At 65.4% G+C, this 56,881-nt stretch carries 53 protein-coding genes (1 of these 53 cut by a window edge); 12 read left to right on the top strand and 41 right to left on the bottom strand.

Annotated elements, in window-relative coordinates; all coding sequences use genetic code 11:
* The 12 genes from HL666_RS29340 to HL666_RS29285 all read right to left on the bottom strand — a co-directional run.
* Positions 1-16: the 5' portion of a hypothetical protein gene (locus HL666_RS29340; protein ID WP_172109937.1), read on the bottom strand. It extends 893 nt beyond the left edge of the window; the window shows 16 of its 909 coding nt (coding positions 1-16); the start codon lies at positions 14-16; its stop codon lies off the left edge, out of view.
* A gap of 238 nt (positions 17-254) precedes the next feature.
* Positions 255-539 (bottom strand): cupin domain-containing protein, encoded by a 285-nt coding sequence (locus HL666_RS29335; RefSeq protein WP_172109938.1) that lies wholly within the window; start codon positions 537-539, stop codon positions 255-257.
* Positions 540-555: 16 nt separating this feature from the next.
* Positions 556-1,653, bottom strand: coding sequence for a calcium:cation antiporter (locus HL666_RS29330; RefSeq protein WP_172109939.1), 1,098 nt, complete (start codon positions 1,651-1,653; stop codon positions 556-558).
* A 105-nt stretch (positions 1,654-1,758) separates the two neighbouring features.
* Entirely contained in the window at positions 1,759-3,096 is a 1,338-nt protein-coding gene (locus tag HL666_RS29325) for a sodium:proton antiporter (RefSeq protein ID WP_172185113.1), read from the bottom strand.
* 94 nt (positions 3,097-3,190) lie between these two features.
* The gene (locus HL666_RS29320) at positions 3,191-3,991 is read right to left on the bottom strand and encodes an alpha/beta hydrolase (RefSeq protein WP_172185011.1); all 801 of its coding nucleotides are present in this window, start codon (positions 3,989-3,991) and stop codon (positions 3,191-3,193) included.
* 18 nt (positions 3,992-4,009) lie between these two features.
* Positions 4,010-5,407, bottom strand: a complete 1,398-nt coding sequence (locus HL666_RS29315) for an NAD(P)(+) transhydrogenase (Re/Si-specific) subunit beta (RefSeq protein ID WP_015664451.1) — start codon at positions 5,405-5,407, stop codon at positions 4,010-4,012.
* A gap of 58 nt (positions 5,408-5,465) precedes the next feature.
* Positions 5,466-5,783, bottom strand: coding sequence for a proton-translocating transhydrogenase family protein (locus tag HL666_RS29310; RefSeq protein ID WP_172109941.1), 318 nt, complete (start codon positions 5,781-5,783; stop codon positions 5,466-5,468).
* Between the two features lie 24 nt (positions 5,784-5,807).
* Complete coding sequence (locus HL666_RS29305) at positions 5,808-6,935, bottom strand: Re/Si-specific NAD(P)(+) transhydrogenase subunit alpha (protein ID WP_172109942.1); 1,128 nt, start codon at positions 6,933-6,935, stop codon at positions 5,808-5,810.
* 139 nt (positions 6,936-7,074) lie between these two features.
* Positions 7,075-7,227, bottom strand: coding sequence for an aa3-type cytochrome c oxidase subunit IV (locus HL666_RS29300; protein WP_172109943.1), 153 nt, complete (start codon positions 7,225-7,227; stop codon positions 7,075-7,077).
* Positions 7,228-7,311: 84 nt separating this feature from the next.
* Positions 7,312-7,728, bottom strand: coding sequence for a type II toxin-antitoxin system death-on-curing family toxin (locus tag HL666_RS29295; RefSeq protein ID WP_172185009.1), 417 nt, complete (start codon positions 7,726-7,728; stop codon positions 7,312-7,314).
* Positions 7,725-7,949, bottom strand: a complete 225-nt coding sequence (locus tag HL666_RS29290) for an AbrB/MazE/SpoVT family DNA-binding domain-containing protein (RefSeq protein WP_015664446.1) — start codon at positions 7,947-7,949, stop codon at positions 7,725-7,727. Before HL666_RS29290 ends, HL666_RS29295 begins: the two co-directional genes overlap by 4 nt.
* Positions 7,950-8,033: 84 nt before the next feature.
* Entirely contained in the window at positions 8,034-10,016 is a 1,983-nt protein-coding gene (locus HL666_RS29285) for a M3 family oligoendopeptidase (RefSeq protein WP_172185007.1), read from the bottom strand.
* Between the two features lie 120 nt (positions 10,017-10,136).
* Here HL666_RS29285 and HL666_RS29280 point away from each other — a divergent pair, with 120 nt between their 5' ends.
* From HL666_RS29280 to HL666_RS29270, 3 genes are all read left to right on the top strand, one after another.
* A complete protein-coding gene (locus HL666_RS29280; RefSeq protein ID WP_172109946.1) occupies positions 10,137-11,636 on the top strand; it encodes a sigma-54-dependent transcriptional regulator in 1,500 nt (499 codons plus the stop codon).
* Between the two features lie 325 nt (positions 11,637-11,961).
* Positions 11,962-14,085: a L,D-transpeptidase family protein gene (locus HL666_RS29275; protein ID WP_512699053.1), complete on the top strand. Its 2,124-nt coding sequence runs from the start codon at positions 11,962-11,964 to the stop codon at positions 14,083-14,085.
* A 271-nt stretch (positions 14,086-14,356) separates the two neighbouring features.
* The gene (locus tag HL666_RS29270; RefSeq protein ID WP_172109947.1) at positions 14,357-15,979 is read left to right on the top strand and encodes a peptidoglycan L,D-endopeptidase MepK; all 1,623 of its coding nucleotides are present in this window, start codon (positions 14,357-14,359) and stop codon (positions 15,977-15,979) included.
* Between the two features lie 113 nt (positions 15,980-16,092).
* On the opposite strand, the gene HL666_RS29265 is transcribed toward HL666_RS29270, so the two are convergent.
* Together HL666_RS29265 and HL666_RS29260 are read right to left on the bottom strand one after the other, a co-directional pair.
* Positions 16,093-16,368: a DUF2312 domain-containing protein gene (locus HL666_RS29265; protein WP_172109948.1), complete on the bottom strand. Its 276-nt coding sequence runs from the start codon at positions 16,366-16,368 to the stop codon at positions 16,093-16,095.
* Between the two features lie 255 nt (positions 16,369-16,623).
* Positions 16,624-16,926 (bottom strand): DUF1244 domain-containing protein, encoded by a 303-nt coding sequence (locus tag HL666_RS29260; RefSeq protein ID WP_172110552.1) that lies wholly within the window; start codon positions 16,924-16,926, stop codon positions 16,624-16,626.
* 194 nt (positions 16,927-17,120) lie between these two features.
* Here HL666_RS29260 and HL666_RS29255 point away from each other — a divergent pair, with 194 nt between their 5' ends.
* Positions 17,121-17,714 (top strand): DUF1036 domain-containing protein, encoded by a 594-nt coding sequence (locus tag HL666_RS29255; RefSeq protein ID WP_172109949.1) that lies wholly within the window; start codon positions 17,121-17,123, stop codon positions 17,712-17,714.
* The gene (gene pyk, locus HL666_RS29250) at positions 17,711-19,147 is read left to right on the top strand and encodes a pyruvate kinase (protein ID WP_172185005.1); all 1,437 of its coding nucleotides are present in this window, start codon (positions 17,711-17,713) and stop codon (positions 19,145-19,147) included. Before HL666_RS29255 ends, pyk begins: the two co-directional genes overlap by 4 nt.
* 5 nt (positions 19,148-19,152) lie before the next feature.
* Here the strand turns inward: pyk and HL666_RS29245 are convergent, their stop codons facing one another.
* The 3 genes from HL666_RS29245 to HL666_RS29235 form a co-directional block, all read right to left on the bottom strand.
* Complete coding sequence (locus HL666_RS29245) at positions 19,153-20,763, bottom strand: glycosyltransferase family 87 protein (protein WP_172185003.1); 1,611 nt, start codon at positions 20,761-20,763, stop codon at positions 19,153-19,155.
* A gap of 208 nt (positions 20,764-20,971) precedes the next feature.
* Entirely contained in the window at positions 20,972-21,646 is a 675-nt protein-coding gene (locus tag HL666_RS29240; protein ID WP_172185001.1) for a TetR/AcrR family transcriptional regulator, read from the bottom strand.
* A gap of 159 nt (positions 21,647-21,805) precedes the next feature.
* The gene (locus HL666_RS29235) at positions 21,806-23,032 is read right to left on the bottom strand and encodes a glycosyltransferase family 87 protein (protein ID WP_172184999.1); all 1,227 of its coding nucleotides are present in this window, start codon (positions 23,030-23,032) and stop codon (positions 21,806-21,808) included.
* Between the two features lie 189 nt (positions 23,033-23,221).
* On the opposite strand from HL666_RS29235, the gene HL666_RS29230 reads away from it, so the two are divergent.
* A complete protein-coding gene (locus HL666_RS29230; protein WP_172184997.1) occupies positions 23,222-24,421 on the top strand; it encodes an alpha/beta hydrolase family protein in 1,200 nt (399 codons plus the stop codon).
* Positions 24,422-24,557: 136 nt separating this feature from the next.
* Here the strand turns inward: HL666_RS29230 and ftsH are convergent, their stop codons facing one another.
* From ftsH to HL666_RS29145, 17 genes are all read right to left on the bottom strand, one after another.
* On the bottom strand, positions 24,558-26,480 hold the full coding sequence (gene ftsH / locus HL666_RS29225) for an ATP-dependent zinc metalloprotease FtsH (protein WP_172109955.1): 1,923 nt from the start codon (positions 26,478-26,480) through the stop codon (positions 24,558-24,560).
* A gap of 223 nt (positions 26,481-26,703) precedes the next feature.
* Positions 26,704-27,807, bottom strand: a complete 1,104-nt coding sequence (tilS, locus tag HL666_RS29220; RefSeq protein WP_172185109.1) for a tRNA lysidine(34) synthetase TilS — start codon at positions 27,805-27,807, stop codon at positions 26,704-26,706.
* Positions 27,808-27,910: 103 nt separating this feature from the next.
* Positions 27,911-28,954 (bottom strand): tol-pal system protein YbgF, encoded by a 1,044-nt coding sequence (gene ybgF / locus HL666_RS29215; protein ID WP_172185107.1) that lies wholly within the window; start codon positions 28,952-28,954, stop codon positions 27,911-27,913.
* Positions 28,955-29,141: 187 nt separating this feature from the next.
* Positions 29,142-29,636 carry a peptidoglycan-associated lipoprotein Pal gene (gene pal / locus HL666_RS29210; protein ID WP_172133860.1) on the bottom strand — a complete coding sequence of 165 codons (495 nt, stop codon included), beginning with the start codon at positions 29,634-29,636 and terminating at the stop codon, positions 29,142-29,144.
* Between the two features lie 309 nt (positions 29,637-29,945).
* Positions 29,946-30,668: an N-acyl amino acid synthase FeeM domain-containing protein gene (locus HL666_RS29205; protein WP_172109957.1), complete on the bottom strand. Its 723-nt coding sequence runs from the start codon at positions 30,666-30,668 to the stop codon at positions 29,946-29,948.
* A 285-nt stretch (positions 30,669-30,953) separates the two neighbouring features.
* Complete coding sequence (locus HL666_RS29200) at positions 30,954-33,293, bottom strand: putative bifunctional diguanylate cyclase/phosphodiesterase (RefSeq protein ID WP_172109958.1); 2,340 nt, start codon at positions 33,291-33,293, stop codon at positions 30,954-30,956.
* A 251-nt stretch (positions 33,294-33,544) separates the two neighbouring features.
* A complete protein-coding gene (tolB, locus tag HL666_RS29195; protein ID WP_376698630.1) occupies positions 33,545-34,879 on the bottom strand; it encodes a Tol-Pal system beta propeller repeat protein TolB in 1,335 nt (444 codons plus the stop codon).
* A 26-nt stretch (positions 34,880-34,905) separates the two neighbouring features.
* A complete protein-coding gene (tolA, locus tag HL666_RS29190; protein ID WP_172184995.1) occupies positions 34,906-35,925 on the bottom strand; it encodes a cell envelope integrity protein TolA in 1,020 nt (339 codons plus the stop codon).
* The gene (locus HL666_RS29185) at positions 35,922-36,401 is read right to left on the bottom strand and encodes an ExbD/TolR family protein (RefSeq protein ID WP_172109961.1); all 480 of its coding nucleotides are present in this window, start codon (positions 36,399-36,401) and stop codon (positions 35,922-35,924) included. Before HL666_RS29185 ends, tolA begins: the two co-directional genes overlap by 4 nt.
* A 39-nt stretch (positions 36,402-36,440) precedes the next feature.
* A complete protein-coding gene (gene tolQ / locus HL666_RS29180) occupies positions 36,441-37,115 on the bottom strand; it encodes a protein TolQ (protein WP_050886856.1) in 675 nt (224 codons plus the stop codon).
* A 467-nt stretch (positions 37,116-37,582) separates the two neighbouring features.
* A complete protein-coding gene (locus HL666_RS29175; protein ID WP_172184993.1) occupies positions 37,583-38,068 on the bottom strand; it encodes a DUF2852 domain-containing protein in 486 nt (161 codons plus the stop codon).
* Between the two features lie 129 nt (positions 38,069-38,197).
* A complete protein-coding gene (locus HL666_RS29170) occupies positions 38,198-38,923 on the bottom strand; it encodes a TetR/AcrR family transcriptional regulator (protein WP_172109963.1) in 726 nt (241 codons plus the stop codon).
* 245 nt (positions 38,924-39,168) lie between these two features.
* Positions 39,169-39,537 (bottom strand): YciI family protein, encoded by a 369-nt coding sequence (locus HL666_RS29165; RefSeq protein ID WP_172184991.1) that lies wholly within the window; start codon positions 39,535-39,537, stop codon positions 39,169-39,171.
* 30 nt (positions 39,538-39,567) lie between these two features.
* Positions 39,568-39,984 carry a YciI family protein gene (locus HL666_RS29160; protein ID WP_172109965.1) on the bottom strand — a complete coding sequence of 139 codons (417 nt, stop codon included), beginning with the start codon at positions 39,982-39,984 and terminating at the stop codon, positions 39,568-39,570.
* Between the two features lie 33 nt (positions 39,985-40,017).
* Positions 40,018-40,431, bottom strand: coding sequence for a YciI family protein (locus tag HL666_RS29155; protein ID WP_172184989.1), 414 nt, complete (start codon positions 40,429-40,431; stop codon positions 40,018-40,020).
* Between the two features lie 110 nt (positions 40,432-40,541).
* Positions 40,542-41,198 carry a glutathione S-transferase family protein gene (locus HL666_RS29150; protein WP_172184987.1) on the bottom strand — a complete coding sequence of 219 codons (657 nt, stop codon included), beginning with the start codon at positions 41,196-41,198 and terminating at the stop codon, positions 40,542-40,544.
* Positions 41,199-41,686: 488 nt separating this feature from the next.
* Entirely contained in the window at positions 41,687-42,238 is a 552-nt protein-coding gene (locus HL666_RS29145) for a dihydrofolate reductase family protein (protein WP_172184985.1), read from the bottom strand.
* A gap of 106 nt (positions 42,239-42,344) precedes the next feature.
* Here HL666_RS29145 and HL666_RS29140 point away from each other — a divergent pair, with 106 nt between their 5' ends.
* A complete protein-coding gene (locus HL666_RS29140) occupies positions 42,345-42,863 on the top strand; it encodes a winged helix-turn-helix transcriptional regulator (RefSeq protein WP_172184983.1) in 519 nt (172 codons plus the stop codon).
* A 54-nt stretch (positions 42,864-42,917) separates the two neighbouring features.
* On the opposite strand, the gene HL666_RS29135 is transcribed toward HL666_RS29140, so the two are convergent.
* A complete protein-coding gene (locus HL666_RS29135) occupies positions 42,918-44,192 on the bottom strand; it encodes a hypothetical protein (RefSeq protein WP_172184981.1) in 1,275 nt (424 codons plus the stop codon).
* A 953-nt stretch (positions 44,193-45,145) separates the two neighbouring features.
* Between HL666_RS29135 and HL666_RS29130 the strand changes: the two genes are divergently transcribed.
* Together HL666_RS29130 and HL666_RS29125 are read left to right on the top strand one after the other, a co-directional pair.
* Complete coding sequence (locus HL666_RS29130) at positions 45,146-45,943, top strand: SDR family NAD(P)-dependent oxidoreductase (RefSeq protein ID WP_172184979.1); 798 nt, start codon at positions 45,146-45,148, stop codon at positions 45,941-45,943.
* A gap of 7 nt (positions 45,944-45,950) precedes the next feature.
* Positions 45,951-46,397, top strand: a complete 447-nt coding sequence (locus HL666_RS29125) for a hypothetical protein (RefSeq protein WP_172184977.1) — start codon at positions 45,951-45,953, stop codon at positions 46,395-46,397.
* Between the two features lie 5 nt (positions 46,398-46,402).
* Here HL666_RS29125 and HL666_RS29120 read toward each other — a convergent pair whose 3' ends face one another.
* From HL666_RS29120 to HL666_RS29100, 5 genes are all read right to left on the bottom strand, one after another.
* Positions 46,403-46,822 carry a VOC family protein gene (locus HL666_RS29120; protein WP_172184975.1) on the bottom strand — a complete coding sequence of 140 codons (420 nt, stop codon included), beginning with the start codon at positions 46,820-46,822 and terminating at the stop codon, positions 46,403-46,405.
* 29 nt (positions 46,823-46,851) lie between these two features.
* A complete protein-coding gene (locus HL666_RS29115; protein WP_172185106.1) occupies positions 46,852-47,220 on the bottom strand; it encodes a DoxX family protein in 369 nt (122 codons plus the stop codon).
* Between the two features lie 138 nt (positions 47,221-47,358).
* Positions 47,359-48,630 (bottom strand): RNA polymerase sigma factor, encoded by a 1,272-nt coding sequence (locus tag HL666_RS29110; protein ID WP_172109974.1) that lies wholly within the window; start codon positions 48,628-48,630, stop codon positions 47,359-47,361.
* Entirely contained in the window at positions 48,627-48,995 is a 369-nt protein-coding gene (locus tag HL666_RS29105; RefSeq protein ID WP_172109975.1) for a YciI family protein, read from the bottom strand. Before HL666_RS29105 ends, HL666_RS29110 begins: the two co-directional genes overlap by 4 nt.
* Before the next feature lie 100 nt (positions 48,996-49,095).
* Positions 49,096-49,416, bottom strand: a complete 321-nt coding sequence (locus HL666_RS29100) for a hypothetical protein (protein WP_172109976.1) — start codon at positions 49,414-49,416, stop codon at positions 49,096-49,098.
* Between the two features lie 90 nt (positions 49,417-49,506).
* Here HL666_RS29100 and HL666_RS29095 point away from each other — a divergent pair, with 90 nt between their 5' ends.
* Positions 49,507-50,472, top strand: a complete 966-nt coding sequence (locus HL666_RS29095) for a 2-hydroxyacid dehydrogenase (protein ID WP_172184973.1) — start codon at positions 49,507-49,509, stop codon at positions 50,470-50,472.
* On the opposite strand, the gene HL666_RS29090 is transcribed toward HL666_RS29095, so the two are convergent.
* On the bottom strand, positions 50,459-51,145 hold the full coding sequence (locus HL666_RS29090) for a TetR/AcrR family transcriptional regulator (protein ID WP_172184971.1): 687 nt from the start codon (positions 51,143-51,145) through the stop codon (positions 50,459-50,461). The two genes, HL666_RS29095 and HL666_RS29090, sit on opposite strands and share 14 nt — an antisense overlap.
* A 93-nt stretch (positions 51,146-51,238) precedes the next feature.
* Here HL666_RS29090 and HL666_RS29085 point away from each other — a divergent pair, with 93 nt between their 5' ends.
* A complete protein-coding gene (locus tag HL666_RS29085; RefSeq protein ID WP_172109979.1) occupies positions 51,239-51,883 on the top strand; it encodes a glutathione binding-like protein in 645 nt (214 codons plus the stop codon).
* Between the two features lie 132 nt (positions 51,884-52,015).
* The gene (proA, locus tag HL666_RS29080; protein ID WP_311976591.1) at positions 52,016-56,812 is read left to right on the top strand and encodes an anti-phage protein ProA; all 4,797 of its coding nucleotides are present in this window, start codon (positions 52,016-52,018) and stop codon (positions 56,810-56,812) included.
* The last annotated feature ends 69 nt before the right edge of the window (positions 56,813-56,881 follow it).

Raw genomic sequence — 56,881 nt, 5'->3', positions numbered from 1 at the left:
TGAGATATTTCAGCATGCTGACCACTCCCGCGCGGTATTTGCGGGAACTTTGAGGCACAATTAAGGGACCATTCCCCACTCTCCGCGGCTCCTAACCGCGCAAGATGCGCGCGGGCAAACCGCGAATAGTCGTTTTCCTGAAAGCCTTTGAGACCGGAGCCGTGCTGCAATCCGAGACCGCTCGGACGCCGCCGCAGCTTTCCGGATCACCGGCTTGAGATACCACAATCAGCGGCATGCCGGTAAACAAATGGTTAGGGCTTGAGCTCAACTTCGAGGAAAACGATCTCGGAACTGGTCTCGTTCAGCACATCGTGTTCGACGCCTGCTTTGCGGAAATAGGATTTCCCGACCGCGAGCTGCGCCTTCGAGCGCTCGCCCGACGGCGCCACGATCGTCATCTCTCCGGCGGTCACCGGCACGATCACATAATCCATCTCGTGGACGTGCCGGCCCGTCGCACTGCCCGGCGCCAGCCGCCACTCGGTGACGCGGACCTCGGGCGTATCGACCTGGACGTCGGACTGGGCGCTCAGCATGGGGATCTCTCTCAAGTCAGGGTACGAAGAGCAGGAAAAGGAATATCGCGAACACCACCATGTGCACCAGCCCGAACAGGATGTTCGTCCTGCCGGTGCCGAAGGTCAGCATGCTCAAAACGAAGGTCAGGACCAGCAGCACCATGCCTTGCGCGTCCAGGCCGAGCACGAGCTGCTTGTCGAGCGCATGAGCGGCGACCGCTACCGCGGGGATCGTCAGGCCGATGGTGGCAAGCGAGGAGCCGAGCGCGAGGTTGATGCTCTTCTGCAGATCGTTGGCGCGGGCGGCCGAGATCGCGGCGACGCTCTCCGGCAGCAGGATCAACAACGCCACGAGCACGCCGGCGACGGCGGGTGGCGAGCCGGTGGCCGCGACGCCGGCGTCGACCACCAGGGAGAACTTCTTCGCCAGCAGCACGACCGCTAGCAGCGCCACCAGCAGCAGCCCGATGCTGAGAAGGAGCTTCGCGCGCGGCAGCCGGACATCGTCATCGCCGAACCCTGTCGCACTGCCGACGAAATAGTCCCGATGGCGCGTGGTCTGGGCGTAGAGGAACATGGCATAGAGCAGGATCGTGACCACGCTGACGAAGGCCAGTTGTGCCGCCGAGAAGACCGGTCCAGGCGCGGTCAGCGTATAGTTCGGCAGCACCAGCGTAATCGTCGCCATCGTGAACAGCACGCTGAGATACAGATTGGCGCCGGAGACCAGGACGTCCTGCTCGCGATAGCGCAGGCCGCCGATGAAGATGCAGATGCCGACCAGCCCGTTGCAGACGATCATCACGACCGCAAACACGGTATCCCGCGCCAGAGCCGGCGCCGCCTTGTCGCCGAGCATGATGGTGGCGATCAGCGCGACCTCGATGACCGTCACCGCCAGGGTCAGGAGCAGCGTGCCGAAGGGTTCGCCGATTTCATGCGCGATCACCTCGGCGTGATGCACGGCCGCGAACACTGTGCCGAACAGGATGACGAGCAGCACCGCGGCGAAGACCATGCCAGCCGCCGAGGGTGTGAAATCGTAGTGCGTCACCGTCACGCCTGCGACCAGCGCCACCGCCAAGCCCGGGAAGATCACCGATGAGGCGGGCGCCGCGGCCTCCACGCTCATGATTCGCGCTCCGAATTTGTCGCAGACGACTATGCGTAACGGCGAGGCGCTCGTCACTGGCCCGGACAGGCGAGCTCAAGATCGCGCCCAACGCATGCGCTGCGCCTAGTTGGCACTGAGCAGCGGATGAATCGGCAGCAAGGTCAACAGCACGAACAGCGGAATCAAGACCGCGCCGGCTCGCAGCATGTAGCCGAAGAAGCTCGGCATCTTGATGCCCCGCTCATTGGCGATCGCCGCCACCATGAAGTTCGGCGCATTTCCGATATAGGTGAGCGCTCCCATGTACACCGCGCCCATCGAGATCGCCGCGAGCGTCCCTCCGAGCTGGCCCATCAGGACCTTGGGATCGCCGCCGGCGAGTTCGAAGAACAGCAGATAGGTCGGAGCATTGTCGAGGAACGCGGACATCAGCCCGGTGAACCAGAAATAGGCCACCTCCCGTGGCGCACCGGACGGCGTCGTCACCGCGTTCAGCAGCCAGCCGAACGAGCCGTCGTGGCCGGCGTTCAGCATGGCGATGACCGGGACGATCGCCGTGAAGATCGCCGCAAACAGCTTCGCGACCTCGCGGATCGGCTCCCAATTGAAACCGTTGGCCTCACGGTGCTCGTCCGGTGTGAGCCACAGCGACAGGCCGGCAATGGCCACGAGGATGGCGTCGCGGACGAGGTTCTGCAGCTCGAGATGGGTGCCGTAGACATCGAAGGAGACGCCCGGCTTCCATGTTGCGGACACCAGCGTATTTGCGACGATGGCGGCGATCAGGACGACGTTGATGAGCCCGCGGACACGCACCGGCTGCTTCGTTTCGGACGTTTCCGCCTCGGGCCTCTCCTGACGGAAGCGCCATGCGTCGATCGCGGCGAAGATCACGAGCAGCAGGCCGGCGACGATCGCCGTCTGCAGCCAGAGACTGCGTGTGGTCCAGAAGAAGTCGACGCCGCGCAGAAAGCCGACGAACAACGGCGGATCGCCGAGTGGACTGAGCGCGCCACCGACATTGGCAGCGAGGATGATGAAGAACACCAGCACATGCACATTGTGGGACCGCGTCAGATTGGCGCGGATCAGGGGGCGCACCAGGATCATCGCGGCGCCCGTGGTGCCGACGACGCTCGCGATGATGGTGCCGAGCGCGAGGATGGCCGTGTTGGTCGTCGGCGTGCCCTTGATGTCGCCGGTCACCAGGATGCCGCCCGCCACCGTGTACAGCGCGAACAGCAGCACGATGAAGCTGAGATATTCGGCGAGCAATGCATGGACGAAGGCAGCGAGCGCCGTGCCAGGCCCGGCATTCCAGGTCAATGCCGCGAGCGTAACCAGAGCCCATGCCGCGGCGATCTTTCCGTAGTGGTGATGCCAGAAGCGGGCAAACAGCAGCGGGCCAAGGGCGATCGACAGCAGCAATCCCGCGAACGGCAGCGCGAAGGGCCAGGTCATCACGGCGCCGTTCAGTTCGGCGGCCGTCGCCTGCATCGGCAGACCTGCAACGACCAGGACGGCGACCACTGCCGGCCAGCGCGCTGCGCGGACATTAGGGGCCGTCGATGAAGCTCTTGGCTGTCTCAGTCGCACCAAAAAAATCCAAATCATTATGTCCGCCGTCGGGAAACCGTACGAAGCGCTTGGGGTCTTGCGCAAGTGCGAACAAGCGTTCCCCGAAGCGGATCGGAATCCCAGGATCCTTCGCGCCGTGCATGATCAGCAGCGGCACGTGCACCTTGGTGATACGCTGATCGGAATGGAAGCGGTCGCGCATGAGCAGGCTGACGGGAACCACCTTGAGCATGTCGGAAGCGACGTCGACGGTCGACGTATAAGGCGCTTCGAGGATCAGCTTCGCGAGCGGCTGCTCCGCCGCAACAGCCGTCGCGACGCCGCTGCCGAGCGAGAAGCCCCACGCGACGATGCGCTGCGCCTCGTAGTGCTCCCGCGTGAAGGCATAGGCGGCTGCGGCATCCTGAAGCAGCCCTGGCTCGCTCGGACTCCCCGTCGAGCCGGCATAGCCACGGTAGGACAGTGCGATCAGGCCAGTGCCGTCGGCCGTGAGCGCCTTGAAGCGGGAGACCACCCCGGCAAGGAAATCGCCATTGCCGGGGAAATATAGCACCACCCTGCGGCCGGGCTGCGCCGGCACATGCCAGACGATGACCTTCTCACCGTCCGCCGACGTCAGCACATGCTCTTCGGCCTGCGGAAAACCGGCGGCGTCCGGCGCCGTGCGGCCGACCGGCGGGATCGGAAACAGCATCTCGCGCTGGCGCACGAACAGAACCGCCAGCACGGTGGCGTAGATCGCCACAACGACGATCAGGAGCCATTTCAGGACGACCATGGCTCCCGACCGGATCGACTACATGCCCTTGACGATGTTCTCGGTCATCTTCTTGGCGTCGCCGAGCAGCATCATCGTGTTGTCGCGATAGAACAACGGATTGTCGATGCCGGCGTAGCCCGAGGCGAGCGAGCGCTTGATGAACATCACGGTGCCGGCCTTCCACACCTGCAGCACGGGCATGCCGTAGATCGGCGAGGTCTTGTCCTCCTCGGCAGCGGGATTGGTGACGTCGTTGGCGCCGATCACGAAGGCGACGTCGGCCTGTGCGAACTCCGAGTTGATGTCCTCGAGCTCGAACACCTCGTCATAGGGCACGTTGGCCTCGGCGAGCAGCACGTTCATGTGGCCGGGCATGCGGCCCGCGACCGGGTGGATGGCGTACTTCACCTCGACGCCTTCCTTCTTCAGCGTGTCGGCCAGCTCGCGCAGCGCGTGCTGGGCCTGGGCCACCGCCATGCCGTAGCCGGGGACGATGATGACCTTCGAAGCATTCTTCATGATGAAGGCCGCGTCATCAGCCGAGCCGAGCTTGGCGGGCTTCTGCTCGCCGGTGCCGCCACCGGCCGCAGCGGTCTCACCGCCGAAGCCGCCGAGGATGACCGAGATGAAGGACCGGTTCATCGCGTGGCACATGATGTAGGACAGGATCGCACCGGACGAGCCGACCAGCGCGCCGGTGATGATCAGAGCCGAATTGCCCAGTGTGAATCCGATGCCGGCGGCGGCCCAGCCCGAATAGGAGTTCAGCATCGAGATCACGACCGGCATGTCGGCGCCGCCGATCGGGATGATCATGAGCACGCCGAGCGCGAGCGCCAGCAGCGTCACCATCAGGAAGTCGAAGCCGCCGCCGGTCATCACCAAGCGGACCACGAAGAAGACGAGCGCGACCGCGAGCGCGATGTTGATGATGTGGCGCGCCGGCAGGATGATCGGCGCACCGCTCATCCGGGCCGACAGCTTCAGGAACGCGATCACCGAGCCGGTGAAGGTCAGCGCGCCGATGGCGACGCCGAGCGACATTTCGACCAGGCTCTGCGGATGGATGTTGCCGGGCGTGCCGATGTCGAAGGCTTCCGGCGCGAAGAAGGCGCCGGCGGCGACCAGCACCGCGGCCATGCCGACCAGCGAATGGAACGCGGCGACGAGCTCGGGCATCGACGTCATCGGCACCCGGCGCGCAATCACCGCACCGATGCCACCGCCGATCGCAACGCCGAGGATCACGAGGATCCAGGCGATCGCATCCGCTGGTGGATGCCCGGCCAGGGTGGTGGCGACCGCGATCGCCATGCCGGCCATGCCGAAGAAGTTGCCCTGGCGGCTCGAGGCGGGACTCGACAGCCCGCGGAGCGACAGGATGAACAGCACACCTGCCACGAGATAAAGGAGTGCCGACAGATTGGCGTTCATTGCAGATGCCCCGTTATGCCTGTCATCCCGCGTCGTGCGGCGTTGTTAAGCGACGTTGTTATTTGGACTTCTTCTTGTACATCGCGAGCATGCGCTGGGTGACGAGGAAGCCTCCGAAGATGTTCACGCAGGCGAAGATCAGCGCGACGAAGCCGAAGGCCCGCGCCAGACCGCTGCCGCTCGACAGCATGGGAACGCCGACCGCGAGCAGCGCGCCGACCACGATCACCGAGGAGATCGCGTTGGTCACCGACATCAGCGGCGTGTGCAGGGCCGGCGTCACCGACCACACGACGAAATAGCCGACGAAAACGGCAAGGACGAAGATCGAGAGCCGGAAAACGAACGGATCGACGGCTTGGACGACATGTTCCATGGCTTAGCTCCTGATATCTTCCGACTATGCCTTCGGCTGAAAATTCGGGTGGATGATGGCGCCGTCCTTTGTCAAAGCCGTGGCCTTGACCAGTTCGTCGTCCCAATTCACCGCCAGCGTCTTCTCTTTCTTGTCGATCATCGTCTCGATGAAGGAGAACAGGTTGCGGGCGTAGAGGCCGGAGGCCGAGGCTGCGACCCGGCCTGCAAGGTTCGGGTAGCCGATGATCTTGACGCCATCGATCTCGACAGTCTCGCCGAGCTTGACGCCCTCGACATTGCCGCCGCGCTCGACCGCGAGATCGACCAGCACCGAGCCGGGGCGCATCGACTTCACCATCTCCATGGTGACGAGGCGCGGCGCCGGACGGCCGGGGATCAGCGCCGTCGTGATGATCACGTCCTGCTTCTTGATGTGTTCCGCCGTCAGAGCGGCCTGCTTGGCCTGGTACTCTTTCGACATCTCCTTGGCGTAGCCGCCCGCGGTCTGGGCGTTCTTGAACTCCTCGTCCTCGACCGCCAGGAACTTGGCGCCGAGGCTTTCCACCTGCTCCTTGGTGGCCGGGCGCACGTCGGTGGCCGAGACCATGGCGCCGAGCCGCCGCGCGGTCGCGATCGCCTGCAGGCCGGCAACGCCGACACCCATCACGAAGACCTTCGTCGCCGGCACGGTGCCGGCCGCGGTCATCATCATCGGGAAGGCGCGGCCGAATGCCTCGGCGCCTTCGATGACGGCGCGGTAGCCGGCGAGGTTGGCCTGGCTCGACAGCACGTCCATCACCTGGGCGCGGGTGATGCGCGGCATCAGCTCCATCGCAAAGGAGGCGATGCCGGCATCGGCCATCGCCTTGAGCGCAGCGTCGTTGCCATAGGGATCCATGATCGCGAACACCAAGGCGCCGCGCCGGTAATTGGCGAGCTCCGAGGCTTCCGGCCGCTTCACCTTGATGATGATGTCGGCATCCTTGAGCGCATCCGCGCTGACGGTCGCTCCTACTGCGGTGAATTCCGAATCCGGCAGGCCGGACTTGATGCCGGCGCCAGGCTCGACCGCGATCTCGGCACCCAGCGCCTTGAACTTCTTCACCGTATCGGGAGAGGCGGCGACCCGCGGCTCCAACGGGTCGATTTCCTTGGCGACGGCAATCTTCATGAGGCCTCCGGCGCGAATGCGCGCGCGAGCTTAAAAGGGCGGGACGTCCATGGGCTTCAGCATGACGCCGGACCAGCCATCGGCTGCGGCAGTCAGCTGAAGGCCCGCCGGCGGGGATGCCGGCGGGCCCATAGCGACATTAAACGAGGAAAATGGCCATCAAGATGACGATGAGGGCAACGCCGATCGTGCCGTACTTCACCAGCTTGATGAAGCCCTCATAGGTGGCCTCATGCGCCACGTAGTCATTGCCGTCCGCCGTCGAGTAGGCGATCTCGCCATGGTTTGCCATCGGGGTCCCCCAGAGAAAATTGCTTTGTTAAGGTCGCATACCTCAAAGCCAATGCAAGGGCAACGGCAGGTATGCCAGAGAGTTTTATCGGTTTTTCCGATCGCCTGATTGGCCCGGCCAATTGTCGCGAATCCATCGCGTCAGGCTGGCCTCGCTGACCTCGCCGGCGGCGAGGGCGAGGATCATGGCAGTGGCCTGAGCCGGGTCCGGCGCAAACGCGATGTCGTTTCTGCGCAGAAACGTCATCATCGCCATGAACGCGATGCGCTTGCTAACGTCGACGAAAGCGTGGTTCTTGGCCAAGCCAAATGCGTAGGCCGCGGCAAGCTCGGGCAGCGTAGCCTGCTCGTAGCTCCATTTGTTGACGGGCCGTTCCAGAGCAGAGCACAGCATGCCTTCGTCGCGCAGCCCCGGTGCGCCGCCGAACCGGCGCAGCTGACGTGCGTGGATCGCGACGGCCTGCTCATACGTGATCCACAGCGGCTCCCGCTGCTCGCTCATTTAGCGAGCGCCGCGAGCGTGTCGCGGTACTCATCCATGATCTCGTCGGCGATTTCCATCGTCCGCTCGAAATCCGGATCGTAGGGCAGCGCCTGGAACCCGCCGCCCGGCAACTCGACGATGTGCAGTTGCTGGCCGCGCTTGAGATCGAGCCGCTGCATCAGCTCGCGCGGCAGCAGCAGGCCATCGGAATTGCCGATTTTCTTGATTTCGATCTTCATGGGTCAATACCATCGGAAAAGAGGCGCGTTATACAGATGTATAACGCGCCTCTTCGTTCCGTTCAACAAATGTTTTACGCCGCCCTACCCCATCGCCTCCAGTTCGTCGATCATGCCAGCGATGACCGACAGGCCGCCGTCCCAGAATTTGGGGTCCTTGGCGTCGAGGCCGAACGGCCTGAGCAGCTCGGAATAATGCTTGGTGCCGCCGGCCGCGAGCATCGCCAGATAGCGCTCGGCGAAGCCGTCGGCGGCGTGCTCGTAGACCGCGTAGAGCGAGTTCACGAGACAATCGCCGAACGCATAGGCGTAGACGTAGAACGGCGAATGGATGAAGTGCGGGATGTACATCCAGAAGTTCTCGTAGCCCGGCTTGATCTCGATCGCCTCGCCGAGGCTTTCGGTCTGCACCGACAGCCAGAGCTGTCCGAGCCGCTCGGCCGTCAGCTCGCCGTTCTTGCGCTCGGTGTGCACGGCGCGCTCGAACGAATAGAACGCGATCTGCCGCACCACCGTGTTGATCATGTCTTCGACCTTGCCGGCGAGCAGCGCCTGGCGCTGCCTGGCGTCGCGGGTCTCCGACAACAGCCGCTTGAACGTCAGCATCTCGCCGAACACGCTCGCGGTCTCGGCGAGCGTCAACGGCGTCGGCGCCATCAGCGCGCCGTTCTTGGCCGCCAGCACCTGGTGCACACCATGGCCGAGCTCGTGCGCGAGCGTCATCACGTCGCGCGGCTTGCCTTGATAGTTCATCAGCACATAGGGATGTGCCGACGGCGTGGTCGGATGCGAGAATGCGCCGGGCGCCTTGCCCGGCCGAACCGGCGCATCGATCCAGCTGTCGTCGAAGAAGCGCTGCGCGATGTCGGCCATCTCGGGCGAGAAGCCGCGATACGCCGTCAGCACCATGCTCTTGGCTTCCGGCCAGGCGATCGTGGCATTGGCAGCAAACGGCAACGGCGCATTGCGGTCCCAATGCGCGAGCTTCTTCTTTTTGAACCAGCGCGCCTTGAGCTGGTAGTAGCGATGCGACAGTTTCGGATAGGCCGCCCGTACCGAGGACACCAGCGCATCGACCACCTCGCGCTCGACGCGGTTGTTCAAGTGGCGGGAGTCCGCAACATCCTGGAAGCCGCGCCAGCGGTCGGAGATGTCCTTGTCCTTGGCGAGCGTATTGGTGATAAGCGCAAAAGTACGCTCATTGGCCTTGAAGGTCTTGGCCAGCGCCTCCGCCGCGGCCTTGCGCTTGGCCCCATCACGGTCCTGCAGGAAGTTCAAGGTCGGTTCGATCGCAAGGTCCTTGCCGCCGATCTGGAAGCGCAGGCCCGCGATGGTCTGGTCGAACAGCCGGTTCCAGGCCGAGTATCCCGTCTGCGACTTCTCGTGGAACAGCTGCTCGACGCGATCTTCGAGCTGATACGGCTTGTCCTTGCGTAGATCCTCGATCCACGGCCGGTAGTAGCCGAGCGCTGACGTCTCCATCGCGCGCGCGATCACGGCGTCGTCGATGCGGTTGAGCTCGAGCGGAAAGAACAGCAGATGCGTCGAGGCTGCCGTCAGCCGCTCCGAGATGTCACCGTAGAATTTCGAGATCGCGGGATCGACGCTGTCGCCGGCATGCGCGAGCCCGGCGAACGAGCCGAGCCGTCCGGCGAGGTCGTCGATCGCTTCATAACGCCGCACTGCGCCTGCGAGCCATTCGCCGCCATCCTCGCGTGCGACGTGCTCGGCGAGTTTGCCCTTGTAGTCGGTCTCAAACGCGACGCATTCGGTATCCATCTTCGCGAGATCGTGAGCGATCTCCGGCGCGTCGATGCCCCTATAAAGGTCGCCGAGATTCCATTCGGGCAGCGTCCCGATCCCCGTCTTGGCCGCGACCATCTTCTTCGCCGGCTTTGCAGACGATTTGGCCGTCGCGCCACGCTTGGTCTTGGCGGCTGCCTGCTTCGACGGAGTCTTGACGACGGACTTATTGGCCGGCTTGGCCTTGGCAGTCTTTGACGCGGTTTTGGGCGGAGGAGCAGCTTTGGTGGGCTTGCGAAGGGCGGAAGAGGCGCGCGAGGTCATCGGATGGGTAACCTGTTGTTCGAACGTTTATCCCGATCAGCGAGGTTTAAGGTTGCGTTAATCGGCGTCGGCGAGAGTGCCCCGATTCGAGACAGATAGTCGTAGCGTGCAAGGAAAGCCATGGCTGCCAGCATTTTGATTGCCGATGATGATCCGGTCCAGCGCCGGCTGGTGGAGAACATGGTTCAAAAATGCGGCTACGAGGCGGTCGTCGTCGAGACCGGCGACGCCGTGATCGAGAAGCTGACCAATCCCGATGCCGCCCCGATCGACGCCATCGTCCTGGATCTCGTGATGCCCGGCCTCGACGGCATGGGGGTGCTCTCGAAGATGCGCGAGGCCGGGATCTCGATTCCGGTGATCGTGCAGACCGCACACGGCGGCATCGACAACGTCGTCTCGGCGATGCGTGCGGGCGCCCAGGACTTCGTCGTCAAGCCCGTCGGCATCGAGCGGCTGCAGGTGTCCTTGCGCAACGCGCTGAATACGTCGGCGCTGAAGGGCGAATTGCAGCGCATCCGGCACAGCCGCGAGGGGCGGCTGACCTTCACCGACATCATCACCCGTGCCGAAGCGATGGCGCCGATCCTGCGCATCGCCGAGAAGGCTGCGGCGTCGTCGATTCCCGTTCTCATCGAGGGCGAGTCGGGCGTCGGCAAGGAGCTGTTCGCCCGCGCCATCCACGGCACCAGCGAGCGCAAGACCAGGCCCTTCGTCGCGGTCAATTGCGGCGCGATTCCGGACAATCTGGTGGAGTCGATTCTTTTCGGCCACGAGAAGGGCGCATTCACCGGCGCGACCGAGCGTCACATGGGCAAGTTCGTCGAAGCCCATGGCGGCACGCTGTTCCTCGACGAGGTCTCGGAGCTGCCGCTCACCGCCCAGGTCAAGCTGCTGCGCGCGCTGCAGGAGGGCGCCGTCGAGGCGGTCGGCGGCCGCAAGCCGGTCAAGGTCGACGTCCGCATCATCTCGGCGACCAATCGCCGCCTGCTCGACCGCGTCAAGGACGGTCATTTCCGCGAGGACCTGTTCTACCGCCTCCACGTGCTGCCGCTGACCATCCCGCCTCTGCGCGCCCGCCGCGAGGACATCCCGCACCTGCTGCGGCATTTTCTCGCGCGGTTCGCCGCCGAGGAGAACCGCGCCGTTTCAGGCATCAGCGGCGAAGCCGTCGCCTATCTGACCAGGCTTGACTGGCCCGGCAACATCCGTCAGCTTGAGAACGCCGTCTATCGCGCCGTCGTCATGAGCGAGACCGACCAGCTCGGCGTGACCGATTTCCCGCTCATCCCGACCCACGCGCCTCCGGTGGATTCATTGCCGGCGCTGACGGTGGAGCGCCCACTCCATCCGGCGCTGCCCGCCATGGTGCCGGGTAGTGAAGTACCCATTGCTCCCTCGCCCCCGCCCTCGCATGGCAGCCTGTCGATGCTGACCGCGAGCGGCGACGTGCGCCCGCTGGAGGAGATGGAGCACGAGATCATCCGCTTCTCCATCGCCCATTATCGCGGCCAGATGTCCGAGGTGGCGCGGCGTCTCAAAATCGGACGCTCGACGCTGTACCGCAAGCTCGACGAGGCCAATGGCGAGACGCCTTCGACGGAGTCGCCGCCGCTCTGATGATCCGCCGCTGTCCGAAAAACGCCGCAAGGCTCGGCAATACTGGAACATCTGAACCGTTGCCTTGCGGTGACAGACAAAGGAAAAAACGCGTGGCACAAACGCACGATCGGTTTGGCCGGGGTTTCCCAAGAGTCAGTTTGTCGTGAGTTGTCCCGTGTGGCGCTGGCCGCAGAACAGGGGCTTGAGTATCGTTTGGGCGTGAATCATTGCGTACAGGCGAGATCCATTCTCACGAGCGGTGCTTGAGCCGGAACTGGCGGGCAGCGATCGACCTTGTTACCGACCCTGTTCCTGGCGGGACAGATCATTCGAGGGATTGATGATGCGAGATTGTGTGACCAACCGTGGCGGATATGACCGCGTGCTGATGGCTGTCGCGGCAACCTTCCTCGCGGTGTCCGCGACTTCGGCCCTCGCCCAGGGCGACGCCCCTCGCAACAATGCCGCCGAACTGGCCATCGATGCGGCGATCCCGTTCCCCGAGCCGGCCAACGTGCCGCCACCGACCGCCAGCGATTTCAAGCTCGACACCACCGCCACCGTCTCGCCTGCTCAGGCCAAGCCGTCCGAACCGACTACAAAGCCGCTCGACTCTGCGGCGGTGCCTGCGGCCGATCCGGCCAAGACCGTTGTCTCGCCGCCGCCCGCCACGGCCCCTGCGGCTGCGACTGCGACCGCTCCTGCGCCCGAACCGGCCAAGACCGCCAGCACCGTTCCCGCCGCCGACCAGCCGGTCGCCGATCGTCTGCGCGACCTGATCGCGACCAAGGCAACGAAGTATTTCGACCGCAAGGCCGAACGCGCCGCCGTCGAGAAGTTCTACACCGGCCGCGACTACGCGCCGATCTGGACCCAGGGCGGCAACCTGACCGCCGCGGCCAAGGGCGTGATCGCGCGCCTGAAGGATGCGGCTTCCGACGGCCTCAATCCCGCCGACTATCCGGTGCCGGACTTTGCCGCCGCAGGCTCGGCGCCGGACGCACTGGCCGAAGCCGACCTCAAGCTCACCGAGAGCATGATGGACTACGCGCGGCAGGCGCAGAGCGGCCGCATGCATTGGTCGCAGGTGTCGGCTGACATCCAGTATCCCGAGCATCCGATCGACCCGAACGAGGTGCTGGCCAACGTCACCACCGCCAAGGATGCGTCGGCGGCGCTCGAGGGCTACAACCCGCCGCACAAGCTCTACAAGCTGCTGAAGGCCAAGCTCGCCGAGTTGCGCGGCGGCGCGGATGGGCCCCCCGTCCTCATCGACGAGGGCGAACCGCTGAAATACACCCCCGCGCGCGGCAAGAACGCGCCGGAGGCCGAGGCGCAGATGTCCGATCCGCGCGTGCCGAAGCTGCGCGCCAAGCTCGGCCTCACGGAGAACGCCGACGACATCCGCTATGACGCCAAGGTCGCGGCCGCGGTGCGTAAATTCCAGGCGAGCGTCGACCTCAAGCCGACCGGCGTGCTCGACGACCGCACCGTCAAGGCGCTGAATACGCCGAAGCGGGACAAGCAGATCGACACCGTCATCGTCAACATGGAGCGCTGGCGCTGGCTGCCGCGCGATCTCGGCGCACCGTCGCTCGGCGACGCCTATGTGATCCTCAACGTTCCCGACTACACGCTGAAGGTCATGCAGCGCGGAGCGCAGGTGTGGACCACCCGCGTCGTGACCGGCAAGCCGGGCCAGCACGCGACGCCGCTGCTCAGCGAGACGATGAAGTTCATCACGGTCAACCCAACCTGGAACGTGCCGCCGTCGATCATCTACAACGAGTATCTGCCGGCGCTGCAGCAGGATCCGACCGTGCTCGATCGCATGGGCCTGAAGCTCGAGCGCGCCCGCGACGGCTCGATCCACATCTCGCAGCCGCCGGGCGAAGCCAATGCGCTCGGCCGCATCCGCTTCAACTTCCCGAACAAGTTCCTGGTCTATCAGCACGACACGCCGGACAAGAACCTGTTCGCCCGTGACGAGCGCGCCTTCAGCCATGGCTGCATGCGCGTGCAGTATCCGGATCAATACGCATCGGTGCTGCTCAACATCGCGATGCCGAACGAGCGCTACACCCCCGAGCGCATCCGCAGCATGTATGGGCGGAGCGAGATCGACTTGAAATTCCCGACGCCGATCCCGGTCAACATCACCTACCAGACCGCTTTCGTCGACGATGCGGGCAAGCTGCAATTCCGCAAGGACGTCTATGGTCGCGACGCCGCCATGATCTCGATCCTCAAGAACAGCCGCGGCAAGGATCTCGAGAACGTCGTCGCCCACGCCCAGCCGAACTATTCTCGGCCGAAGGGTCCGCTGCCGAACGCGGTCAATGTCAGCGACAACAGCTTCTCCTCCGGCTCATCCGGCCCGAACTTCTTCGAGCGCCTGTTCGGCGGTGGTCAGCCGACCCCGCCGGCACCGGTCGGCCGCCCGCCGCGCCGGGTGTTCACCCGCTGATCGGCCCGCCGATCACGACCCAAATTTTCGTTTTGAGATCAAAGGCCTCGCCCACCGGCGGGGCCTTTGCTTTGGGTTAACCACAATGATCAACCACGATTCGATGGCTCTTTTTCGCCACACTCAAGAGTATATGTTAAGGGTAATTGGGGGGCGGGTCGGTGAGTATCCTTTAACCATCCCGCCTTAGGTAAGCGTTTCCTCTCTCTTCCGCCGGACGGGCCGCAAGAGGGTATCTGAGTAAACGCTCGTCGACGGGGTGGGCTGCATCTTGCTGTCTGTTTTCGCGCGCCAATCGCGTTCGCTGCCCAGAGCGGGCTGGAACGCCGTCTGCCGCTACGGCCTCGCTTCCCTGCTCCTGCTGCTGGGAGCGGGCACCGTCCGTGACGCAGAAGCGCTCAACGAAACGCGCACCCTTTCCTTCCATCACACCCATTCCGGCGAAGACCTGACGGTCACCTTCAAGCGCGAAGGCCGCTACGACGAAGACGCGCTGAAGAAGCTCAACCACTTCCTGCGCGACTGGCGCACCCAGGATTCGACGGTCATGGACCGCCGACTGTTCGACATCCTCTGGGAGGTCTATCGCGACGTCGACGGCAAGCAGCCGATCCAGATCATCTCGTCGTACCGATCGCCCGCCACGAATTCGATGCTGCGCCGCCGCTCGGCGCATTCCGGGGTTGCCCGCCACAGCCAGCACATGCTCGGCCACGCCATGGATTTCTATATCCCTGGCGTACCGCTCGAGCAGATCCGCTACGCCGGTCTGCGGCTGCAGCGCGGTGGCGTCGGCTTCTATCCGACCTCCGGCTCGCCCTTCGTTCACCTCGACACCGGCAACATCCGCCACTGGCCGCGCATGACCGCCGACCAGTTGGCGCGCGTCTTCCCGGACGGCAAGACCGTGCATGTCCCGAGCAACGGCGTACCGCTCAAGGGCTATGAGGTCGCCAAGGCCGAGATCGAGAAGCGCGGCCCAGGCGACGATGCGTCATCCGGCCGCTCCAACCTGTTTGCGCGCCTGTTCCGCGGACGTCCGAGCGAGGATGACGAGGAGTCGGGCGAGAGCGAGAGCAAGGCCGAGACCAAGCCGGTTCAGACCGCCTCGCTGGCTACCAAGGCCGCCGACAAGGACAATCGGAGCGCCGACCGCTCCCCGGACAACAAGCCATCGACGGCTCGCGGCAAGATCGCAAATGCCCTGCAGCTGGCGTCGGCTGATTCGCAGGCTGCGCAGCCCATGGCCGCCAAGCCGGAGGCGAAGGCCGAGACCACGAGCGCGATCTCCGGCGTGCCGCGGGACGGCGCACCGCAAAGCGTCGCCGACATCATCAATTCGCGCGGCTTCTGGGGTGACAACCCCTCGACGCCCAAGCAGGCAACGCCTGAGCAGGTCGCCGCCATCACAGCGCGGCGGGCACTGTCGGCGATCGACCAGGCGCAAACCGCGAGCCTGATGCAGGCCATGGCCTTCGCTCCCGCTCCTGCCGAGCGTAGCAACGGCACAGCGACGACGGCCATTCCCGTCCGCAACTCCCGTCCTGCGACCCGCAATGCAGCTCCCGCCCAGGAGCCGGCCGCCAAAAGCGGGCAAGGTCAGGACGGACTGATCACGATGGCAACGCGGCTCGCGGCCTCCAAGGGTCCCGATTCGACCTGGATGCGCGCGATCATGCTGACGCCGAGCGCTTCGTCGTCGATGTCGGTCACGAAAATGGGCGACCCGGATCTGACCGTCATGCGCAGTTACTTCGTCAAGCCGCAGATCGCGCTGGCCATGAGCTTCGCCGCCGATCCGACCCCGGGATTGAGCTACGACCAGTTCACCGGACCTGCGATCATCAAGCTCGAAACCAAATCGTTCACGATGCGCGCAGCAGCGTTGCGCTGATCGAAGCCGGCATGCCCCGCACCTGATGACGTCCTTGAAACAAATGCCCCCGGCGATCGCGCGGGGGCATTTTGAGATTAAGGCAGGATCAGCCGGTTCGCCGACCGACCGGTTCAGAGCATGCCGAGCGCCTGCATGTAGGTCTCGAGAATGCTCTCTTCTTCCTGGCGCTCATTCGGGTCCTGCTTGCGAAGCCGGATGATCGTGCGCAGCGCCTTGACGTCGAAACCGTTGCCCTTGCTCTCGGCATAGACGTCCTTGATGTCCTCGGAGATGGCCTTCTTCTCCTCCTCCAGCCGCTCGATGCGCTCGATGATCGATTTGAGCTGATCTACGGCGAAGCGGGTCGCGGGCGAGTCGTCGTCCTTCGCGGCGGCGGGGGTAGCCATCTGATACTCCTGAGTGGAACTGATGTGTCCGAGGAAGGCGCCCGGCAGGGCGCGCGTGTTGGCCGCGACCCTCAAAGCTGGCGTGCCCTGCGTCAAGCTGACATCGCCCTCATCCACAGTGCGCCCACATGTTGTTGGGCTGCACCATCTGAAGCGTAAGCAAGCCGGCCGTGCGGCTTGCGTTTGGGTCGTCATCCTGCGCAGCGCGCGATTCGCGGGCCCGAAGCCTTCGTAGCCCCTCGCCTTCGCCGAGCGTCAATGGCCCGGGTGCACCTTCTTCATGGTCTCGAGCTGCTCCGCACTCGCTTCGCGCTGGTGCTTCGCCTTCCACTCGTCATAAGGCATGCCATAGACCGCCTCGCGGCTCTCATCCCTGGTCATCGGCACTTCCTTGGCGTCCGCCGCGTCCTTCAGCCAATTGGACAGGCAGTTGCGGCAGAACCCGGCCAGATTCATCAGGTCGATGTTCTGAACATCGGTTCTCGTCCGCAGATGCTCCACCAGCCTGCGGAAGGCGGCAGCTTCGAGTTCGGTTCGGGTCGTGCTGTCCATCGTCATCGCTTTGGTTCCCTGTTCCGCGCCGGGGCGGTTGTCTGCTAAAGGATGCGGCATCGTCGCAGGTTTGGCCATATCGCAGCACCTTCATCGGCGCGGGCGCTCGATCGCATCCGCCTCGCCACGAAATCGCCTTGCCGTTGACAGCCGCAGCCAAGTCGCGCGACATCAATCGTCGTTTGATATAGCGTCGCGCAATGATCCCTGAAACCTCCTCCATCTTGCATCGCATTCCCCGCCGCCCCGGTTTCGGACTGCTTTCGCTGCTTGGGCTCGTCGCGCTCTGTCTGTCGTCGAGCCCCGCCGCAGCCGACTTCCGGCTTTGCAACAACACCTCCAGCCGGGTCGGGATTGCCCTCGGCTACAAGGACGCGGAGGGCTGGACCACCGAAGGCTGGTGGAACGTTTCCTCTCGCAGTTGCGAAACCCTGCTCAAGGGCACCCTCGTCGCGCGCTACTACTACATCTACGCGCTGGATTATGACCGTGGCGGTGAATGGTCCGGCCAGGCCTTCATGTGCTCGCGCGACAAGGAGTTCACCATCAAGGGCACGGACAATTGCCTGGCCCGCGGCTTCGACCGCACCGGCTTCTTCGAGGTCGACACGGGGGACCAGCGCGCCTGGACGGTGCAGCTGACCGAAGCCAATGAGCAGCCGGCGCAGCAGCGTGTGCCCGGCATTCCCGGCACCCTTGGGCCTGGCGGCAACATGCCGGGTCTGCCCAACGGTCCGCAGGGCACGCCGCCCGCAGGGTCCGGCCTGCCCTCGGGGCAAGCACCCAAACCATGAGACGACTGCGCCGCATCAAGATCCTCGCCACGCTCGGTCCCGCCTCCTCGGACAGCGCGATGATTCGCAAGCTGTTCGAGGCCGGGGCCGATATTTTCCGGATCAACATGAGCCATACCCCGCACGACAAGCTGCGGGAGCTGGTCACCACGATCCGCAGCGTCGAAGCGAGCTACGGCCGGCCGATCGGCATCCTGGTCGATCTGCAGGGACCGAAGCTGCGGGTCGGCACCTTTGCCGGCGGTCCGGTGCAGCTGAACAACGGCCAGAGCTTCGTGCTCGATTCCGACAAGACGCCGGGCGATGCGACGCGGGTTCACCTGCCGCATCCGGAAATCCTGGCAGCCCTGCAGCCGGGCCACGCCCTGCTGCTGGATGACGGCAAGGTGCGCCTGATCGCCGAGGAGACCTCGCCGACCCGCGCGGTCACGCGCGTCGTCATCGGCGGCAAGATGTCGGACCGCAAGGGCGTCAGCCTGCCCGATACCGATCTGCCGGTGTCGGCGATGACCCCGAAAGACCGGGCAGATCTCGAAGCGGCGCTGAACATCGGCATCGACTGGATCGCGCTGTCCTTCGTGCAGCGCGCCGACGACGTTCTGGAGGCCAAGAAGATCATCCGCGGCCGCGCCGCCGTGATGTCCAAGATCGAGAAGCCGCAGGCCATCGACCGGCTGAACGACATCGTCGACGTCTCCGATGCGCTGATGGTGGCGCGCGGCGATCTCGGCGTCGAACTGCCGCTGGAGCGGGTACCCGGCCTGCAGAAGCAGATGACGCGGCTGGCGCGCCGCGCCGGTAAGCCGGTCGTGGTCGCGACGCAGATGCTGGAATCGATGATCCAGTCGCCGGTGCCGACGCGCGCCGAGGTCTCGGACGTCGCCACGGCGGTCTACGAAGGCGCCGACGCCATCATGCTGTCGGCCGAATCGGCTGCCGGCAAATATCCGGTCGAAGCGGTCTCGACCATGAACCGGATCGGCGAGGAGGTCGAGCGCGACGTCGTCTACCGCTCGGTGATCGCGGCTCAGCGCCCCGAGCCGGAGTCGACTGCGGGCGACGCCATCGCGGAAGCCGCACGCCAGATTGCCGAAAATCTCGATCTGCCGACCATCATCTGCTGGACGTCATCCGGCTCGACCGCGATCCGCGTCGCACGTGAGCGGCCGAAGCCACCGGTGGTGGCGATCACGCCCAATCTGGCAACCGGACGACGATTGTCGGTCGTCTGGGGCGTGCATTGCGTGGTGGCGGAAGATGCGCGCGACCAGGACGACATGGTCGAGCGCGCCGGCTCGATCGCGTTCCGCGACGGCTTCGTCCGCGCCGGCCAGCGGGTCATCGTGGTCGCAGGCGTGCCGCTCGGCACACCCGGCACGACCAACATGGTGCGGATCGCCTATGTCGGGCCGTCCAGCGAGGCCAGCCTCTGAGCTGATCAGTCGGCCCTGCTGCCCGGCTTCAGGCCTGCAGTCGGCGCCGCAGAGATCGCGCCGGGCACGACCGGGCAGGCCATGATGTCGGTGCCGTCGACGCCTGGAACGTGCTCACAAGGGCGGGATTCGTCGATCCTGAGATCGTAGTCGGCCAGCAGCTCGAGCCGCGGCGGATAGTCCGCCCGGCTGTTGGCGAAGTACAGGGCCCAGATGCCGCCGGGCAGCGGCTCGGACAAGCCGCTGCGGATGCGGCGGTCGAGCACACCGCCTGGGGCGATCGGAACCACGATCTCCGACAGCTGATAGAAGCGCGAGCCCGCCGGCAGCAGCGGGACGAGGTAGCCGAGCGGCTTGTGCAGCAGCAGGAACGCCGCCGGCTGCTGCAGGGCCTCCGCAAGCCGCGGCCGATACGGATCGGACCACGGCCTGCGCGTCCAGTCGCTGGGCTGCGAGGCCAGCGCAATGGCCAGCGCGCCGGCGACGGTGACGGCTTGCACGCTTCGCGACGGCGCCGCCGGTGCGTCCCGTTCACGCCATGCATCGATCAGGCGCGCCAGCAGCAGCACGATCAGCGGCGCCGACAGCAGCTCGAGCGGAATCAGATAGCGCTGAATCGAGAACGCCTGCATCCACAGGGCATAGCTGACCCAGCCGAAGACGATGAAGCGCCGGTCGCGCAGCGACAGCACCTCGCGCCTTTGCCACAGGCCGGTGACGATGACCGCCATCAGCAGCAGGATGACGACGGCAAAGCGCGGATCGCGGAACGGCGATTCCGACGAGGGGTGCCGGCCGATCGCCCAATAGAACGGATAGGCGAGCGCATCGAGCACGCCTTGCGGCATGAAGCGCGTATCCGCGATCGAGCCCAGCGGGGCATCCGGCGAGCGGAAGATCGAATTGTAGAACGGATAGAGCGGACTGCCGAAATCGCGCGCCATCTTCAGCGCCCACGGCCCGGCCGTGACGACGCCGGCGATCGCGCTACCCGCGGCAAAGGCGAGGATGGCGCGCAGCGGCCTGGCGACCAGCAGCAGCGACACTCCGGCGCCGATCAAGAAGGTGGCGTTGGTGAGCTTCAGCCCGGTGGCGGCGCCGATCAGCAGTCCCGCCAGCACAAAGCGCCGGCCAAGCTCGTCGTCATCGCTGAATATCAGCCCGACCCCGGCAAGGATCGGGATCGCGGTCAGGATGTCGGCGAAGCTGGTGCCGACCTCGGACAGGGCCATGGGACTGAAAGCTGCGATGGTCACGGCCGCGGTCATCGTGACGGCATCGGCGGTCCGTCCGAGCAGCACCCGCGTGACCCACCAGATCAGCGCGAGATTCAGCCCGTGCAGCGCGCCGAGGGCCAATCCCCACCACGGCGCCGGCAGTCCGTGGCGGAGCAGATAAGGCAGCAGGTAGATCAGCGGATTGAGGAAACTCTGAAAGCCGCCGGGCGCGGCGTCGACATCGAAGCGGCCTTGAACGAGCGCGACCCCCGCATACTCGTGGTAGTTCTGCCAATCCCAGTTGATGTCCTCGCCGGCGACATAGGCATAGATGGCACCGGCGCCCGCCGATCCGGCGATCACGAGCGGCATCGCCAGTTGTTTGCGTGCGATCGACATCGGTCGTGAGATACGCCTGGATTGCAAGCCGCAGCAGCCGTCCCGGCGCCGCACCCGACCATGGCGGCGAGGCGTGAATCCTTGCTTAAGCGCAGCCGGCCGCTGCGCTAAAGCGCGATGAGATCAGGGTGAATCGTCATCGCGCTTTAGGTTGTTGTTTGCGCATGATCTTTTCGGAAAACCGCTGCGCACTTTTCCGGATCATGCTTCAGGCGCCGACCAGGCTCTTGACCGGCAGCACGGCCTGCACCACGAGGCCACGGGCGCGGGCATCCATCACACCGACCGCGCGCAGCGCCAGCAAGGTGACCGCCTGCACGATGTCTCGGAGCTTGGCGGGATCGTCCAGCGTGTCGGTCGCGAGCGGCCCGACCAGGGCCTCGTGCAGCGCGCCGAGCAGCGCAGTCGCCGCCAACTGGGTGTCCTGCGCCGGAAGATGGCCGGCACGGACGGCCGCGTCGATGCGCGAGGCGATCTCGCCCACGATCTCGCGGCGGCTGGCGATGCGCGACGCCGTCACGTCGACGTCGACCGGCTCGGCCAGAATGCCCCAGGCGAGCTTGCGCTGGGACAGGACGTGGACGGCGACGGTGGAGACCGCCGCGGCCAGCGCCGAGGACGGACCAGGCGCCGCATCGGCGGCACGCCGGACCGCCGTCAGCTCGTCACGCGACACCTCGGCGATCAGCTCGGAGATCAGATCGGCCTTGGAGGGAAAATAGCGGTAGACGGTTCCGGCAGCGACGTTGGCGCGGACCGCGACGGGGGCGATCTGAACGGCCGACATGCCTCCTTCGGCCGCGGCTTCGCGGGCAGCGGCGAGAATCGCGCTGCGGCGGGCCGCCAGCCGCTTCACGACCTGATGGGTTCGCCGGTAGACCATGGCGTTTCTCGTCCCGGACGCGTTCGTCCAGGAAACGCCCGGCGAACGCTGGTTCAGTGTTTTTGGAGGATCATCCTCGCAAATGGCTTAGAAGAACTGAACACTTGTTCAGGAAAGAAGACAAGGGGAATCATGACCTCCGCGACGGCAGCGGCACGGTCAGGCCGCAGCGAGCAAGGTCTCTGAAGGCAGCGGCTGCCGCCGCCACCATGTTCCGGCCCTGGCCAGCACCAGGGCGCCCGTCATCAAATTGGCGACCAGGCCGAGGGGAATGCCAGTGAGCATGAAGGTGATCTGGAGCGCCGCGATGCAGCCGAGCACGGGCAGCTCGTAGCGGCGGAATCCCTCGCCGAGCCCGATCCGCACGAGCCACGCCACCGCGATCGCCTGCACCATCATGTCGTACATGAACAGATAGGGCGTGGTCAGCAGCAGCCCGACGGCGAGCGCCGCCGCCTTCAGCGAGTAGCGCACCGGGCTGCGCCACAGCGTCACCAACACCACCGCGACCGCGGCCGTCAGCACCCATTGGAAGGCCCAGCCGAGCGCTTCCGACCCGCCGAAATAGCGCACGAGCGAGAACAGGCTCTGCAGCTTCCACCAGGTCGCCTTGCCTTCAGTCAGGAAGGCCTGCGAGAACGCCGGCATCCAGTGGATGAAGGCCTGCCAGCTCTCGAGCCCGAACGCCAGCCAGGACGCGAGCGCCAGCACGACGGCGGTGACGCTCGCCGAGACGAAGGCCGTCCAGCGCTGCGTGGCGATCAGCAGAACCGGAAACAGCAGACCGTATTGCGGCTTGTAGGTCAGAAGCCCGAGACAGATCCCCGCCAGCACCGGCCGCACCGGCAGCAAATACAGCGTGCCGCCGACGAGAGCCGCCGTCAGACAGCCGTTCTGGCCGACCAGGGTGTTGGAGAACAGCGCCGGAAAGCCGGCCGCAAGCACGAGGCCGAAGCCGCGGCCGACGATCGCGCGCATGACCAGCGCATACGGAATGAAGCTCGCATAGGCCCAGCCGGCGAATGCGACGATGTAGGGAAACTGCGCCAGGAAGGCTGCGACGAACAGGAATGGCGGCGGATAGTGCCAGGCGAAATAGCCCGGAAAATCCTGTCGCAACAGATCGAGCTCGATCTGCCGCTGCACGTCCCAATCCCACGCCAGCGCCGGCTGGCCCTGCAGGGCCAGCTTGCCGGCCGCCCAGACGTTGACGAAATCGGTGGGGATGCCGAGCCCGTCAGCACCCCAGATCCAGATGCCGGACAGCAGCCCCGCGGGGAAGAAGGCCGCATTGATGCAGGCGAGCGCGAAGCACACGGCAAACAGGCTCGCCGGAACAGCACGACGCTGCGATGAGATCGCGGCGGCATCCAAATCGTCGGCCATCTGAACCTCGCCCGCGCCGACCCGGGCGCATTCCCGATCGAGACATAGGCCTGGAGGCTTGAAGAAGGCTTAAGCGGGGCCTGCCCTGGCTGACGCGGACGGTGCCGGCCGTACCGATTATTTACGCGCGCTCTGTAGCAAAGAGCTCCGGCGCAACTGACGGTCGGCCACGCAGGAGTTCTCAAGCCCATGCTTCGTATCATCATCGCCCTCGCGCTCTGTCTGGCCTGGCCGACGGCAGGCTCCGCCCAGGACACGGCCGCAGTACGCGTCACGTCAGATGTCTCCTACGAATACCTGGCGCGCTGGGACGTGGAGCGGCTGAACAAGATCCTGACCGTGGACACGCCGAAATTCGCCGGCATCACGGTCAGCTACACACCGGCCCGCAACGCCGTCCGGCTCTACCGCGTGACCTACGCGTCCGTCGTCCCCGAGCGCGGCAACAAGCCGATCAGCGCGACGGGACTGCTGGCCGTGCCCGAGATCAGCGACACGAATCTGCCGATGGTGTCGTATCAGCACGGCACGGTTTACGGCAAACAGGAGGTGCCGTCGTTCCCGGAGCAGTCACCCGAGACGCAGCTGATGATCGCGCAGTTCGCCGGCCAGGGCTATCTGGTGATCGGCGCCGACTATTTCGGCATGGGGACCTCGAGCGAGCCGGAAGGCTACATGGTCAAGGGCAGCCATCAGCAGGCGACCTATGACATGCTGCGCGCAAGCCGGGCCGTGCTGAACGACATGCACCTGACGGCCACCAGACTGTCGATCGCCGGCTGGTCGCAGGGCGGCTTCGTGACCATGGCCTATCTGGAGAAGCTCGAAAGCGCCGGCGTGCCGGTCGCGGCGGCGGCGACCGCAAGCGCGCCGGTGGATGTGTTCGTCGCGCTCAATGGCTTCCTCAGCTTCCCGCGCAGCAATGACGCCTCCTGGGTCAACTCGCTGTTCATCCTGTCGGCGTTCGCCTTCGAGAACTACTACGCCGTGCCGGGCCTAGCGCGCTCGGTCATCAGCGACAGCTCCTACGAGGTCGCCCGCAAGGCCTATATGCGCGAGCCCTTCAACGTCGCCGAAGTCCCGACCGATCTGCACAAGCTGCTGAAGCCGGAGTATTTCGACGCGCAATATTTCGCGGCGTCGGCCTATGGCCGCCTGGTCGCACAGACCCAGGCCTATCGCTGGATCATCAAGACGCCGGTGCGCAACTATTATGGCGAGACCGACGAGGCGATCTCGACCGGCCTCGGCCGGCTGGCGATGACCTACCAGCAGGCGATCGGCGCCGGCAACACCAAGGTCGAGGCGGTGTCGACTGGACCGACCAGTCATCGCGGCACGTTCGCGACCGCCGTCCCGCAATGGAAGGCCTGGTTCGACAAGCCCTGACCGGCAAGCGACAGCCTTTTGCCGGATGGTTGAACATGCCAGCCATCCGCAGACAACGAAAAGCCCGGCTGTAAGCCGGGCCATCGCTTGGTTCTCGTGATCTTGCCTGCGAGAGAAGCTGATTCCCTGCCCCGTCCTATGCCTGGGGCTGCGGCTCCAGGCCGGGATCCGGATCGGGCCGCGGCCGCGGCTTGCCGGCGGGCGGCACGGCCGAGGCGCGGGGAGTCGACGGCTCGATCGCCGATTCGCGGTTCGGCTTCTTGCCCTTGAGCAGATCGAGGATCTCCTCGCCGGTCAGCGTCTCGTATTCGAGCAGCGCCTGGGCGATCGCCTCCCAATCCTCGCGCTTCTCGGTGATGATCCGGCGCGCTTCCTGTTCGCCGGCCTCGATCAGGCCGCGAATTTCGGAATCGATCAGACGGGCGGTATCGTCCGAGATGTTGGTCGAACGCGCCACCGAATGCCCCAGGAAAACCTCCTGCTCATTGCTCTGGTAGCGCACGCGGCCGAGCTTGTCGGACATGCCCCATTCCATGACCATCGCCCGCGCGAGGTTGGTCGCCTGCTGAATGTCACCGGTGGCGCCGTTGGTGACCTTCTCCGCGCCGAACTTCTGCACCTCGGCCTCGCGGCCGCCGAACATCATCGCGAGCTTGGACACGCACCACTCGCGGGTGTGCGAGTGACGATCGGCCTCAGGCAGCGACTGCACCATGCCGAGCGCACGGCCGCGCGGAATGATGGTGGCCTTGTGGATCGGGTCGTGGCTGGGGACATTGAGGCCGACGATCGCGTGGCCCGCCTCGTGATAGGCGGTCAGCATCTTCTCTTCCTCGGTCATGACCATCGAGCGGCGCTCGGCGCCCATCAGCACCTTGTCCTTGGCCTCCTCGAACTCGGCCTGCGTCACCATCCGCTTGTTGCGGCGGGCGGCGGTCAGCGCGGCCTCGTTGACGAGGTTCATCAGGTCGGCGCCCGAGAAACCAGGCGTACCGCGGGCGATGGTCTTGAGGTTGACGTCCGGCGCCAGCGGCACCTTGCGGACGTGGACCTTGAGGATCTGCTCGCGGCCCATGATGTCCGGGTTGGAGACCACGACCTGACGGTCGAAGCGGCCGGGACGCATCAGGGCCGGATCGAGCACGTCGGGCCGGTTGGTGGCAGCGATCAGGATCACGCCCTCATTGGCCTCGAAGCCGTCCATCTCGACCAGCAGCTGGTTCAGGGTCTGCTCGCGCTCGTCATTGCCGCCGCCGAGACCGGCGCCGCGATGACGGCCGACGGCGTCGATTTCGTCGATGAAGATGATGCACGGCGCATTCTTCTTGGCCTGCTCGAACATGTCACGCACGCGGCTGGCACCGACGCCGACGAACATCTCGACGAAGTCAGAACCGGAGATGGTGAAGAACGGCACGTTGGCTTCGCCTGCGACGGCGCGCGCGATGAGCGTCTTGCCGGTGCCGGGAGGGCCGACCAGCAGCACGCCACGCGGGATGCGGCCGCCGAGCCGCTGAAACTTGCCGGGGTCGCGCAGGAATTCGACGATCTCCTGCAAATCCTGCTTGGCCTCATCCACGCCCGCGACGTCCTCGAACGTCACACGGCCATGCGCCTCGGTCAGCATCTTCGCACGCGACTTGCCGAAGCCCATCGCCTTGCCGGCGCCGCCCTGCATCTGCCGCGACAGGAAGATCCAGACGCCGATCAGCGCGATGAAGGGCAGCCAGGAGACCAGCAGCGACACGAACCACGGCACGTTGTCGCCCGGCGGCTTGGCCTGGATGTTGACCTTGGCGTCGTACAGACGCTTGACGAGATTCGGATCGCTCGGCGCGTAGGTCTGGAACGACGAGCCGTTCTTGAAGGTGCCGTGAATCTCCGGCCCCTGAATCACGACGTCGCGCACGTTGCCTTGATCAACCTCGGTCAGCAGCTGCGAGAAGTTGATGTCGGTCGAGGACGCGCGTTGCCCCGGATTCTGAAACAGTGTGAACAGCGCCAACAGCAACAGGACAATAATGACCCAAAGGGCGAAATTGCGCAGATTGGCGTTCATCGATTTTCCTTCGTGGTCGCGCGGATCGCGGCCGTCTATCCTCGGACTCATCCCTGGGTAGCCACGAGGGAATCCCCCGGTCGACCGCTTCGTAATCTAGGTACCACTCGCACCAATGCCAAGGGAACCAGACAGGACTATTTAACGCATCCTAGCCCGATTCCCGCTTAAAAAATGGCGCGGGAAAGCGCCGCCGAGGCAGGTGGTTAAGGGTCCGCGAAACCTATCGTCCGCCCGAGGTCCCGCGCGGTCGCCGAGGCGGCGCGGGAGTGATCCGGATCGCATCGCGCGTCGTGCTTACCAGCGCACCTGCCAGCGTCTGTTTTAGCCTGCCCGGCGTCGACGTACCACCGCCTCCGGTCCCCGCAAGAGTCCGGTCCAGGCGATCGAGCAGGGCTTCCGCCTTGCCGAGTTCCACTGGACCTTCGGTTCCCACCCGATTGATGGCGCGCATCAGCAGGCGCAGTCTGATTTCCGCCGGGAGTGCGACAAAGGCGCGCGGCTCGAACATCTGGCCGTGATCCGGCCGGACGGCACGGGAGCCAGCCGCGAGCAGCGCGAGGTCCTTCTCGGCGTCATCGACCATGAGCTCGATCGCGGCATTGGCGCGGCCGAGGCGGGCGGCGAGCGTCGCCAGCGTCCGCGCATCGCCACCCTCGACAGCCAGAGCCGGCATCAGCGCCCGCAGACGCGGCCGCGTATAAGCGAGGTCGCGATTGGTCGGATCGTCGGCAAACACGACACCGGCGGAGCGAAGCGTCGCCACGAGGCGGGCCTTGGGCAGCGCGAGCAACGGCCGCGCCAAGAGCATGCCGTCGCGCTCGCTGACCGCCGCCATGGCCGCGAGCCCGACGATGCCGCTGCCGCGCAGCAGCCGCATCAGCACGGTCTCGGCCTGGTCATCGCGTGTGTGGGCCGTGACGACATGGCTGGCGCCGGCCCGATGCGCCGCCGCTGCCAGCAGGCGGTATCTCGCCCGCCGCGCCGCTTCGGGAAGTCCGGCCGCCGGCTTCTCATCCCTCCAGCGCAACGTCCGATGCGCCAGCCCGAGCTGCCGCGCGATCTGCTTGACCATTTGCGCCTCCCGCCGCGCCTCGGGGCGCAGACCATGGTCCACCGTGACCACGACAAGACGCGGGCCGTCGGCCCGCGCTCCGCACCAGCGCGCCGCCAGCCACATCAGCGCCATCGAATCAGGCCCGCCGGAGACGGCAAGCACGAGCGCTGGAGCAGTGGCGAGCGGTGCGAACAGGTGCTCAGCTTCGGCTGCGGAGATCGGATCGCCGTCCTCGGGAGCTTGGTCCTGCGCGGTCTTGCTTGCTGCCATGGCAGCGGACATTAGGCGCGGGCCGCCGGAACAACAAACTCCGGCGGCGTCGGACATGCCCGCCGGTCGACGCTCCGAATGGCGCCGCCGCGCGTGGTCGCCGTCAGCACTTCACCCGCTTCTGCTCGCGGTCGACCGTGCTCTTCACGCCGGCCGAAGCCCGCGGATATTTGCGCGTCACCTCGCCGAACGCGGCGCAGGCCGCCTCCTTCTCCTTCAGCGCCGCCAGCGACTGACCAAGCCGCAGCAGTGCGTCCGCCGCCTTCGACGACTTGTCGTGCTTGGTCGTTACGGCGAGAAAGATTTCGGCGGCATCGCGGTATTGCTGGCGCTGGTACAAGCTCTCGCCAAGCCAGTATTGCGCGTCGCCGATCATCGGATCGTTGGGATATTTCTGGGTGAAGTTGCGCATGGTCTGCTCGGCCAGCGCATAGTCGCGGCGCTGCATGTAGCCGATGCCGAGATCGTATTCGTCGCGCGGCGTCTGCCGCGGCGGCGCGGTCTCGAGGCCGCCGGCGCCCGGCGCAGCGACCGGCGCGCCCTGGGGATAGCGGCCACCTGCGGTGTTGGCGGACATTGCAGGGTCGGCGGCGGGGGGACGACCGACGGGCGGGCCGCCGCCGGGCTGGATCGGCAGCGGGCCGCCGCCGAGCGCCTGCGGTGCGCCCGGCGCAGCCGGGTTCTGAGTGGGGTCGAACGCATCACCGCGGCGGCGGACGCCGGCGCCTGCGGCTGGCGGGTCCTGGGCGATGGGTGCGGGAGCCGCGGCCTGCGGCGGCACATAGCCTGGCTGCTGCTGCGGATAGGCCTGCTGCTGTTGACCGTATTGCGGCTGGCCATAGGCGGGCTGAGCCGGCTGCCCGTAGGCGGGAGAGAGCTGGGTTGGCGGCGCTGCCGCGCTTGGCTGGGGTGCAGGCGCGGTCGGCTGGGCCCCGCTCTGCAGCTGCCGCAGCCGCTCCTCGAGCTGGCGGTTGCGATATTGTAGCTCCTCGTTCTGCCCGGTCAGTTGCCGGAGCTGGTTTTCGAGCCGCTGAATGCGGATCTCAGGGTCGTCGTCGACCTGGGCGAGCGCCCGCGACGACAAGGCCTGGCACGAGAAAACGACGAGCGCTGCGAGAACCGCGGCGACGCTCCTGGAAAGAAACATGAACGACATGTTGCCCTGACAACCGGATCAGCGAGACGTTGGAAATAATAACCCTGAACGCGAGGCTCTACGTCAGAACGGCCATACAGACAAATGACGTTCGAGCGAAGACCAAACAATGAAGACAAAACAACGAAGCCGGCGTCGGTGGCGACGCCGGCTTCGTCAACAAACAATCCGTTCAGCTTTATGAACTTGCGTTCAGCACGGTGACCGCGCGCCGGTTCTGCGACCAGCACGAGATGTCGTTACAGACCGCGACCGGCCGCTCCTTGCCGTAGGAGATGGTGCGCATCCGCCCCTGGTCGATGCCGCGCGAGGCCAGGAAATTGCGGACCGACTGCGCGCGGCGCGCGCCGAGCGCAATGTTGTACTCGCGGGTGCCGCGCTCATCGGCGTGGCCTTCGATCGTGAAGCTGTAGCGCGGATAGCTCTGCAGCCACTGCGCCTGCTTTTCCAGGGTCGCGATCGCCTGTGGCGTCAGATCGGTCTGGTCGCTCTCGAAGAAGACGCGATCGCCGACGTTCACGACGAAATCCTGCTGGCTGCCTGGAGTCGCAGCGCTTGCCATCGCACCATCTGCCCCGGTGAGGTTTTTGTTGGCGCACGCGCCCATCGACAGCGCGACCGCGAGAACGGCGGCCAACTTCAATCCCTGGAGGATACGCATCTGATATTTCATTCCGGGAGCCTCCACGCTCACGTTCTTAGACTGCCATCCGGTCTACAGGGCGATGGTTAAGCGAACGTTCCGTCAACCTTGATGGGGTCTTGCCGAACCCCGTCAAATGCTAACGAAACCCGAAAAAGCGACCGCGATGGTTAATGGGTTGTAAATGTGGCGCCAGGGTGAAGGCAAGCGGCCGCGCGTCCGGAGCACGGCGCTTTTTCGCTGATTTTTGCGTCAAAGCCACGAAACGGGCCGCGCGCCCGGCCCTGCGCCCGTTCATCTTGGGAACGATCGGCGCCGTCTTGGTCAAATCAGACGTGGTCAGCCGGCTTTGGCGACCGGCTGAATGCCAAACGAATCAGAGAAGGCGTCCGGCGCGGCACGATCGAACAGCATCCGCCGTTCGAAGGCGCTGGAGCGCATGAACGGGAAGCGCTGGAACACACGGTCGCGGATCCTGGGATAGTGCGCCGCCACGAGGCCGACCGGCTTGGTCAGGCCGGAGTAGAGCCGCGGCTCGCCCCAGGGTTCCTGCAGGAACACCTTCTTGTAGAAGGCACGATGTTCCGGCCGCACGTTGGCGAGGCCGATGTCCGCGTGGAAATGAGCGCAGGCGACGTAGCCGAGCCGCACCGTCACGTAAGGAAGCGCGGGAAACAGCCGGGCCTTCTCATAGTCGGCGACGAACCGCGTCGGGTCGATGATCACCTTGCCGCGGTCGAGCTCGGGATGCAGCAGGTCGGCGAACATGTCCGACGACAACGACTTGCGCCACTGCGAATTCAGCACGCTGATGCGGATCGAGCTGTAGAGCTCGCCATTGACGTAGACGCCGAAGATGAAGCTGTTGGGGAGATCATCGTACTCGTCGGTGACGCGCTCGCTGGCCGAGGGGAGAATGGCGCCTTCGCGCAGATAGGCGCGGTAGCGCAGCCGATAGATCTCGTCCTTGTCCTCAGCAGTCAGAGCCAGCCGATAGTCCACGTTCTCGAGCGCATCCAACTTCTGATCAGCAACGGCAGTCACTCTAGCCGCCGACTTCATTCGCAACCCCTTTTCACACAACTCCTGCGAGCAGTTGTGAGATTAACAGCGCGTTAATTCGGATGCAAAGCTTTCGGCGGTACACAGTTAACGGTACGTAGAATCCCGGTGCCACAACCGTGACTTACGGGGGGAGCGGCAGGACGGAAGAGGATCGCTTCAGATCAGCTGCGTCTCAATACGAAACGAATTCGCTTGGCATACGCGCCCGCTGCCCTCGCATGATACGACGTGCGGTTGTCCTGCATGGCTGCGGCCGCAGCCATGCCCCGAGGTCAGGGCAGATCAGGCGATCGAGCGCGTGGCGGCAAAGGCTTGGATCGGCTCGTCCGCGGGCCGCCGCCCGTGAGAGGCGTTCAGGAGCTGACGAATTCGCACTGCGGGCACCGGGCGGCTGAACAGGTAGCCCTGAGCTTCAGTGACGGTGCCGTCGACGCTGACCAGCTCCAGCTGCTCGTTGGTCTCGATGCCTTCGACGACGACCGACATGCCGAGATCAGCCGACAGCCGGGCGACGCCGCGCAGCAGCGTAAGCGGCCGATCACTGTCGATGCCCTCGAGGAACGAGCGGTCGATCTTGACCTTCTCCAGCGGGAAGTTGTGCAGATAGCTGAGGCTCGAATAGCCGGTGCCGAAGTCGTCGAGCGAGATCCTGACGCCGAGCATGTGCAGCTGCGACAGCACGTCGTGGGTCAGCTGCGTGTTGCGCAACAAGGAGGATTCGGTGATCTCGATCTCGAGGCGGTGCGGCGGCAGGCCCGACACTTCGAGGGCGTAGCGCACCTCGCTCAGCACGTCGCGCTGATGGAACTGCTGTGGGGAGAAGTTGACCGCGACGCTCACCGCCTCCGGCCACTTCATGCATTCCAGGCAGGCCTTGCGCAGGATCCAGCGGCCGAGATCGACGATCAGGCCCATGTCCTCGGCAACCGGGATGATGTCGACCGGCGAGACCGTGCCGCGCACCGGATGATTCCAGCGCAACAGCGCCTCGCAGGTGGAGATCTTGCCGGATTTGAGATTGACCAGCGGCTGATAGAACAGCTCGAACTCCTCATTGGCCAGCGCCTTGCGCAGGTCGAGCTCGAGGATGCGGCGCGCTTCGACGGTCTGGGCGAGCTCGTCGCGGAAGAAGCAGAAGGTGCCCCGTCCCTCCGCCTTCGCCCGGTAGAGCGCCATGTCGGCGTTCTTGAGCAGCGTGTCGGCGCTGATCCCCGGCGCCGTCATTGCGATGCCGACGCTGGCGCCGATCTCGACCAGGTGATTGTCGATCTTGTAGCGTTCGCTCAGCTGATCGACGATGCGCCGCGCCAGCACGGCGGCGTCGTCGTTGGAACGGATGTTGCGCTGGAACACGACGAACTCGTCGCCGCCGAAGCGCGCGACGAAATCCTCAGGCCTGAGCATGTCGCGCAGCCGCTCGGACACGGCGCAGAGCAGCTGGTCGCCGCAGGGGTGCCCGAGCGTGTCGTTGACCTGCTTGAAGCGGTCGAGATCGACGAACAGCAGCGCCGACAACTCGCCATGTCGTTGCGGAATCTTGAGCAGGCGCTCGATCTCGTCACGGAAGCTGACCCGGTTCGGCAAGGTCGTGAGCTCGTCATAGCGCGCGAGGTGCGAGATCCTCGCCTCGGCATTCTGCCGCTCGGTGATGTCCTCGAGCAGGACCACCGCGCCGCCATCCGCCATGGGCTGGAAGGTCCAGGACAGCGAGCGGTCGCGCACCACGTCGGGGTCGCTGGTGATGATGTTGTGCGTCTTGGTGTTCTCGATCTCGGACAGAATCATCCGGCCGCTCGAGGCCGAGATCGTCCCGGAGATGACGCAGGCATTGATGATGTCGGCCGCCTTGCCGCCACGCTGCAGCGTGTCCTCCGGCAGGCCCATCATCTGGCCGAAGCGATGGTTCATCACCGCGAGGCGTCCGTCCGGGCGGAACATGCACAGACCGTGCGGCATGTTGTTCAGCGCGGTGTCGAACTGCTTGGCCAGCGCAGCCTCGCCTTCGCGCGCCACGAAGGCCTGCACGAAGATGCGCTGCAGGTTGGTCGAGATGTGCTTCAGCGACAGGAAGAACAGCACGCAGAACGCCGCCATTCCCATGTAATAGGGACTGCCGTGCAGCGCGAGCGCCAGTGCAAGCGGCCCGCAGGCGAGCAGGATCTGGACGTGAAAGATCCAGGGCCGGCCATAGGTGCGGCCGGCGCCGGCGGACATGTAGCAGAGCGTGACCGAGATCGCGATCAAGTGGACGACCGGATCACCGTTGTCGGCGACTGCGACGACGCACCACACACCGAGCACGACCGCATAGAGCATCGCGCCAACCTGATAGCGGATCTCCCAGCGCGCCACGGCCTCCTGGGTGAGCCGACCGGCATCGCAAAGATGGCGGTAATAGCGCATGTCGAGCGAGCGGAGCGCGCCGACGACGATGAGTATGACCGCGCAGGGCCATAGGTTGGCGTCACCGCTCTTGACGGCGGTCATGACGGCGGCGATGGCGGCGCAGAGTGCGCCGGCAAACATCGGGCCGGGATCCTGGAAGAGAGAGTCGACGAGAGCCGCCTGGATCGCAGGCGACAACTTTCGATCGTCTTCTCCGTTTTGACTAGCAAGCTGCATTCGTGCGCACGCGTCCTGTTCGGTGCGCAAACATTACCGTTCGCAGGTGAAGTCTTTCTGAGGGAACATCGTTAGCGGAGCGTTGCCGCAGCGCAGGGGCACGCAAAAACCGCCGAAAATTCAGCAAACTAGGCAAACCCTACCCAGTTCCTGCAACGAATGGTTCCAATTTTTCCAACAACACGCATCGCGCGACTCGAAAAATCGTGTCCACCGAAGCGTGAGCAGGCCGGAGCGGGCCCGCCTGCGGGTTACGACAGCAGCGGCGACCACGCCGGATCCGACGCGTAGCCCGGCGTCGGCACCTTCTGCTCGAAGCGGCCGGAGACGTCGATCGTGTAGAGCGACGGGCCTGCGGTACCGCCGGGATCGCGGAAGAACATCAGCACGCGGCCGTTGGGCGCGAAGGTCGGGCCCTCATTGTGGAAGCCGGAGGTGAGGATGCGTTCGCCCGAGCCGTCGGTCTTCATGATGCCGATCGCGAACTGGCCGCCGCCCTGCTTGGTGAAGGCGATGTAGTCGCCGCGCGGCGACCACACCGGCGTCGAGTAGCTTCCCTCGCCGAACGAGATGCGCTGCGCACCGCCGCCGGTCGCCGGCATCACGTAGATCTGCGGCTTGCCGCCGCGATCCGATTCGAAGCAGATCTGGCTGCCGTCGGGCGAGTAGCACGGCGAGGTGTCGATCGCCGGCGTGTCGGTGAGGCGCGTGGTCGTGCGCGAGCGCAGGTCCATCACGAACAGGTTGGAATTGCCGCCCTGCTGCAGGCTCAGGATGATGCGCTGGCCGTCCGGCGAGAAGCGCGGCGAGAACGACATGCCAGGAAAATTGCCGACGATCTCGCGCTGACCGGTCTCGATGTTGAACAGATAGACCTTCGGGTCGCCCTGCCCGAACTCCATGTAGGTGATCTCCTGGCTCGACGGCGAGAAGCGCGGCGTCAGCACGAGGTCGGCACCGCGGGTCAGATAGCGGACGTTGGCGCCGTCCTGGTCCATCAGCGCTAGCCGCTTGACGCGGCGATCCGACGGCCCGCTCTCGTCGACAAAGACGACGCGGCTATCGAAATAGCCCTTCTCGCCGAGCAGGGTGGTGTAGATCTGGTCCGAGATGATGTGGGCGATCCGCCGCCAATATTCCGGCGCGGTGACGTATTGCTGGGCTGCCGACTGCTGTCCCGAATTGACGTCCCACAGTCTGAACTCGGCCTTCAGCCGTCCATCGCCCTGGCGGGTGGCACGGCCGGTCAGCAGCCCCTGCACGCTGAGCGGCTTCCAGCTCGCGAACTGCGGCACCTGGTCGAAATTGGTGATGCGCTCGGCGAACGCAGCCTGATCAAGCGGCGCGAAATAGCCGCTGCGCTTCAGGTTGTTGGTGATGACCTGCGCAATGCCGTTGGCGACGTCGGCATCGCCGGGTCCGCCTGGGACGAACGGCGGAATCGCGATCGGGATCGGCTTGAAGTCGGCGGGATCGATGCGCAGACGGCCTTGCTGGGCCTGCGCCAAAGCGGCAGACAATCCAAGAGCCGCAGTGCCAGCTCCTGCGATGAAACCGCGTCGCGATACTCTGGTGATGGATTGCATGGGAACCTTGGAGCCGAACTTCGAAATCATCGCAAATCTTTCAGACCAAATACGAGTTGAATCAGCTTCCAAGATTCATACTGGGTCTTGGGCAGGAAGGAGTAGGACTGGCACTGGATGATGGCGCGCCTCGCGCTCTCGGCCATTGCCATGGCAACCGACCGGGACGGTCCCCGCACCGCCACGATTCTCGGCTCGCCCGCGACCGTCCCATCGAGGCGCATCGGAATGTCGATGTCGGCCTCATACAGGTCCGCATCCTGGCCGTTATAGGGGAAGCCGAAACAGCGCCGCACGGCGGTCTGGAACGCGCCGCTCCAGCTCGCGATATTGCTATCCGCCATGCCCCGCGCAGAGCCCAGCGCCGCATTGGCGTTCAGCTCGGCTCCCGTCACGGCCTGCCGGGTCGGGTCCTTCTGGTTGATCAGGCTCGCCATCTTCTCGGCGTCGAACTTGCGCTCGCTCTTGTGCTTCGGTGGCTCCGGCGTGGCGGCCGCGGTCTGCTGCGGCTTCGGCGGCTGCTTCGGCTTGTCCTTGTTCAGCACGCTGGCGATCTGATCCGGATTGAACGGGTCAGGCTTCTTCTCCTCGGGCTTCGGCTTCTCGGCGGGCGCGGGCTTGGGCGGCTCCGGCTTCTTCTCGGCCACCGGCTTGGGCGTGTCCGGCTGCTTCTCGACCGGCTTCGGCGGGTCGGGTTTCTTCTCGACCGGCTTTTCCGGCTTGGGCTGCGGCGTCGGCGCGGCGTCGGTCTCGGTGACCGGCTTCGGATCGACCTTGCCGACGATGTCTTCGGTCGGCTTCTTCTCACCGATCTTGTCGGCCAGGAGCTTGGCGACCTCCTTCTTGCCGGTCAGCGCGCCGGCCTTGGCCTTCGAGGTGTTGTCCTCGGAGATCACGTCGACCGGCACCAGATCCTCCGGCGGCGCCACCATCGAGCGCGCGGAGAAGCTGAACAGACCCCAGCCCAGCACGAGCACGTGCAGGGCCACGGAGAGCACCGTGCCTTTGCGCGTACGAGCGAACCGGATGAGGTCTTTCGCCGTCATGAGCCCTGTTCCGGCAGCACGACGATGCTGGCGCGGTAGCCGGCGTCGCGCGCCAGGCCCAGCACCTTCATCATGTCGGAATAGCAGGCATCGCGGTCGCCGCGAATCTTGACGACGTTGTCGGCGCCGCCGGCGCCGGCGTCCTTCATCGCCTTGATCTTGGGTCCGAGCTCGCCGATCGCGATCGGCGTCTCGCCGAGATAGACGTCGACCTTGGAGGCGCAACCGCCGCCGGTCTTCTTCACGGTGACCTCGAGCGGCGGCTTGGCATCGGCGGTCGACGCCGAGCCACCCTGCGCCTGCGGCAGGTCGACCTGGATGTTCACGGTGAGCAGGGGCGCCGCGACCATGAAGATGATCAGCAGCACCAGCATGACGTCGACCATCGGCGTGACGTTGATCTCCGACATCACCGGTGCCTTGCGCCGACCGCGGCGACCACCGCCGCCGGACGCGCTTCCCATGCTCATGCCCATGTTCTGGTGCTCACGATCACGACGCCACTATACCTGCCCTCATCCCCGCTCGTCGATCTGACGGGACAGGATGGCCGAAAATTCATCCGCGAAGCCTTCCAGCCGCTGCGCCTGCCGGTTCACCTCGGAAGAGAACTTGTTGTAGAAAATCGTCGCCGGAATGGCCGCGATCAGGCCGATGGCGGTGGCGAACAGCGCCTCCGCGATGCCCGGCGCGACCACGGCCAGCGACGTGTTCTTCGAGCCGGCGATGGCCTGGAAGCTCGTCATGATGCCCCAGACGGTGCCGAACAGGCCGACGAAGGGGCCGGCGGAACCGACCGTGGCCAGCACGAGGAGCCGGCGCTCCAGCCGTTCGACCTCGCGGGCGATCGAGACGTTCATCACCTTCTCGATCCGCATCTGCAGCCCGGCAAAGGAGCGCGCATGGCCCTCGAACGAGCGCTTCCACTCGCGCATCGCCGCCACGAAGCAGGCCGCCATCGACTGCGTCGGCTTGGCCGAGAGCACCCGATACAGCTCCTCGATCGACTCGCCGGACCAGAACGCCTGCTCAAAGCGGTCCATCGAGCGGCGCGTCCGGGAATAGAGGAACAGCTTGTCGATCGCGATCGCCCACACCCAGACCGAACAGGTGATGAGGCCGAGCATCACGCCCTTCACGACCCAATGCGCCTGCCAGAACAGCGCGATCAGGGAGAAGTCGCCTTCCATCCGCAGTATCCTCTCAACCAACCATCCCGGGCACCCGGGACCATGCATCTGCCGTTCCACGGCGGATGCCGTCGCGGCGCACTGCGCCTACGCAAGAAAACCCTGAACTGATCGCTTTAAGAGGCCCGCCGAAGCCACAAGTGGCCTGCTTCCTCCGCCAACGTGTCAAAACAAGGGCTCCGGCGCCCGTAAGCGCCCCTTAACCAAACCCCCTCCGGGGTTAAGGCGGGGTTACCGCGGAGTTCTACCGAGGTCAAAGGTCCAGCCGGGCCAGCCAGATAGAGCCTTTGTGATCAGACCCTTGCCGGACCATGGCCGTGCGGCGACCTGGCAGGCAGCGGCGAGCCGCCGCAGGTCGGCGGTATCCGGGGAAATACAAAAACGCCCGCCAGCGGGGAACCGCAAGCGGGCGTCTTGTGCCGTCAGGGCGGGGGCTGAGAGCCCTGCGGCGTCAGGGACGGCTACGATCAGCTCTGCGGCTGGTCGTTCGGCGGCGTCGGGCGCGGCTTGTGCTGGGCCATGAACGCGTCGAACTCTTCCTTGTCCTTGGCGTGGCGCAGGCGGGTCAGGAAGTCCCGGAACTCCTGCTGCTCCTCCTCCAGGCGCCGCAGGGTCTCCATGCGGTACTCATCGAAGGCGCGGTTGCCGCTCGAGGCCGGCTGCGCGAACCCGAAGCCGAAGCCGCGGCGCTCCATCTTGTCGCGCATGCGGTCCATCTTCCACTGCATCCGCTCCATCTTGTTCGACCAGCGATCACCGCCGTTCCAGCACGCCATCTTTCTGCTCCCGAGTGTGAAAAAGAGAAGGGCAAGTCCGATCGGCCACCAGATGATGAAGCCGAGCACGGTCACGGCGATCCAGCCGGGATGCCAGGGCGACTCCATCATGCGGGGCCGATACCTCTGCTCCTCCTCCGAACCGCGCCATCGATTGACATCTGCGGTGTAGGCCATCTCCCTCTCCATTCGCGGCGCCATGCCGTGTGAATGTAAATAACATTTACATAGCTAGCTCAACCCGGGATTTTGTCAAGGCGACCGCCTGACGCGCCGCCCGAATTATTTTTCGCGTTTGCTTGAACCTTATTTCGGCCGGCCCCACGGGCCCGCCGGCCTGTCGTCCTCCGGCAGCGGCGGAGGTTCTGCACCCGACGCCGGCGCCGGCCGGCGGTCGGTGGGGAAGCCCAGCCCGCGCAGATAGATCAGCACCTCGGCTTCCAGCAGCTCCTCCGGCGACATCGGCAGCTTGCGCCGGGCGGCATCGCCGCGCGCGAACAGCGAGGCAATGCCGTGCGCCATCGACCAGATGTGCAGCGCCATCATCATCGCCGGCGGCCGCGGCACGCCCGGCGGCGCCAGCGCCGCCAGCCGCTCCGCCGCGGCGCGGATCACGCCGAAAGCGCGCTCTCCGGCCGCCATGAGACCCGCCGTGGAATCCGCCGGCACGCCGGATTCGAACATCGCCGAATAGAATGCCGGCTCCGAACGGGCGAAGGCGAGATAGGCCTTGCCGACGCGCTCGAACGCCGTGACCGTATCGGGACGGCCGTCATCCCACGCCGCCGACAGTTGCGACTCGAACTGCTCAAAGCCGCGCTGGGCGATGCTGGACAGCAATTCGTCGCGATCTCGGAAATGCCGGTACGGCGCGGCCGGGCTGACGCCGGCCATGCGCGCGGCGTCGGCGAAGGTGAAGCCGGCGGCCCCCTTCTGCGCGATCAGGTCGAGCGCCGCCTGCAGCAGCGCCTCCTTCAGGTTGCCGTGATGATAGCCGCGCTCAGCGCGGCGCTCTTCCTTGCGCCAGCTCATGTTAAGGGCTTTTACATGAGCGGAGTGAAAAGAAGCCAGAGACTTTTCCGGCCTTCAACACCGGGCCAATCCGGCGCGGATTGCCAAGCCCAGACCCAGGTCCCTCCTTCCTGGAAACCCTCAGGGAGGGGATGAGCCTGGCACGGCGCCGGTGACTCCGGTCAGTTGAACCCGGGGGCGCGCCGGCTGCAGGCGCTCCCACCAATCCGATTGCACACCGATACCGTTCGGCTGCAAGGGCCCGGCTAACCGCCGGGAACCGGCAACACCGGCATGATCTCGATCCCGTCGCCAGGGAAGATCGTAAAATGCGGATGGTTCACGAACAGCTTCGCGGCGTCCTCATGCGAGGCGGCGCGGATGACCGTGAACCCGGCCATCTGGTTGGTGATGTCGTTGATGCCGTCCGGGCCGACCCGCTTGGTCTTGCCGAGCGGCCCGCCCATCGCGACGACGGCGTCCTTGTGGGTGTCGACCCAGGCGTGCCACGCGGCCATGCCTTCCCGCTCACGCTTATGCCGATCCGCGTCCGACAGCGCATCCCAGGCCTCCCAGGCTGAACTGGTCCGGCTGCCGAGAAAGATCGCGAGATAGGTGTTGCTGTTGTCGCTCATTGCACTTCCCTCCTGCTCTGAAATGGATGATCAGGCCCGGCCGGCATGCGGCAGCTCGGCAAAGCCCGCCGCCGCCTGCTGCACCTCTTCGGAAAAGTCCGTCATCTCCTGGACCTGGCGAATCTCGATGATCTCGTTGTCCGACGCCGGACATTGCTTGGCCCAGGCGATCGCCTCCTCGCGCGAGGCCACCTCGATCATCCAATAGCCGCCGAGCACCTCCTTGGCCTCGGCGAACGGGCCATCGGTCACCACGGGTTTGCCGCCTGCGAACGAGACTCGGGCGCCCATTGACGGCGGATGCAGCCCTTCCAGCGTGATCAGCACGCCGGCATCCTTCAATGCCTCGTTGTAGCGCATCATCGCCGCGACCCGCTCCGGATCGAGCTGCACATCCGGCGGCGCGCTTTCATAGCCGAGCGGGATCATCAGCATCATGAAACGCATCACGTTCTCCCTTCCTGATCGAGTCGGCTTCGTTCAGCGCTGCGAACCCCGGGCCCGCAGCCGCTCCTCCTGCTCGCGCAGCTCCGGCGTGAACGCCTCGCCGAAATCCTCGGCTGCATAGACCCGGCGAATCTCGATCTGACCGCTCGGAAACGGCGCCCGCTTCATGTGCTCGATCACCTCGTCGAGCGAGCCGGCCTTGAGCATCCAGAAGCCGGCGGCGAGATCGCCGGAAAGATCGAATGGACCGCGCTTCACGCGCGCCTCGCCCTGCGAGAAGTCGATCCGCGCACCCTTGGCGGTCGGATGCAGGCCTTCGCCCGCCTCCATCATGCCGGCCTTGACCAGTTCCTCGTTGAACCGGCCCATGGCGGCGAATTCCTCGGTGGTGGGCAGGATGCCGGCTTCCGTCTCCTTGGTCGCCTTCACGATCACCATGAACCGCATGGTCACTCTCCCTGATGCTGTCGGGCAGGATGGCCCCTGCCCTCATCAGTAAGACGATCCGGTCCCGGTGCCGCCGACACGACACGGCGATTATTTTGGAAGTCCCAGGCTCAGCCCGGCTCCTGCGGGAACATGTGGAAATAGGGCTCGGCCTCGGCGAGCACCCGCGACACCGACCGCCGTGCCTTGAGACGGTCGAGATAAGCCCGCACCGTGGCCAGCTCATCACCGAAAGGCTCCACCTTGTCGGCATAGAACAGCGCCGGCAGCGCCGCGCAATCCGCAAGCGTGAACCGCTCACCCATCGCCCAGCCGTCCCGCGGCAGCTCGGCCTCCAGCATCGCGTAGGATGCGCGCAGCCGGGCACGCGCATCGGCGACGCCGAGCGGATCGCGCGCGTCGTTCCGCCGCAGGCGGTCGAACACGACGGCCTGCGTCGGCATGTGCAGATAAAGATCGAGAAAGCGATCGCGCAGCCGCGTCTGCAGCGCCAGATCGATCTCTTCAGGAATGAGGCGCGTCGGACCCGCAAAGTGTTGGTCGAGATATTCGATGATGATGCTCGACTCCGGAATCGTGCGCTGGCTTTGCTCGTCGCGCAGCACCGGAAACTTGCCGACCGGCCACAGCTTCAAGAACGCCGCGCGCTCGTCCGCATCGCCGAGGTTGATCAGCTTCGGCGTGAACGGAACGTCGTTCTCATACAGCGCGATCAGCACCTTCCAGCAGAATGACGACAAGGGATGGTAATAAAGGGTGAGAGACATCGTTCGCTCCTGATGAAGACATCGCAGAACAGCTTCGCTCGAGCCTCCGCTCCCACACCGAGGACGGAGCGCTCCCTCTCCCCGTTCTTACGGGGAGAGGGTTGGGGTGAGGGGCAGACGCACGGATGGTGCAAATGGCCAGACACCTGTCCCCCTCACCCGGATCACGTTTTGCAAGGCAATCCGACCTGCCCTCGCAAACGGTAGAGCTCTCGCATGTGTCGATCTGCATGTGGCGCTCGTCTGTTTCCACGTCGTCATGGCCGGGCCTGTCCCGGCCATCCACGTCGCCCTGCGCGCTCGGAGCGACGTGGATGCCCGGGACAAAGCCCGGGCATGACGGGAGTAGCTAATTGGCGACCATTCGGCAGAGGCGATCGCGCTGCCGCGAGCGGGGCGAGGGACACGGGTGCGCCGCGCGACAGTCGCGTCTCAATGACCCGGTGTTCTCGCATCGGAGGCGACAGCGCGCGCTCCGAAAAATATGCTCACACCTCCCGCACGGGAACATAGCGCACGATGACGACGCCGCTGGACAGCGCGCGACTGTCGATCAGCCGCAGCTTGATCGCCTGCCCCGGCTTGAACAGCGGCGCGCCGCCGCCGAGCACGCGCGGATTGATCGCCAGACGATACTCGTCGATCAGATCATGCGCGATGAGCGTTGAGGCGAGGTCGGCGCTCCCGAACAGGAAGAGATCCTTGGCGCTGCCCTCCTTCAGCCTGTCCACGTCGGCGGCGAGATCCGCGGCCAGCAGATGCGCGTTCGACCATTCCAGGCGCGAGAGCGAACGTGACGCCACGTATTTCGGCACGCGGTTCATGAAGTCGGCGATCACGCCGGACTCTCTCGGCCAATAGCCGGCCATCAGATCATAGGTCAGCCGCCCGAACAGCAGCCCGCTCGCCTCCTGCAGCTGCGCCTCGGAGAACTGCTCCAGCTCAGGCCCCCAGACGTCCTCATGCCAGGAAATGTCGCCGTTCGCGCCCGCGACCATGCCGTCGAGCGTCATCATGTTCCACAACACCAGCCTGGCCATGGGCAGCACGCCTCTCTAACTGCTTTCGTTTTGCAAGCAGTTTGAGAATGCCGAGACTGATGCAATATTGCAAGCGGTTATTCGCGACACCGCCGATGAGTTTTCAATGTCAGACGTTCAGCGCTCCGGCTGCCCGATCAACCTCACGCTCGAAGTGGTGGGGGACAAATGGAGCCTGTTGATCATCCGCGACCTGATGTTCGGGAATCGCCGGCACTATCGCGAACTGCTCGGCGGCTCTGAGGAAGGCATCTCCTCGAACATCCTCGCCGACCGGCTGAAGACGCTGCTCGCGGCCGGCATCATCAGCCGCGAGGATGATCCGAGCCACAAGCAGAAGGGGATCTATTCCCTGACGGAGCGGGGCATCGAGCTGTTGCCGATCCTCGCGCAGATGGCCGGCTGGGGTTACAAATATCTGCCGGTGTCGGAGGAGCTCGGCATCCGGGCCAAGCTGTTGATGGACGGCGGACCCAGGATGTGGGCCGAGTTCATGGACGAGCTGCGCGAGATCCATCTCGGCGTGAAGAAGCGCAGGAAGGCAGGACCAAGCGTCGGCGAGCGGCTGCAGGCGGCGTATCAGAAGATCGTTGCCGCCAACAAAGCCCGGACGTCCAACGCCTGATGCGCGGCGGAGCCGAGCCGCGTGGACCGAATGGCTCGCGCCGCTCGATCTTCGTTAGAACGGCGTATTGTCGGCCCTATAGCGCGATGATTTCCGCATCGGTCGCTCGGGCAGCTGCTCGAGCTGCGCGATCGGGCGGCGGTAGGTCTCCGCGCGGCGCAGCCAGCCCGCCTCCCAGACGCGGTTGGAAGGTAGATTGCGAACCCGCTGCTGCAGGACGACCTGCACGGCGTCGGAATATTCCGCGAGGACGGCCTTCGGCTCGGTGGTGGTGCCGTTCATCTTGAGCAGCACCTGCTTGAGACCCCAGCCCTGACGCTGTCCGGTTTCCTTGTCGACCGCGGTCTCGGCGGGATTGGTGCCCTCGCCCTTGAAGTTGATGTAGTCGATCAGCGGATAGAGGTCGTCGGAGGCGCGCACGACGCGCGAATATTGCGCGACGATGTGCTCGCGCTCGGCACCGTCGGGCGTGTTGGCCAGGATCTTGTCCATCGCGCCCTGCGCGCGCGCCACCAGGAACTGCGTCTGCTCGGCGATCGTATCGAGCAGGAACTGCCGCAACTGGCGCATCTGCGGCGAGTTGAAATTCTTCTTGAACTCGGCCCGGCTGTTCCACGGACAAGGCGGGACCGGGTTCTTGTCGAGCCAGGCCGGGAGCGGCGTCTTGCCCTTGCGCAGAAACGCGACGAGGCCCGGGAAGCCCTCCTCGAACGGCGGCTTCGCCGTGACGGGGTACCAGATGAAATGGCCGATCCCGAGCGAGGCGAATTGCTCACCGGCATTCCACGACGTGATGGCGTCGCGCCGGCCGCCTGCTTCATTGAGCCAGATCTTGCGGCCGATCATCTGCGCCACGTCGGCCGGCAGCACCCGCTGCGGGACCGACAGGTTCTTGGCGTCCTTGCCATCCTTGGTGTCGCGGCCGGCGGTGCGCGAGTCGGTCTTGCGCTCGGCCGTGGCCGGCTTGGCCGGGTCGCTCGACGGCAGGACGACCTTGGGCCCCTGCGTCGGCGCTTCCGCCGGCCGTCCCACCGTCTCAGACTCCGTTTTCTGCAACGCCTGTTGCGGAGGCGGCGACTGGGATTGTGCAGGCTGCGACTGCGACGTCTGCGATTGCGATGGCTGTGGCGGTGAGGCGGCCTGCTCCGTGGCTGCGGGTTTTGCCGCGGCCGGAACCTCCGCCGAGACAGCCCCGGTCGCCGCAAGGCCGAGCACGACGCAGGACAGCAGCAGCGCGCGACGCGCGCGCAGCAAGCCGCCCGGCAGCGCCTGGGGCTCGGTGCTTTGGAAGGAAGGTATGATTCGGTGGCTGATGACCTGACCGCCCATGTCGATTCTACCGAGACTCTTAAACTCTACGCTACCGGTTCAGGATTCGTCCAAAGGCCGACCCGACGGGCAAATCAACCCGCGGCGTGACCGTCGCATGCCCCACGGAAAGCTTTCCTGAAGGCTCTGCTCCGACCGCTTCCACGCTGCGCCACAGAGCTTTTTTCGTGAAGACTTTCAAGCCGATCACCCCTGTCCAGTCCTTCCCGCAAAAATTTTCTTGTTTCGCTTTTCCAGAATATCTGGTCTCTTAACCCTGTCCTGCTGCCGATCGAGAGGGACGTTTCGCGGTCGTCACGAACGTTGGGAGCGGGATGCGGTGGACGCGTCGATGTTGCAGCGTGGAGCATGATTCGGAACCGGAGGCTGTCGACGCCCATTGCGCCACAGCTTTCCGACAAGATCATGCTCAGAAGAGGACACGCAGACGAACAACGTGGCGCGTACGGCGAAATCGTGTGGTCCTGGCATCCCGACGCTGATGCCGTGTCCGGTGCGTGTGCGCATTGTGGCAAAAACGGGGGCAAGACAGCCGGTCCCCGGGGAGAGCACGTATAAGCCGTCAGACCGTCGCGCAGGGAGGGCCGGGATGTCCCAGCCGAACCTGTGGTTCCTGCCCCGTGCACTCTTTCCGCACGGGGGCCATGGGGGCGGCGAGCTCCCGGCCTTCCCTGCTCCCTCCGATTGCGAGGGACACCGATACCGACAAGACTCGGACGCTGCCGCGCCGCGAGAACGCGAACCGGCGCGCCTGTTACTACCCCTGGCTGTTTGACAAGGGCCGCGATCTTCGCTGCGCTGGGGGGGGCGGAGCTGGATTGAACGCACACTGACAAATGTGACGGCCTTCACAGCGGCTCCGCACCGCGCGTGTTAGGAACCACGCGTTAGGAAGGCCGTATTAGCAACCACAAGAGCAAGAGCCGGGCCGCCGGCCAAGGGAGCCGATTGCCGTGACGGAATTACCGACGACGACGAGCGAAAAGGTCGCCCTGATCACCGGCGCCGCGCGCGGCATCGGACTGGCGACCGCCAAGAGATTTCTGGACGAGGGCTGGCGCGTGGCGCTGCTCGACATCGAGAAGAAGCTGCTCGACGATGCCACGTCAGCGATCAACTGCCCCCAGCGAACCCTCGCGCTGCATTGCGACGTCTCGGATGCGGCGATGGTGGCCGACGCCCTGGAGCGCATCAACGGACGGTTCGGCCGCCTCGATGCGCTGGTGAACAATGCCGGCGTCGCCCGATTCGCGCCGATCATGGAAACCAGCGAGACCGACTGGCAGCGCATCCTCGACGTCAATCTGACCGGACCGTTCCTGTGTACGCGGGCGGCGGTGCCCTTGATGCGCGAGCACGGCGGCGCGATCGTCAACATCACCTCGATCTCAGCCGTGCGTGCCTCGACGCTGCGCTCGGCCTACGGCACCAGCAAGGCGGCGCTGGCGCATCTGACCAAGCAGCTCGCGGTCGAACTCGCCTCGGCCGGCATTCGCGTCAACGCGGTGGCACCAGGTCCGGTCGAGACTGCGATGGCCAAGGCGGTGCACACGCCGGAGATCCGCGCCGACTATCACGATGCCATTCCGCTCAATCGCTACGGGCTTGAAGAGGAGCTCGCGGAAGCCATCTTCTTCCTCAGCTCGGAGCGATCGAGCTACATCACCGGCCAGGTGCTGGCGGTGGACGGCGGCTTCGATGCCGCTGGAATCGGGCTACCGACATTGCGCGGTCAACGCAGGAACGCATGAGACGACGATGCCGAGCCGGATGCGCATCATCCTGACACTGCTGCTCGCGATCGCCTTGTGGGCGATCGCGAGCATGCTGGCGCGTGCCGATGTCCGCATCATCTCCTCGCCGGGCGGCGAGGTCGGACCGTTCCTCGCATTGTTCGAGAAGGTGCGCGCATCCGGCGAGCGCGTCGTGATCGACGGCCCCTGCCTGTCGGCCTGCACGCTGGTGCTGAGCGTCGTGCCGGAGGAGCGCATCTGCGTGACGCGGCGCGCCTCGCTCGGCTTTCACGCCGCCCGTTCGATCGACCGGCGCGGCCGCGTCTATGCCGAGCCCGAGGCGTCGAAGCTGGTGCTGCAGACCTACCCCACACCGGTGCGTAGCTGGATCGAGCGCCGCGGCGGCCTGACGTCGCGGCTTCTCTTGTTGCGCGGGCGCGAGCTCAAGGCGATGTACGCCTCCTGCCGCTAGCGGCATCAGGCCTCGTAGCCGTCAGCCGGGGAGTTGATCATCCAGGGAATGCCGAAGCGGTCGACTCCCATGCCGAAGCCCTTGGACCAGAAGGTCTGGCCGAACGGCATGGTGATGGCACCGCCTTCGAGCAACGCCTTGAACTTGTGTTCGGCCTCGGCCGGATCGGCGATCTGCAGCGAGACCGAGATGCCGTGTGGCTTGCCTTGATAATATTCGGGCGGCGAGTCGGAGGCCATCATGACACTCCCGTCGATCGAGAAGCGGACGTGCATGATCCTGTCCTTGTGCTCCGGCGCGGACGGCATCTCCGGCGGGGCCTCGCCATAGCGCATGATCATGTCGATCTTGGCGCCGAGCACCTCGCCGTAGTGCTTGAGGGCCTGCTCGCAGTCGCCGTTGAAGGTGAGATAGGGACAGATCATGTCATCCTCCTTGGTTGAACCGGCACACGTCAGCGCAGCGGCAGCAGCGCGCGCAGCCGGCGGTCGCGCAGCCACAATCCGCCCCACACCATCAGCCCGAGATAGAGACCGAACAGCACATGGCTGAACAGCGGACTTCCAATGCGGACATGCGAGGCGATAGCGCCGCCGAGATAGCCAGTGAGCAGGATCGCGCCGAGCAGCGAGGTCGCCGGCAGCGCATAGAGCGCGGTGCAGAGCAGCGTGAGCAGCCCGAGCGCGCGCGCCATGCCGTCGCTGCCGCCATAGCCCATCTGATCCATGGTCTGAGTGACGACATCGAGCGGGATGAGCTTGATCGCGCCGTCGAACAGCAGGAACAGGGTCACCAGTCCGCTCAGGATGCGGCCGCTCCACAATTCGGCACGCGAGACCGGCTGGTCCAGAGTAATCGTCGACATGTCGAACTCCGCTCAGTGATGCTGCTCCAAGGACGACGGACGTATCGCGCATCCGACAATGCTGCAAAAGATTCCGAGCCGGCCCTCAGGCGTCCGTCACGGGTTCCCCCGGACCAGCGCGGTCGCGCTGTCGCGCATCAGCCGGTCGAGCTGCATGCGGATATGCGCAGCCTCTGCCGAGCTGTGCGCCAGCGCGATGGCGCGGTCGAACGCCGTCCGCGCCTCGTCATTGCGTCCGAGCTGCATCAGCAGCGCGCCGCGTACGCCGAAGAAGTAGAAATAGTTGGCCAAGCGTCCCTCCAGCGGCGCGATCAGGTCGAGAGCGGCCTGCGCGCCGCGCACCTTGGAGACGGCCACGGCCCGGTTGAGCGTCACCACCGGCGAGGGCTGCACGACCTCGAGCGCGCCATACAGCAGGTCGATCTGAGTCCAGTCGGTCTCTGCAGGCGTCGCCGCGCGCGCATGCAGCGCCGCAATCGCCGCCTGGATCTGGTACGGGCCGCTGCGGCGATGCCGGATCGCCTTGTCGATCAGCGCCACGCCTTCGGCAATCATCGGCCGATTCCACAGCGTGCGATCCTGGTCCTCCAGGAGGATCAGCGCCCCCTCGGCATCGAAGCGCGCGGCGCTGCGGGCATGTTGCAACAGCAGCAGCGCCGTGAGCCCCATGATCTCGGGCTCGCTCGGAAACAGCCGCAGCAGCAGCCGCGCCAGCCGAATCGCCTCCTCCGACAGCGGCTTGCGCAATTCGGCGGTCTCGCCGCTCGCCGAATAGCCCTCGTTGAAGATCAGATAGATCATGGCGGCGACCGCCAGCAGGCGCTCGGAGCGCTCGACCGCGCCCGGCGTCTCGAACGGCACGTTGGCCTGCGCCACCCGCGCCTTGGCCCGGGTGATGCGCTGCTCCATCGCAGCCTCGCTGACCAGGAAGGCGCGCGCGATCTGCTTGACCGTCAGACCGGACACCACGCGCAGCGCCAATGCGATCTGCTGCGTCGCTGGCAGCTCCTTGTGGCAGCAGATGAACAGCAGACGAAGAATGTCGTCGCGATAATGCGAGCCGTCGAGCCTGTCGGCGATCGCGCTCTCGGCGTCGTCGAGATCGGAGATCGCCTCGTCCTCCGGCAGCGGCTGCTCGCGGCGGACGCGCCGGACATCGTCGATTCCCGCATTGCGGCCGACCATGATCAGCCACGCCGCGGGATCGCGCGGCGGGCCGTTCTGCGGCCAGCTCTTCAGCGCGCGCAGACAGGCGTTCTGGAACGCCTCCTCCGCCGCGTCGAGATCGCGAAAATAGCGCAGCAATGCGCCGACGGCCTGGGGACGTGCTGATGTCAGGGCCGCGTCGATCCAGGCCGCATCGCTCATGCCAGCGCTCCACCGGGCCTGAACGTGCCGACGGGACGGATCTCGTAGGAGCCGCCGGGATTGGCCTCGCCGAGCTCGCGCGCGACCTCGAGCGCCTCGTCGAGATTGGCGCAATCGACGAGGTAGAAGCCGAGCAGTTGCTCCTTGGTCTCGGCGTAGGGGCCGTCGATGACGAGCGGCGGATCCTCCTTGCGCAAGGTCGTCGCGGCTGTGGTCGGCAGCAGCCGCGCCACTGGCCCGAGCCGTCCCTGACTGGCGAGCTTCTCCTGGATCACCGCGAGCTTGGCCATGACCGCGGCATCCTGGTCCTTGCTCCAGGCGCAGACGACATCCTCGTCGTGATAGCAAAGCAGCGCGTACAGCATCGGCAGACATCTCCCTTCGTCTTCAAGACGGCGGAGTATGCCCGGAGCCGACAGGCCGGCGAAGAATTTTCGCGAGGTTCCGCCGGCAGGAACGACCCGCCTACCAGGAGATGCCGTACTTGGCCGCGATGTTGCGCGCACGCGTCTCCTGGGCGCTCTCGCGCGGCTGTTTGCCGCGCCCGGCCTGCCGTTGCTGCGACTGGCCTTGCCCCTGCCCTGCAGCGCTCTGGCCGCCGGGGTTGCCGGCCCCCTGCGCCATCCCGGGCGCGGCACCGCCCTGCTGACCGGCGGCCTGCGTCTGCCCGCCGCCCTTGCCGATGGAAATGCCGTTGGCCGACAGGATAGAGCCGACATCGATGGTCTGGGCCTGGGCCGCGGCGGACGCGACGATCAATGCGGTCGCGAGAAGGAATTTGCGCATGATGTTATCTCCGTGTTGATGGAGCGGAGATTGGCCTGCCCGCGCGATCTGGTATGTGGGACAGGTCACTCAAAGCTCGAGGATCCTCCGATGACCAAAGGCGCGCTGGCGCTCCTGATCCATGGCGGCACCGACAACTGGTCGCCACAGCGCTGGAAGGCGCGTTTCGACGATGTCTGCGGCGACCGTCCCGTCGTGCTGCTGCCCGATGCCGACCTCGACCCCGCCGACGTGCACTACGCTGCCGTGTGGAAGCCGGTCCCAGGCGAGCTCGCGGGCTTTCCGAACCTGCGCGTCATCTTCAATCTCGGCGCCGGCGTCGATGCACTGATGGCCGACAAGACCCTGCCGAGCCTGCCGCTGGTCCGGGTCGCGGTCGACGACCTCACGCAGCGGATGACCGAATGGGTCGTGCTGCACGTGCTGATGCATCATCGACAGGAACTCTATCTGCGCGAATCGCAGCGCGTGAAGCGCTGGGCACCGAAATATCAGTGGCCCGCCGCCGCGATCGGCGTCGGCATTCTCGGACTGGGCACGCTGGGGATCGATGCAGCCGAGGTGCTCAAGCGGCTCGGCTTTCAGGTCGCAGGCTGGAGCCGCAGCGAGAAGCAGGCCGACGGCATCGAGTGCTTTCACGGTGCGGCGCAGCTCGATGCGTTCCTGGCGCGGACCGACATCTTGGTGTCGCTGCTGCCGCTGACGCCGGACACCCGCGGCATTCTCGACCGCAAGATGTTCGCAAAGCTGCGGCGCAGTTCCCCGCTCGGCGCGCCCGTCATGATCAATGCCGGCCGCGGCGGCCTGCAGAACGAGGCCGACATCCTCGCCTGTCTGGACGAGGGTACGCTGGGCGGAGTGTCGCTCGACGTGTTCGGCCAGGAGCCGCTGCCGGCCGACAGCCCGTTCTGGACCCATCCGAAGGTGGTGCTGACACCGCACAATGCCGCCGACACCGACGCCGACGCGATCTCGCGCTATGTGGCCGAGCAGATCGCGACCTTCGAATCCGGCGGCGCGTTGCGCAACCTCGTCGATCGCGTCAGGGGGTACTGAGAGGCAATTTTCGACTCACCATCACATCGATCGCGCCGGCGACGATCGCCTCCAGCTCCTGGCGCGGGACCCGCGCCCGGGCCCGGACCGCAATCGAGTGGACCGTCGCCGAGGCGAGCTGCGCCAATACGACGGGGTCGGCGCTGTCGGGCAGCTCGCCCTTGTCCTTGGCGCGGCGGAAGCACTGCGCGAACGCCTTGTCCAGCTCGGTCAGCGCGTTCTGCACCATGGCGCGGATGTCGGGGTCGGCGACCGCCTCCGAGCCCGCGGTCATCACCGTGAAGCAGCCACGCGGTCCCTCCTCGCCGGAGAGATAGATGTCGAGCGCGGCTGCGAAGATCTTCTGCAATTGTTCCCGCACCGGCCGGTCGTCGCGAAAGATCCCGCCCATGACGGCGCGGGCGTTGTCGCGGTAGCGCTGGTAGCTCTTGATGTAGAGCTCCCGCTTGTCGCCGAACGCGCCGTAGAGGCTCGGTCGGTTCATGCCCGTGGCAGCGCTGAGATCATCCAGCGATGTTGCGGCAAAGCCGCTCGACCGAAAGAGATCGAGCGCCTTGCCGAGCGCCACGTCCGGTTCATAGGCCCGCGGCCGCCCGCGCCGCTTCGGCTCGGCAGGCGCCGCATTCTTGTCGCCGGGAGCGCCGCCTTGCGGCCCCTTCTTTTTTTGTACCATTTCGCACTAAATTCCTTGACCACCTCGATATTATGCGAGACAGTATAAAAATCAAACGAAGCTTCCGTCGCGGAGCCTCCCAGGGAGACGCCCATGGACCTGTATTTCTCGCCGCTCGCCTGCTCGCTCGCCACCCGCATCGCGCTCTATGACGCGGGTGCAGAGGCGAATTATCTCGAGGTGGATCCCAAGACCAAGAACGTCCTCAATGATGGTGCGGATTTTCGCGCAGTGAATCCGCTCGGCCTGGTTCCGACCCTGCGCACCGACGACGGCGAGCTGCTGACCGAGAACGCCGCGATCCTTCAATATGTCGCAGACCGCTTCCCCGCGGCGAAGCTCGGCACCGGCCCCGGCATGGACCGAAGCCGGCTGCATCAATGGCTCTGCTTCATCGGCACCGAGCTGCACAAGGGCCTGTTCATTCCCATCCTCGACAAGACGGCGCCAGACGAGATGAAGACGCACGTTCTGAAGAAGAATCTGTCGCGGCTTGATCATCTCGAGAATCATCTGCAGGGCCGAGACTATCTCCTCGATCATTTCACCGTCGCGGACGCCTACCTGGTGACGGTGATCAATTGGACCATGGCGACCCCGCCCGTCGAGCTCGCCAAATGGCCGGCCGTGAAGGCCTATTACGAACGCCTGCGTGCACGGCCATCGATCGCACGCGCCATCGCCGAGGAGTTCGTGCTCTACAAGGCGGAACTGGCACGGCACAAGGCGGCGGCGTAGCTGCATGCCTGTCTCGCCTCCTCCGCAGAGCGATCGAGGGGGCGAGACAGCGCATCGACGTGGCGCCTCGGTATCGGATGCTTGACCGCGGAGACGTCGAGTTGCAATCCTCGAATCGCAGGAGGATTGCACGTGGCAAGCACATCCGTAAGAGACCGATTGCTGGCGGACCGGCGCGCGCTGCTCGATCTGGGCACGCGCAACCGGCTCGTGCACATCCCGCTCAAGACCAAGACCATCCGCACCATCGACATCGTCGGCGCACGTTCCGCCGAGCTGTTCGAGCTGCTCGGCGAAGGCAAGCGCTTCACGTTCCTGCCGACGAAGGCAGACATGCCTGCAGACAAGGTGGAACGGCCTGCGGAGGCGCCGGACACCGCTCCGGCTCTCCCGCTGCCTCAACCCAGCGCGCCGCCTGCGAATACAAGACAGATCGACCACGTTTCGGAGACACGGCCTCGGCCAGCCGACACGCGCCTTCAGACCCGCCTGTCATCCGAGGCACTGCAGAAGCGCCTCCTCGACATCTGGTACGACGCGCGCACGTTGGAGGAGGAACAGGGCGTCAACATCCTCTATCTCGCCTTCGGACTGCTGAAATGGTTCGAGGACGACAAGTCGGACACCGAGCGCTTCGCGCCGCTCGTGTTGCTGCCCGTGCGACTCGAACGCAGCAGCGCGGCTGATCGGTTTCATCTGGTCTCGCGCGCCGAGCCACCCTCGCCGAATTTGTCCCTGCAGGCCAAGCTCGACGCCGAGTTCGGATTGAAGCTCGCGGATTTCGGTGACGAGGACGATGTCGATATCGCGGGATATCTGGCCGGCGTCGCCGAGACGGTCGCGAACAAGAAGAGATGGGAGGTCAAAGCTGACGCAATCGTCCTCGGCTTCTTCTCGTTCTCGAAGTTCCTGATGTATCGCGACCTCGATCCGGAAAACTGGCCGCTAGACGGCGCGCTGGACCGCCATCCGCTGATCACGGCGCTGCTGCAGAACGGCTTCGAAGGGTCCGCGCCGATCGTCGCCGAGAACGGCAAGATCGATCCCGTGATCCAGCCGATCGCAATGAACCACGTCGTCGACGCGGATTCGTCGCAGGCCGTGGTGATCGAGGAAGTGGTCCGCGGCCGCGATCTCGTCGTCAAGGGGCCGCCGGGTACCGGCAAGTCGCAGACCATCACCAACATCATCGCCTCGGCTGCAGCCGAGGGGAAGACGGTGCTGTTCGTGGCCGAGAAGATGGCGGCGCTCGACGTCGTGCATCGGCGGCTGAAAGCCGTGGGACTCGGGTCCCTCGCGCTCGAACTGCACTCCAACAAGGCAAACAAGCGCGTCCTGCTCGAGGAGCTGAAGCGCTGCAAATCGGCTGCAGCTCAAGCGCCGCGTGCCGAGGCAACCTTGGTGCAGCGTCTGACCGACAGTCGCGACAGTCTCAACCGACACGCCGACATGATGCACCAGCCGCATCAGCCGAGCGAGCTCACGCCGTTCCGGTTGCTCGGCCATCTCGTACGTTGCGGCGAGACCTCCACACGGCCGGCGCTTCCGTTGCAGGGCGCCCCCTCCTGGACGCCGCTGGACCTGGAGCGGCGACGCGAGCTGATCGCAGAGCTCGCCGAGCGGATCGCGGCCGATGGGGCACCTCATCTGCACCCGTGGCGCGGCGTCGGCCGCGACGCGCTCGATCCGGCCGAGATGGCGGAGCTGCGGACATCGCTGGACGCCCTCGCAAGCGTTCTCGGCCGGGTCACCGCAGGCGCCGCGCGCGTGAGTACGCGGCTCGAAGAGCCGCCCCCGGTCACGTTCGCTGACGCTGCCGGACTGCTGGCCTTCGCCGAAGCCACGGCCGCGATGCCCGAACTCGACAAGACAGCCTTCTGCGACCCGATCTGGAGCCGGCCGCAAGATGTTGCCGACATCGTCGACAAGGGACTCCGCTACGCCAAGCTGAAAGCTGCGTTCGAATCCGCCTTCGTCGAGTCCGCCTGGGAGGCCTCGATGGTCGATTGCCGCAAGGTGATCGCGGAGAAAGGCAGTTCCTGGCTGCGCATTTTCAGCGCCCGCTATCGCGGACAGATGGCGCTGCTGACTTCGTATTTGAAGGTGCCGATGCCAAAGTCGCTCGATCAGCGGCTTCTGCTGATCGACGGCCTCATGGCCGCCCAAGCTGCGCGCAAGTCCTTCGAGGATGTGGAGAGTAGCGGCCGCACGGCCTTCGGAACGGCATGGCAGAAGGAGCAATCGGACTGGGATGCTCTCGCAAAACTGACGACATGGTGGAACGCCTTTCCGAAACCATTTGCGACCGAACAGATTCGTCAACGCCTGGCGACTCTCACGTTATCCTCTGACGACAGGCAAGCGATCGATCAATTCAGGAGCGATCTCGCGAGCCTGACCTCAGGCCTTCGGCATCTGATCGAATTCCTGCAGTTGGAGCCCGGCCGCATCTCGCTCGACACAACCGATCAGCTGCGATTCGGCGAGCTGTCGCAAACGGTCTCCGAGTGGCAAAACTCCACCGAGCGCCTGACCCGCTGGATCGCGTTCATGGAGCGCGTTCGCCTCGCCCGTGCGGATGGCCTCGCGGCGCTGGTCGATCGCGCGCTGGATGGCTCGCTGCCGGGCGACGCCCTGGAGCAGACGTTCGACCATTCCTATTACGACGCCATGCGCGGCGTGATCTTTGCCCAGCATCCGCAGCTCAAGCGCTTCGACGGCGAATCGCATGACCGGCTGGTCGATGGCTTCCGAAAGCTCGACGTCGAGCGCATGCAGCTCGCCCGCGACCAGATCGCCTATGAGCATGCCGCGGCGCTGCCGCGCAACGCCGGCGGCATCGGCCCGCTCGGCGTGCTCAATGGCGAGCTCGCCAAGAAACGCAATCACCTGCCGATCCGGCAGTTGCTGGAACGTGCGGGTCCGGTCATTCAGCAGATCAAGCCCATCTTCCTGATGAGTCCACTGTCGGTGGCCCAGTTCCTGAAGCCCGGCGCGATCGCCTTCGATCTGCTCGTCGTCGACGAGGCCTCCCAGATCGAGCCGGTCGATGCCCTCGGCGCCGTCGCGCGCTGCCGGCAGATGGTGGTGGTCGGCGACGAGCGACAGCTGCCGCCGACGCGTTTCTTCGCGAAACTGACCGCGAACGAAGACGACGACGACGAGGATGAGGAGCAGCCGACCTTCCAGGTGAAGGACGCCGAGAGCATTCTCGATCTCTGCCTCGCCAAGGGCCTGCCGCATCGGATGCTGAACTGGCACTATCGCAGCAAGCACCAGTCGCTGATCGCGGTCTCCAACAAGCAGTTCTACGACAACCGGCTGTTCATCGTACCAAGCCCCTACGACGCCGTTGCGGGCATGGGGCTGAAGTTCAACTACAACCCCGACGCGCATTACGAGCGCGGCAGCAGCCGGACCAATCCGAGGGAAGCGCGGATCGTGGCCGAGGCGGTCATGCGTCACGCGCGTGATGTGCCGGAGAGGAGCCTCGGCGTGGCAACCTTCTCCGTCGCGCAGCGCCAGGCGATTCAGGACCAGCTCGAACTGCTGCGGAAGGAAAGCCCAGATACGGAGGAGTTCTTCTCGCGTGGAACCAGCGAGCCGTTCTTCGTCAAGAACCTCGAGAACATCCAGGGCGACGAGCGCGACGTCATCTTCATCTCGATGGGCTACGGGAAGACGAAGGAGGGCTTCGTCTCGATGAGCTTCGGTCCGCTCAACTCGGACGGCGGCGAGCGGCGGCTGAATGTGCTGATCTCCCGCGCCAAGCTGCGCTGCGAGGTGTTCTCCTCAATCATCGGCGACGACATCGATCTGTCGCGCGCCAAGGGCCGCGGCATCGCCGCGTTGAAGACCTTCCTGACATTCGCCCAGACCGGCCAGCTCGGCATCGCGCAGGAGACCGGCCGCGATCCCGACTCCGTATTCGAGGAGCAGGTCGCTGCCAGGCTGCGGTCGCTCGGCCATGACGTGAAGACGCAGATCGGAACCGCCGGCTTCTTCGTCGATCTGGCGATCGTCGATCCGGACAAGCCGGGCCGCTTCCTGCTCGGCATCGAGTGCGACGGTGCTCAGTACCACGCCTCGCGTTCGGCGCGGGACCGCGATCGTCTGCGACAGAACGTGCTGGAAGCCCATGGCTGGGTGCTGCATCGCATCTGGTCGACGGACTGGTTTCTCCGTCCCAAGGAGGAGACGGACAAGGTGCTCCGTGCGATCGAGGCGGCGAGGACGCATTGGCGGGAGATCGATCAAGGAGCGGCCGAGGTTCAGCCGGAGGCTCCAGCACAGCGCGACGTGCCATCGCCTGAACGGTCTGAGGGCCCTCCCGTGGGGGCAGAGGTCGTCGCGCAGGGGCCGACGATGGTCCCTTACGAGGAGGCCAAGCTACGGGTGCGCCGTGAGACCGAGCCGCATGAGACGTCGCTCGCCAACATGACGCGGTACGTCGTCGAGATCGTTGCCGTCGAAGGGCCGGTGCATGAATCGGAAATCATCGTCCGGATCAGATCGGCCTGGGGCCTCGCCCGCGCTGGCAATCGCATTCGCGATGCGGTGAGAGCGGCGTTGAACGCCGCCGTTGCGAAGGGCCAGATCGCCGGAGGTCCGTTCTACACGGTTCCGAGCCAGGCGATCGTTGTCCGAAACCGCGAGGAGGTGCAATCGTCGACGCTGCGCAAGCCCGAGATGTTGCCGCCGGAGGAGATCAAGACGGCCATCCTGCAGGTGGTGGAGCAGAACTTCGGCGCCGAGGAGGACCAGCTGATCCAGGCGGTCGTCCGGCTGTTCGGCTTCGGATCGACCAGCGCCCAGCTGCGCGAGGTCGTACAGGACTGTCTCAAGGATCTTCTCGAAGCGGGACGTCTGCGCCGCGACGGCGAGCTGCTGAGCAAGCCGCAGGACGTCTCGCCGGCCGCGCCGGCCTGACCGACTAGGATCTGTACTCATAAATGGATTCCGTTAGCTGACGAACGGTGATTCACTCCCCTTAGGTGA

Origin of the sequence: Bradyrhizobium aeschynomenes, from assembly GCF_013178945.1 — a bacterium.
GTDB classification, from domain to species: Bacteria; Pseudomonadota; Alphaproteobacteria; order Rhizobiales; family Xanthobacteraceae; genus Bradyrhizobium; species Bradyrhizobium aeschynomenes.
This window is presented reverse-complemented; position numbering and strand designations above follow the sequence as displayed.

Bases quoted from the DNA above. Each gene is read 5' to 3' on its own strand.
- HL666_RS29085 (WP_172109979.1), top strand. From the start codon at position 51,239: ATGGACCTGTATTTCTCGCCGCTCGCCTGCTCGCTCGCCACCCGCATC.
- HL666_RS29240 (WP_172185001.1), bottom strand. From the start codon at position 21,646: ATGGTCTACCGGCGAACCCATCAGGTCGTGAAGCGGCTGGCGGCCCGC.
- HL666_RS29260 (WP_172110552.1), bottom strand. From the start codon at position 16,926: ATGACGATGGACAGCACGACCCGAACCGAACTCGAAGCTGCCGCCTTC.
- HL666_RS29145 (WP_172184985.1), bottom strand. From the start codon at position 42,238: ATGGCCAGGCTGGTGTTGTGGAACATGATGACGCTCGACGGCATGGTC.
- HL666_RS29105 (WP_172109975.1), bottom strand. From the start codon at position 48,995: ATGCTGTACGCGCTGCTTTGCTATCACGACGAGGATGTCGTCTGCGCC.
- HL666_RS29110 (WP_172109974.1), bottom strand. From the start codon at position 48,630: ATGAGCGATGCGGCCTGGATCGACGCGGCCCTGACATCAGCACGTCCC.
- pal (WP_172133860.1), bottom strand. From the start codon at position 29,636: ATGAAATATCAGATGCGTATCCTCCAGGGATTGAAGTTGGCCGCCGTT.
- HL666_RS29300 (WP_172109943.1), bottom strand. From the start codon at position 7,227: ATGGCAAACCATGGCGAGATCGCCTACTCGACGGCGGACGGCAATGAC.
- HL666_RS29205 (WP_172109957.1), bottom strand. From the start codon at position 30,668: ATGAAGTCGGCGGCTAGAGTGACTGCCGTTGCTGATCAGAAGTTGGAT.
- HL666_RS29160 (WP_172109965.1), bottom strand. From the start codon at position 39,984: ATGCGTTTCATGATGCTGATGATCCCGCTCGGCTATGAAAGCGCGCCG.
- HL666_RS29125 (WP_172184977.1), top strand. From the start codon at position 45,951: ATGCCGAGCCGGATGCGCATCATCCTGACACTGCTGCTCGCGATCGCC.
- HL666_RS29135 (WP_172184981.1), bottom strand. From the start codon at position 44,192: ATGGGCGGTCAGGTCATCAGCCACCGAATCATACCTTCCTTCCAAAGC.
- HL666_RS29120 (WP_172184975.1), bottom strand. From the start codon at position 46,822: ATGATCTGTCCCTATCTCACCTTCAACGGCGACTGCGAGCAGGCCCTC.
- HL666_RS29100 (WP_172109976.1), bottom strand. From the start codon at position 49,416: ATGCGCAAATTCCTTCTCGCGACCGCATTGATCGTCGCGTCCGCCGCG.
- HL666_RS29290 (WP_015664446.1), bottom strand. From the start codon at position 7,949: ATGAAGATCGAAATCAAGAAAATCGGCAATTCCGATGGCCTGCTGCTG.
- tolA (WP_172184995.1), bottom strand. From the start codon at position 35,925: ATGACGGCGAAAGACCTCATCCGGTTCGCTCGTACGCGCAAAGGCACG.
- HL666_RS29155 (WP_172184989.1), bottom strand. From the start codon at position 40,431: ATGCGGTTCATGGTGATCGTGAAGGCGACCAAGGAGACGGAAGCCGGC.
- HL666_RS29175 (WP_172184993.1), bottom strand. From the start codon at position 38,068: ATGGCCTACACCGCAGATGTCAATCGATGGCGCGGTTCGGAGGAGGAG.
- HL666_RS29265 (WP_172109948.1), bottom strand. From the start codon at position 16,368: ATGGCTACCCCCGCCGCCGCGAAGGACGACGACTCGCCCGCGACCCGC.
- HL666_RS29230 (WP_172184997.1), top strand. From the start codon at position 23,222: ATGCTTCGTATCATCATCGCCCTCGCGCTCTGTCTGGCCTGGCCGACG.
- HL666_RS29275 (WP_512699053.1), top strand. From the start codon at position 11,962: ATGCGAGATTGTGTGACCAACCGTGGCGGATATGACCGCGTGCTGATG.
- HL666_RS29090 (WP_172184971.1), bottom strand. From the start codon at position 51,145: ATGGTACAAAAAAAGAAGGGGCCGCAAGGCGGCGCTCCCGGCGACAAG.
- ftsH (WP_172109955.1), bottom strand. From the start codon at position 26,480: ATGAACGCCAATCTGCGCAATTTCGCCCTTTGGGTCATTATTGTCCTG.
- HL666_RS29310 (WP_172109941.1), bottom strand. From the start codon at position 5,783: ATGGAACATGTCGTCCAAGCCGTCGATCCGTTCGTTTTCCGGCTCTCG.
- HL666_RS29320 (WP_172185011.1), bottom strand. From the start codon at position 3,991: ATGGTCGTCCTGAAATGGCTCCTGATCGTCGTTGTGGCGATCTACGCC.
- HL666_RS29095 (WP_172184973.1), top strand. From the start codon at position 49,507: ATGACCAAAGGCGCGCTGGCGCTCCTGATCCATGGCGGCACCGACAAC.
- HL666_RS29285 (WP_172185007.1), bottom strand. From the start codon at position 10,016: ATGACCTCGCGCGCCTCTTCCGCCCTTCGCAAGCCCACCAAAGCTGCT.
- pyk (WP_172185005.1), top strand. From the start codon at position 17,711: ATGAGACGACTGCGCCGCATCAAGATCCTCGCCACGCTCGGTCCCGCC.
- HL666_RS29335 (WP_172109938.1), bottom strand. From the start codon at position 539: ATGCTGAGCGCCCAGTCCGACGTCCAGGTCGATACGCCCGAGGTCCGC.
- HL666_RS29245 (WP_172185003.1), bottom strand. From the start codon at position 20,763: ATGTCGATCGCACGCAAACAACTGGCGATGCCGCTCGTGATCGCCGGA.
- HL666_RS29280 (WP_172109946.1), top strand. From the start codon at position 10,137: ATGGCTGCCAGCATTTTGATTGCCGATGATGATCCGGTCCAGCGCCGG.
- HL666_RS29200 (WP_172109958.1), bottom strand. From the start codon at position 33,293: ATGCAGCTTGCTAGTCAAAACGGAGAAGACGATCGAAAGTTGTCGCCT.
- HL666_RS29325 (WP_172185113.1), bottom strand. From the start codon at position 3,096: ATGACCTGGCCCTTCGCGCTGCCGTTCGCGGGATTGCTGCTGTCGATC.
- HL666_RS29235 (WP_172184999.1), bottom strand. From the start codon at position 23,032: ATGGCCGACGATTTGGATGCCGCCGCGATCTCATCGCAGCGTCGTGCT.
- HL666_RS29255 (WP_172109949.1), top strand. From the start codon at position 17,121: ATGATCCCTGAAACCTCCTCCATCTTGCATCGCATTCCCCGCCGCCCC.
- HL666_RS29295 (WP_172185009.1), bottom strand. From the start codon at position 7,728: ATGAGCGAGCAGCGGGAGCCGCTGTGGATCACGTATGAGCAGGCCGTC.
- HL666_RS29315 (WP_015664451.1), bottom strand. From the start codon at position 5,407: ATGAACGCCAATCTGTCGGCACTCCTTTATCTCGTGGCAGGTGTGCTG.
- ybgF (WP_172185107.1), bottom strand. From the start codon at position 28,954: ATGTTTCTTTCCAGGAGCGTCGCCGCGGTTCTCGCAGCGCTCGTCGTT.
- tolQ (WP_050886856.1), bottom strand. From the start codon at position 37,115: ATGGAAGGCGACTTCTCCCTGATCGCGCTGTTCTGGCAGGCGCATTGG.
- HL666_RS29170 (WP_172109963.1), bottom strand. From the start codon at position 38,923: ATGAGCTGGCGCAAGGAAGAGCGCCGCGCTGAGCGCGGCTATCATCAC.
- HL666_RS29305 (WP_172109942.1), bottom strand. From the start codon at position 6,935: ATGAAGATTGCCGTCGCCAAGGAAATCGACCCGTTGGAGCCGCGGGTC.
- HL666_RS29185 (WP_172109961.1), bottom strand. From the start codon at position 36,401: ATGGGCATGAGCATGGGAAGCGCGTCCGGCGGCGGTGGTCGCCGCGGT.
- tilS (WP_172185109.1), bottom strand. From the start codon at position 27,807: ATGGCAGCAAGCAAGACCGCGCAGGACCAAGCTCCCGAGGACGGCGAT.
- HL666_RS29330 (WP_172109939.1), bottom strand. From the start codon at position 1,653: ATGAGCGTGGAGGCCGCGGCGCCCGCCTCATCGGTGATCTTCCCGGGC.
- HL666_RS29150 (WP_172184987.1), bottom strand. From the start codon at position 41,198: ATGTCTCTCACCCTTTATTACCATCCCTTGTCGTCATTCTGCTGGAAG.
- HL666_RS29140 (WP_172184983.1), top strand. From the start codon at position 42,345: ATGTCAGACGTTCAGCGCTCCGGCTGCCCGATCAACCTCACGCTCGAA.
- HL666_RS29165 (WP_172184991.1), bottom strand. From the start codon at position 39,537: ATGAGCGACAACAGCAACACCTATCTCGCGATCTTTCTCGGCAGCCGG.
- tolB (WP_376698630.1), bottom strand. From the start codon at position 34,879: ATGCAATCCATCACCAGAGTATCGCGACGCGGTTTCATCGCAGGAGCT.